Here is a 56,212-nt window from a genome sequence, read left to right on the forward strand (position 1 = left end):
AAGCGCTGGCGGCAGCGGGTAAGGCAGGAAAGGCGCGGGCCGCACAAGGCGGCCCGGGCAGGGTGCAGCAGGTCAGTCGATCCGCGGATGCTGCTGGGCCAGGCTGGCGCGCTTGGCTTCCAGTTCGGCGATCTGCGTGTCGATGTCTTCGATCTTCTGCTCGATGGTGTCGTGGTGCTCTTCGAGCAGCTCACGCGCTTCTTCGATGTTCGAAGCCGAAGGCGCCGCGCCGCGCAGCGGCTTGTTGGCGGTTTCCTTCATGGTGACGGCGGTGACGAAGCCGATCACCGCGATGACCATCAGGTAGTAGGCCGGCATGTACAGGTTGTTGGTGCTTTCCACCAGCCAGGCGGCCAGCGTCGGGGTGATACCGGCGATCAGCACCGAAATGTTAAAGGCGCTGGCCAGGGCACTGTAGCGAATGTGCGTCGGGAACATCGCCGGCAGGGTCGAGGCCATGACGCCGATGAAGAAGTTCAGCAGGATCGCCAGCATCAGCAAACCGCCGAAGATCATGCCGGAGTCGCCGCTGGTGATCAGCGTGAACGCCGGAATCGCCAATGCGAACAGGCCGATGCTGCCGACCAGAATGAACGGGCGGCGGCCCCATTTGTCGCTGAGGAACCCGATCACCGGCTGCACGAAGAGCATGCCGACCATGATCGCGATGATGATCATGACCCCGCTGCTTTCGGTGTAGTGCAGGTTGTGCGTGAGGTAGCTAGGCATGTAGGTGAGCAGCATGTAGTACGTGACGTTGGTCGCGATGACCACGCCCACGCAGGTCAGCAGGCTGCGCCAGTGCTTGGTGGCGATTTCCTTGAACGAGACTTTCGGGCCGGAGGCCAGGCCGTCGCGGTCGCCTTGCTCGAGGCTGTCTACGTGCTGCTGGAAGGCCGGGGTCTCTTCGGCGGCATGGCGCAGGTACAGGCCGATGATGCCCAGCGGCAGCGCCAGCAGGAACGGGATGCGCCAGCCCCAGGATTCGAATTGCGCTTCGGTGATCATGCTCTGGATCAGCACGACCAGGCCTGCGCCCAGTACGAAGCCTGCGATTGAACCGAAGTCCAGCCAGCTGCCGAGGAAACCACGACGGCGGTCCGGCGCGTATTCGGCGACGAAGATCGAGGCGCCGGTGTACTCGCCACCGACCGAGAAGCCTTGGGCCATCTTGGCCAGCAGCAGCAGGATCGGGGCCCAGATGCCGATGGCCGCATACGAGGGTATGACGCCGATGGCGAAGGTACTCAGCGACATGATGATGATGGTGGCGGCGAGCACTTTCTGGCGTCCGATGCGGTCACCAATGGCGCCGAACACCAGGCCGCCCAACGGGCGAATGAGGAAGGGCACGGAGAAGGTCGCCAATGCGGCGATCATCTGCACGCTGGGGTCTGCACCCGGAAAGAACACCTTGCCCAGAACGAAGGCGACGAAGCCGTACACACCGAAGTCGAACCATTCCATTGCGTTGCCCAGCGCAGCGGCGGAGATGGCTTTGCGCATCTTCACGTCGTCGACGATGGTGATGTCCTTGAGCCCGATCGGGCGGACTTTTTTCTTGCGTAATTTCATTCTGCTGTTTTCCTTTCACGTGCCGGCACGACCGAGCCAATACGTTTAATGGCGGGCCCGGTCTCAGGGGTGAGATACAAATGGACACTAAATAATTCAGCCTTGAACCGCATATTTTTTCAATGGCGGCGGCCTTTGGCGCCTTACCCGAGCAAGTTCTTTCACGCTATGAGAGGATGACCGCCCATACCCACATGGCCGACCGGACAGGACCCAGACCCGAGCTGATGAAGACGCCAAAAAGAATCGAACCCCTGATCGAAGACGGCCTGGTCGACGAGGTGCTGCGCCCGTTGATGAGCGGCAAGGAAGCGGCGGTGTATGTCGTGCGCTGCGGCCAACAGGTGCGCTGCGCCAAAGTCTACAAGGAAGCCAACAAACGCAGCTTCCGCCAGGCCGCGCAGTACCAGGAAGGGCGCAAGGTGCGTAACAGCCGCCAGGCGCGGGCCATGAGCAACGGCTCCAAGTACGGCCGCAAGGAAACCGAGCAGGCCTGGCAGAACGCCGAAGTGGCGGCGCTGTTCCGCCTGGCCGGGGCGGGCGTGCGCGTACCCAAGCCCTACGACTTCCTCGACGGCGTGTTGCTCATGGAGCTGGTGGTCGATGCCGATGGCAACGCCGCGCCGCGCCTGAACGATGTGCACCTCGAGGCCGAGCAGGCGCGCGAGTACCACGCGTTCGTCATCCGCCAGATCGTGCTGATGCTCTGCGCCGGGCTGGTGCATGGCGACCTGTCGGAATTCAACGTGCTGCTGGGGCCGGACGGCCCGGTGATCATCGACCTGCCGCAAGCAGTGGATGCCGCCGCGAACAACCATGCCCTGGACATGCTCGAGCGCGACGTAGCGAACATGAGCAGCTATTTCGGCCAGTTCGCGCCGGAGCTCAAGCGCACGCGCTATGCCCGCGAGATGTGGGCGCTGTACCAGGCGGGCGAATTGCAGCCCGATTCGCCATTGACCGGCGAGTTCGCCGACGACGAGCACGATGCCGATGTGCATGGCGTGCTGCGCGAGATCGACGCCGCCCGCGCGGACGAGGCCCGCCGCCGCGCCGCCCGGGAAGAGGCCGAACGCGGCCCGGACAAGGGAGAAGAGCCCCCGCCGCCCTGGTTGCAGTAGGTTTGACGGCGCGCGCGGGCAGGGCAGGTCGATAGTCGTCCGCCCGTCGCGTCTCTGCTCATCGCGCCGCTTCGATCCGCCTGCTGGCTCGGTCTTGTCCTCGTGCAGGCGACGCTTCTGCCCAGCCTCCCAACGCTCGCGCTAGAGCCTGCGCGTGGCCACTGCCGTGAAAAAGATGGAACCCCAGGCAGCCGCTGGCTGCCCACTCCTCGTGCATTTCACACATCGATCGCGAACGAGGAGCATGCAATGCCTAACCCAGACCGCAAGATTCGCTACGGCGTCGTCGGCGCAGGCGCCATTTCTCAAGGCGCGTTCATGCCCGGCGTCGGCCAGACCGACAACTCGGTGATCACCGCCATCGTCACCGGCGATCCGGTCAAGGCCGACCAGTTGGCCGAGCTGTACAGCGCCAAATCCTATTCCTACGAACAGTACGCCGAGCTGCTCGATTCGGGCGAAGTGGACGCCGTGTACGTCGCCACCCCCAACTTCCGCCACGTCGAGTTCGTCGTGCCTGCGCTGGAGAAGGGCATCCACGTCCTGCTGGAAAAGCCCATGGCCAGCACCGAGGAGGATTGCCAGAAGATTCTCGAGGCCGAACGCAAGTCCAAGGCCAAGTTGATGATCGCCTACCGCCTGCACAGCGAGCCGGGTACGGTGGACATGATCGAGCGCGTGCAAGGCGGCGACTTCGGCGACCCCCGGCTGTTCACTTCGACCTTCACGCAGACGGTCAAACCCAGCAACCACCGCGCCCAGGACGGCTTCGCAGCCGGCCCGGTACTGGACATGGGGCCGTACCCGCTGAACATGGTGCGCCAGCTGTTCAATGCCGAGCCCATCGAGGTCTCGGCCATTGGCGTCAAGTCGCCGGGCAGCGAGATCAGCACCTGGGACACCGTGACCGTCAACCTGCGCTTCCCTGAAGAGCGCCTGGCGCAATTCACCGTCAGCTACACCCTGCCCGATGCCGAGCACTTCCTGCTGCTGGGCAGCAAGGGCGTGATCGACGCCTCGCCGTGCTTCGGTTACGGGGAAGGGGTGGCGATCAAATACCACGCCGAAGTGGAGGGCGACAACCGTGTCCATGTCAGCCCGGTAGTGGACCAGTTCGCCGGCGAGACGGCCTATTTCTCCGACTGCATCCTCCAGGGGCAAGACCCCGAGGCCAACGGTGACGAAGGGTGGCGCGACGTGCGCGTGATCATGGCGATCAAGCGTGCGCTGGAGACCGGCCAACCACAGACGCTGGAAGCGCTGGCCGCCCGTCCCCATGCCCGCCGCGAGCAGCGCCGCACCTTCTCGCTGGGCGAGCACCCGGACTACATCAACACCGAGTCGCCCACCGAGTAAGCAGCGCTCAAGGGTAGCGGTAGGTGTTCAAGCGCACCACGCTACCCGGCCCTGCGCGTAGCGTACCGCTCAACTGGCCTACCGCTTGGCTGCGCAGCGTCACCACGATGCGGCGCGGTTCGCTGCCGGTGTCCGGCAAGTGCAGCAGCAGTGCCTTGCCTTCACCGAGGCTAGCCTGCGGCACGGGCTCGACGCCTTCCACAGTCGACTCGCGCAGCAGGGGGCCGGACAGAATCAGTTTGACCACCTTGCCGGACTCGCCGCGGACGCTGACATGTAGCGTCTGTTGCGCGCCGCTGCGCACGACGCGGGCATAGTCGACCCGCACCCGTTCATCGCCGCTGACCGCAGTGGTCGTGCCCAACCAGGCATGGCCCGCACTGCCTGCAAGCATCGCCAGCGCAACGACCCCGCCGATCAGTGCCAGAGGTCGCCAGCGACGGGTTGGGGGGTGGGGGCGAAAATCGTAGGAGGTAGGCATCGACAAAGGGGTTCGGCTCATGGCGGCAGACTCGGGGGCGTTGTGGGGCGAATTCAGCGATGCCTTGGGCATCGAAGCGGCTTCGACACTCCGCTCGTCCCGGAGGTGCCACTGAGGCTGAACTTTGTGCTGCCGACGGCCTTCCCCTATAAAAGCGGCGGTGTGAACCGCCTTGGCAACGAGCGTCTGGGAGGACATGCGACATGTATGAGCTCAATACGTATTTCTGGATCGGCAGCGTGGTGATCGTGCTGTTGGTGGACCTGTGGATCATCGTCAGCGTATTCCGTAGCGAGAAGTCGCCGGGCACCAAACTGTTCTGGGCTTTACTGGTGGTGCTGCTCCCGATCCTCGGCATGGTGATCTGGGGTGTTGCAGGTCCGCGGGGCATCAAACCCGGTACCGGCCCTTCCTCCCCCAACCACAGCAAAGGCTAAGGAGTTTCCATGAACGACAGCAAACTGCCCGATACCCGCCCGCCCGCCGGCCCTTCCAAGGGCGAGCAGGAGCGCGACAACGACGCCCATCGTCCCGATGCGACCCAAGAGGGCCAGGACGAATCCACGGCGCAGCAGACAGGTCGTGAACAGGGCAAGACGCGCCCTGATTGAAAGGCATCCATGCGGCATTGCGGGTCGTCCGGCGTGCGCGATGCCGCGTGCGCTTCGGACGACCCTAATGAATCTTTCCAAAGCGCGCTGTTCTACTAGCATTCTTGGCGCCTGCGATGGACGCAAGCGCCCCTCTAGGCAGGCATATCCTGCAGGAGCTCGACCGTGTCACTGATCATCACGCCCTCTACTCCCGAAGACGAGATAGAGGCGCGTAACACCCATGTTTTCGGCACCCTCAAGGAACGCCTGGACTTCTACCGCAGCGAAATCCAGTACGAGACCAGCATCCTCGCCAACCGCACCGACGCCTACCTGGCGGCGCAGTCGTTTCTGGTGATCGCCTTCGTCTCCGCCATGGGCAACCTCAACCCGGAGTGGGGCAAGATGTTCACCATGATCGTGCCCGCTTTCCTGGCCTTGTTGGGCGTGCTCAGTTCCCTGAACGCCTGGCCCGGCATTCGCGCCGCGTACAAAATCATCGACCACTGGCAGATCAAGCAGAGCCACCTGCTGCGCAGCCAGCCGATGATGACCCTGATGTACGACGAAACGCCGCTGTTCAGCGAAACCGAGACGTCCCGCGCCGGCCACAAGAAGTCGCTGTTGTTCTCACTGCGTACGCCCTGGATCTTCCTGGTGTTCTGGGTGCTGCTGGGCAGTTACGCCGTGTATATCCAGGTCACCTGATACCGCTGGCACCAGCACGCCGCTTTTTTATTGAACAGCTAGCTGCAAAGCGGACCTGACCTTGAGTAGGGCGCAGATCGTCGCCCAGGTTCAGGAGAGCACCATGCAAAGACACTGTTATCTGGCAGCGGCGACCTTGCTAGGGCTGGCGGTCGCCGTCGGCGGCTGCGCCCGCGACCCGCAAAAGCGCTCGGTGCCCGAATTGGCCGTAAGCGGCACCAAAAGCCTGCTGCGCGCCGATGCCGACATGCAGACCGTGCTCAACAAACTCGCCAGCCTCGACGGCAAGGCCATCGAAAAAACCGCACCGCCCGAAGCACGGCAGCAGCCGACGTTGGCGGACGCTGTCAAAGGCGTACTCACCGACGACAAACGCAGCACCGATCCACAGGCACTGGTGCCCGGCGTCACCAGCCGCGACGTGACCATCCCCGGCGCTGCCGGGAATTTGCCTGCCACGGTCTATACCCCGGCAGGTGCCGGCCCGCACCCTGTGGTGCTGTATTTCCACGGCGGGGGTTGGGTGATCGCCGACCGCACCGTGTATGACGCCGGCGCACGGGGTCTGGCCAAGCAGGCCGACGCCGTGGTGGTCTCGATCGACTACCGCCGCGCCCCCGAGTACAAATTCCCTGCCGCCCATGACGATGCCTTGGCCGCCTACAAGTGGCTGACCACCCATGCGCAAACCCTGCAAGGCGACCCCAAACGCCTGGCCCTGGCCGGAGAGAGTGCGGGCGGCAACCTGGCCGTGGCCACTGCGGTCGCTGCCCGCGACGCAGGCCTGGCCGCGCCGCGCCACATCCTCGCGGTCTATCCGGTTGCCCAGGCCGATACCCATACCGCGTCCTATGAGAAATATGCCGACGCCATGCCGCTCAACCGGCCGATGATGCTTTGGTTCGTCAAACAGATCAGCCGCACGCCGGCGGACGTTCAGGATCCGCGCATCAGCCTGGTCAAGGCCAACCTGCGCGGTCTAGCGCCGGTCACTGTGATCAATGCCGAGATCGACCCTCTGCGCGACGATGGCGCGCAGCTGCAACAGGCGCTCGACCAAGCCGGCGTCAGCGTCGAGCGCAAGGTGTATGAAGGCGTCACCCATGAGTTCTTCGGCGCCGCTGCGGTGGTGGAAAAAGCCCAGCAAGCCCAGGCCTATGCAGGCCGGCGGCTCAAGGCCGACCTGACCGCTCCGTAAGGCTCAAAAAATCCTGAACCCCGCGCTTCGGGCGCTTGTCAGACCCCATAACACCTCACTGTTCAATGGAATCAAGCCCAAGGAGTTACGCATGAACACCAAACTCAAAGCCGGTATCTGCGGTGTCCTGTTCGCCTTCGCCAGCCACGCAGCACTGGCTGCCACCAGCGCCGCCGACTTCGTTGACGAAGCTTCTGCCAAGGGCATTGCAGAAGTGGAAGCTGGCAAACTGGCACTGCAAAAGAGCCAATCGGCCGACGTCAAGACCTTCGCCCAGATGATGATTGACGATCACACCAAGGCGAACGAGAAACTCAAGTCCATCGCTCAGCAGAAGAACATCAAGGTTGCGACCGACGCCGAGCTGTTGGACAAAGCCAAGAAGCTGATCCTCGACATTCGTGAGGAATCCTTCGACCGCTCTTACGCCAACAATCAGGTCAAAGCGCACGAAGAAACCGTGAAGTTGTTCCAGGAAGAGATCAACGAAGGCAAGGACGCTGAAGTGAAAGCCTTCGCAAGCGAAACCCTGCCCGCGCTGAAGGCGCATCTGGTAAAAGCCCGCGAGCTGGCTGCTGCCCATGGTGGCGACGCCGCCCATGACAAGGACGCTGCCAAGCCGTGATCCACTGATGGCATGACAAAATCGGCGCCCTAGGGCGCCGATTTTTTTCGAGGGTCTCACAAAGCCCTCTGCCCTCGGTGCAGAAATCGCCGCCCTCCGTACAAGAGGGCGACGAAAGCCTCATCGGTCGTGGCGACCTAACGACATACCGATGAGCAAACCTGCGATGAGGCCGGCAAAGCCGGCAACCAGCAGGTTCGTGGACTGGCTCACTGGACAGGCGCCAGGCCCGGATTTCTCCGACTCGCGAGCGTCGTCCGCTTTATCATGGTCAGTGTCTGCCTGGTCCTCATCTGCGACATCTTCGTCCTCGTCCGCTGCGCCGGAACCATTCGCTCCGGTCGTCTCGTCGGGCTGATCGGACGTGTCCTCTCCTTTGGCCTTGCTCGGCTGTTTATCATGCTCATCGGTATCAGCATCGGCATCGGTATCTGGCTCATCTTCACCGGAGCCATCCTTCGTCGACGTCTCGATCTCGTCCATGGGTGTCAATGCCAGTACCGGGCCGTCAACCACCGTCAGGTTTAAATCATCGATGTCCCCCGCATGGCGCTCGGCGAACACCGGCTCGCCCTTGCCATCGACCTGGTCGTAGATGAAGCGCTGGCCTTCGAGCCAGCCTACGGCCGTCAGCAGGTCGGCGTTGAGGAAGTATTTGCCGTCGAGGAAGAAACCCTCGAAAGGGTGACCGCTTTCGGTCGGCTCGACCCGGTAACGTTGGCCGAGCTTCATGCCAGTGGCCGGGTCGAGCGAAGGGATGGCGGACTTGGCGTGTTCAGGCGTGGACATAGTCATCTCCCATGGTACCTGCGGCGGCGCCTGGAACCAGGATCACCTTGCGGCAGTTGTCTTCTTGTTTGTCGAACAGTTTATAGCCCAGCTCTGCTTCCTCGAGGGCTAGGGTGTGCGTGACGATCTCTTCGGGCTTGAGGCTGCCGTCCTCGATGTAGCCGAGCAACTCTGGCAGATAGCGCTGCACGTGGGTCTGGCCCATCTTGAAGGTAAGGCCCTTGTCGAAGGCGTCGCCGAACAGGAAGCCGTGGATGAACCCGGCATACACGCCTGGCACGCTCACCACACCGCCCCGGCGCACGGCCGCGATGCACTGGCGCAAGACCTTGCCGCTGCTGCCTTCGAGCTTGAGGGTGGTCAGTATGGTTTCGGTGGTACTGCCCTTGGCTTCGAAACCTACGGCGTCGATGACGGCTGCCACGCCGCGCTTGCCTTCGGTCAGCTCGATGATGGTGCGGGCCGGATCGTCGTCTTCGGCGAAGTTGATCGGAATCACCCCATATGCCCGATTGGCATAGGTCAGGCGATAGTCGTTGTCGTCGACCATGAAGATCTGTTCGGCGCCGAGTTTGCGCGCGCAGGCGGCGCTGAGCAGCCCTACGGGGCCGGCACCGTAAATGGCGAGGCTGGAGCCCTTGGTGACACCGGCGTTGATAACCGCCTGCCAGGCAGTGGGCAGGATGTCGGAAAGGAACAGGACTTTGTCGTTCGGCAAGGTTTTAGGCACTTTGAACGGGCCGACATTGCCTTTGGGTACGCGCACGTATTCGGCTTGTCCGCCTGGGATGCCGCCATACAAGTGGCTGAAGCCGAACAGCGCGGCGCCTGGTGGGATCTGCTTCTTGTTGAGGATCGCGCCACGTCCGGTATTGGTGGTCTCGCAGGCAGCGAACTGGTCCAGCGCACAGAAGAAACAGCTGCCGCAGGCGATCACGAATGGAATCACCACGTTGTCGCCAGGCTGCACGGCCGTCACGTCGCGGCCGACTTCCACCACTTCGCCCATGAACTCGTGGCCGAAGATGTCGCCGTGTTCGGTATGGGGGATCTTGCCGCGGTAGAGGTGTAGGTCCGAGCCGCAGATGGCCGTGGCGGTGACCTTGAGGATGATGTCGTCCGTTTCTTGGAGTTCGGGGTCGGGAACGCTGTCGACCTTTACGTCATTTGCCCCGTGGTACGTCAATGCTCTCATGGTGCATAGCTCCTGCTCAGGCGTAGAGACGAAATCGTCTAATGCAGAGGAAGCCTTGGCGGTGGGCAAAGTTCAGGTGGAGGAGGCGAGCGGTCCCAGGAGGGCGTTGGATTGCACGGGTTGGCTGCTGCGTCGGACGGCCAGTGCGGGCCATCGGCTGGCGATCCTGCTGGGCACCTTGCGCCCAGTCGAACCGAGCGGTGTGCTGCCTGACGACATAGACAAAGGGTCTAGGCACCGCCCTTGCTGATCCAGGCGCGATAATCGGCCACCAATGGCGCCGGCAGCTTGGGCAGCAAGCGGTCGATCGCATCGGCCTCGGCCTCGCTGCGCAAGTGTTCGGCCAACCACGTCACCAACAGCAGGCGTGAGGTGGGGCAGGGGGCGACGGTTTCCAGGGCGTCGGCCAGGCGGCCTAGGCGCTCGATGTTCTGCTCAAGCTGATCGATTGGGTTCATGCAGCGGCTCTCGTGGTGTTCGGTCGATGAAACGTCGGGCAGGCGCAGGGTGAAGGTGGTCCCTGCCGCCGCGCTGGAATGAACGCCGATCGCTCCGCCATGGGCCGAAACGATCTCTTTGACGATGAACAGCCCGAGCCCCACCGAGCGAACGCCGGCGCTGCGCTCGGTGGCACGGGTCATGGGCTCGAAGAGCTGCTGGGCGAGGGGCTCCGGGATCACCGGGCCATGATTGTGTACGCACAGCGTGACGAAGCCTTCACAGATGTCGCTGGTCAGAGTGATGCCGTGCTGCAGATCGCCGTAGGCGGCAGCATTGCCCACCAGGTTGCCCAAAGCCTGATGCAGCCTGTCGGGGTCGATCCAGGCGGCGCCTTTGCCTTTGGCGAGATGGCGGATGCACGCATGGGGCAGGGCGATGCGCCACTCGTCGACGCCGTCGTCGATCAAGCGTTGCAAGTCCGTCCGTTGCTGTTGGATGTGGATGCCCTGGCCCAAACGCACCGAGGCGAGGTCCAGCAGGTCGGCGATCATGCGCTCGGCCCGGTCGCACGACTGGCTGATGGTGCTGATCAGTTGCGTCTGGCGAGTCGCCCAGCCGCCACGGGCCAGCAGCCCGGTGGCCATCTTGATCGCGGTCAGCGGGTTCTTCAGGTCGTGGCTGGCGACCGCGACCATCTGCTCGGCCAAGGTGGCACGGCGCTCGGCATGTTCATAGGCCTCGGCGAGCTCGGCGCGGGCCTCCTGCAAGGCGAGGTCGGCGGCGGTGCGCTCGGCCAACAGTTGCTCTGCGCGTTTACGGGCACCCAGCAGCTCACGCTCATAGCGGTCGCGGTCGACCGTGCCGAACATCGCCAGCTCGTAGTGCACGCCGTGTTGGGTTTCGCGGCGCACGCCGTTGAGCAGCATGGTGATCAGGTGGCCATCGGCATGCCGCATCTCCAGCTTGACCTCGGCGACCGAGCCTTGCATGCGCATCAGCGGCGCCCAGTGGGTCTGGTGGAAAATCCGCCCGCCGACCGTCAGCAGGTCTTGGAAGCGTTTACCCAACACCACAGGCGGCTCGAACCCGAGCCAGCGCGCGAACGTCTGGTTGTGGCGCAGGATGGTGCCGTCCTCGGCCGTGACCACCAGCGCACAAGGGGCTTGCTCGAGCAGCGCCTCGGCGTCCGGCAGGCAGTGTTCACCGACCAGCATGATGGCCGACCCGGTTGGCCAGGAAGGCGTCCATGGCGGCTGCGCAGGCGCTGGGCGCGCTCATGTGCGGGCAGTGCCCGATGTTGGGCACGACGGCCAGCTGACTGTTGGGCAGCACTCCGTGCAAGTAGTGGCCCACCGCTTGCGGGGCGATGATGTCGTCGGTCGATTGCAGGATCAGGGTCGGCGTCGGCAGCCCGGCCACGTCCTCGCGGTTGTCCGAAAGAAAGGTCACGCGAGCGAAATGGCGCGCGATGTCCGGGTCGGTACGGCAGAAGCTGTTGGTCAGCTCCTGGCCCAGCGCGGGTTCGCCGGGCGCTCCCATGATCACCGGGGCCATGGTGCTCGACCAGCCCAGGTAGTTGCTGTCGAGCGTGTCGAGCAGCGACTCGATGTCGGCACGGCTGAATCCGCCGACGTAGCCTTCATTGTCGATGTAGCAGGGCGAAGGGCCGATCATCACGTGGGCCGCGACCCGACCCGGGTGCAGGCGGTCGGCCAGGGCGCCGATCATGGCGCTGACCGAATGGCCGACGAGCATCACCGTGCCCTCGGCGAACCGGTCGATCAGGGCGTTGAGGTCGGCGGCGTAGCCCCACAGCTCACCGTAGCGGTGCGGGTCGTAGGCGCTGAGGTCGGAGCCGCCGGCACCGATCAGGTCATAGCTGACGGTGCGGTAGCGCTGCGCGAAATGGGGTAGCAGAAAACGCCACATGGCCTGGTCGCAGCCAAAACCGTGGGAGAAGATCAACGTAGCGTCGCCGCTGCCAGAAACGTGCACATTATGACGACGTTGCAGATCCATGGGGGGTTCCAACAGGCAAGACAGTGAAAAGGCGCGAAGCGAGTCGCGCCGACAGGCGGCAATTGTTCACCGGGCAGGCCGCCCGGCGCAATGGTCAGGCTGCGGGGCGCAGCGAGGGACGTCGGGCCAGTTGGCCTTCGATCACTTGGTAGAACTGATCGATCGACCACGGTTTGGGCAGGAACACCGCGCCCTCGGGCAATGGCATGTTGAACCCGTCGTGGTAGCCGCTCATCACCACCAGACCTAGGCCGGGGGAGCGCTCCTGGGCGCGCCAAGCCAGCTGCATGCCGTCAAGCTCGCCGGGAGTTTGCACATCTGTCAGCAGCAACGACCAAGGGGCCAGTTCCAGTGCGGCAAAGCCTTCGTCGGCGGTTTCCACCGCTTTGACGGTCGCGCCCAGGTCTTCCAATGCGAATACGATCAGGTCACGGATCATACGTTCGTCCTCCACCAGGAGGATGTGCGGTGCGCGGGCCGGCGATGAGGCTTCGATCATTGCGGATGCTCTATGTACGGGTACTTGCAGGGTATTCAGGGCCTGAAAATGGTCCTACCAAAACCCCTCCGATCTCGTTGTGACATCACGGCATCACAGGAATTCCTCGGCTGCCTTGCGTTTGCCCCTTCAGCAAGGCCGAAGGGGCAAGTCACGACTCAGGCCAGGGCCTTGGTGATGGCGCCGTTGAAGGCATCCAGGTCCTTCGGCGTGCGCGAGGTGATGAGGTGCCAGCCATTGGCGTCGCAGGTTTGAACCTCGACATCGACCCACTTGCCCTTGGCGTTGACCAGATCGGTCTTGACGCTGGCGAACGAGGTCAGGGTTTTGCCTTCGATCACACCGGCATCGATCAGCGCCCAAGGGCCGTGGCAGATGGCAGCCACCACCTTGCCGGCGCTGCTGAATGCCTTGATCAGACGCAGGGCGTCCTGGTCCTGACGCAGGTTGTCGGCGTTGACGGTGCCGCCGGGGATGACCAGGGCGTGGTAGTCGTCGGCTTTGACGTCGGCCAGCTTGGCGTCGGATTTGACCACGCGGTCCTTCTCGGTGTCTTGCAGGAAGGTCTGCGTGTCGGCGCCCCCGATCGATGCGTGGGTCACTTCAGCGCCTTGGGCCTTCAGGGCTTCGAGCGGCTTGAGCAGTTCATCGCGCTCGATGCCGGTGTCGGAGGTGATGATCAGTACGCGTTTGCCTGTCAGTGTCGAGCTCATGGTGTCTCCAAAAGGGTGTATTCATGAAGCCGCCTATGCTCAGCGTTGCGATGAGGCAGGGGCAAAAACGGTGCCTTTGGTTGATCCGCGCAATGGAGCGAAGGTTTAAATTTATTTGCGCGGTTCGTGCATCGGGCAGCCGTTATGGGTCGCCCGGAAGCCCGACGACATTTCGTAGGAAGGCTTGCGCGAGCGCATGACTCCGCCGAGCGGGCGGTGCGCCGCCAGGCCGTGCCAAGGGCTGAACGCCATGCCGTCGTCGATCGCACGCACTTTTTCGTCCGACCAGGTCGGCTGCGCCGCCACGTCGAGGCGCGCGACGGTCACGTAGGGGCTGAGGTCTTCTGGCCATTGCACCGAAGCGTCTTCGATCGGCATGTGCTCTAGGTCGGTCGCCAATTGCACGCGCACTTCCCAGGTGCCGCCGTGCTGCCCGAAGAACGCGCTGACGGCCGCGCGCAAACCGTCGGGGTTGCCATCGAAGTCGACGTGCTGGTCGGTGAGGGCGGTCAGCTCCGGCGCTACCGGCACCAGCGCCACCTTGGCGAAGTAGGGGCCGTACAGCACCGGCACGACGGTGGAGAAGCTTTCACCCAGGATATGGGTTTGCGGATGGCCGCCCAGGCTCTTGAGCGTGCCGCTTTCGCCGCCCACCGCTTCGAGTGTGGCTTCCACGCCACGCAGCACCGCCGACATCACCTGCTTGGTGCGCGGCATCTTGTCGGTGGTCTTGGCCAGCAGCTTCAAGGTCTTGAGGAAGTCCTTGGGGGTGGCGGCGGTGAAGGCCTTGGCGTTCTGCATGACGAAGTCCTGGGTGACGTCGCCTTCGCTGCCCGGCAGACGCGCGCCTTCGACGCCGACCATCTTCAGGGCCAAGCCACGGGGCGTGGAAACTTTGTCGTCGAGGATGTCGCCCGGGTTGGTCGAAAAGCGCAGGTACGCCTGGAACGTACCCGGTTTGGCGAACGCGCCCTGGGCCAGGTGAGGCGGCAGGTTGTCCAGGACGGTGACCTTGCCCTCCAGCAGGCCGTGGCCCTTGGCATGCACGCTGCGGTCGGCGTGGCCGCGGTGCTCGAAGGTGGTTTGCATGATGCTGCGCAGCGTGTCGGCCAATTCCTGGCTGGTCTGCGCTTCGTCGTCGGGGATCTGTTCGAAGTCGAGTTCGAAGACCTGCGGCACGGCAAGGGGGGTAGGGGCGCTCATCGGTATCTCCTCGGCTGGATGCTCAGCGCACGGACGCTGGCTGCGCCTCGGGTTGCGGTGACTGTTCAGCAGATTCTGGCCATAGGCCATGAGTTCCAGGCTGCCGCTGGCTGGCCGACCATCGGAAGCGATGTTGCAACCGCGCCGCCTGGCGGCCTGCGAAGCCGGGGATTGGGCAGCGCCTGGCTTGCCTGCCAGCCGGGCGCGCTTGAACTTTCGCAGGTGCGGCACCTTCGAAACCCTGATCCCCCCATCATTACATCGCCCGAGGCGTGCCATGTCGCTCATCCACCCTACCGCTCATTTCAAGCCTTACCAGTCAGCCTCCGGTGGCTGGGGGTCGGCACGCTCGGTCATGCAGATCCTGTGGCGCGAGCAGGCGCTGGCGCAAGGGCCGTTGGCATTGCTCAAGCAGAACAAGCCCAAAGGGTTCGCCTGCGTCAGCTGCGCCTGGGGCAAACCGGGCGACCCGCATGCCCTGGAGTTCTGCGAGAACGGCGCCAAGGCCACGGCCTGGGAGATCACACGCCTGCGCACGGGGCCGGACTTTTTCGAACGGCACACCCTGAGCGAACTGCGCACCTGGAACGATCATGATCTGGAACAGCATGGGCGCCTGACCCACCCATTGCGCTACGACCCGGCCGCGGACCGCTACCGCACCACCACGTGGGCCGAGGCCTACGCGGGCATCGGCGAACAGCTCAAACGTCTGCCGCCCGAGCAAGTGGTGTTCTACGCCTCCGGTCGTGCCTCGCTCGAAGCCTCGTTCATGTACCAGCTGTTCGCCCGTGCCTATGGCAGCAACAACCTGCCCGACAGTTCCAACATGTGCCACGAGAGCACGTCGGTGGGCCTGCAGGAGAGCATCGGCGTGCCCGTGGGCACCGTGACCCTGGAAGACTTCGAGCACACCGACTGCATCTTCTTCTTCGGGCAGAACGTGGGCAGCAACAGCCCGCGCATGCTCCATCCGCTTCAGGAAGCGCGCAAGCGCCACGTGCCCATCATCACCTTCAACCCTTTGCGTGAGCGCGGCCTGGAGCGCTTCGTCAACCCGCAGTCGCCGGTGGAAATGCTCGGGCCCGACTCGACCGTGATCAGCACCCAATACCATCAAGTGCGTATCGGCGGCGATCTGGCGGCGATCACCGGCATCATCAAAGCGGTGTTCGAGCTGGATCGGCAGGCGCGCGCAGCTGGCCAGGCGGCAGTGCTGGACGACGACTTCATCGCCCAGCACACCGATGGGCTCGAAGCGCTGCGCGCCTGGGTCGAGGTGCAGGACTGGACCGACCTGGAGCAGCACAGCGGCTTGAGCCGCGCCGCGCTGGAAGCGGCGGCCACCGTGTATGCCCGCAGCCAGCGGGTGATGGTGATCTGGGGCATGGGCATGACCCAGCACCGCAAAGGCGTGGAAAACGTGCAGATGATGGTCAACCTGCTCCTGTTGCGCGGCAACATCGGCAAGACCGGTGCGGGTGTGTGCCCGGTGCGGGGCCATTCCAACGTACAGGGCCAGCGCACGGTGGGCATCACCGAAGACCCGCAGAAGGTGCCGGTCGACAAATTGCACGCGCTGTTCAACATCAGGGTTCCGGAACAGAAAGGCCTGGCTACCGTCGACACCTGCGAGGGCATCCTCAAGGGCACGGTCAAAGGCTTCATCGGCCTGGGCGGCAACTTCCTGCGCGCCGTGCCCGACACCGATCGCATGGAGCCGGCCTGGGCCGATCTGTCGCTGAACGTACAGGTGGCCACCAAGCTCAACCGCACTCACCTGGTGCCCGGCGGGCAGACCTGGCTGCTGCCTTGCCTGGGCCACATCGAAATCGATCGTCAGGACGGTCAGGCGCAGGTCTACAGCACCGAAGACAGCACCGGCTGCATGCGCGCCTGGCAGGGCACCACCGAGCCTGCCGGCGACATGCTGCGCTCGGAGGTGGCGATCATCGCAGGCATTGCAGAACAGACCTTGGGCGCCGAGTGCCAAGTGCCGTGGGACGCCTGGCGGCATGACTATGCGTTGATCCGCAAAGGCATCAGCGACACCTACCCGGAGATCTTCCACGACATGGAAACCCGCATGTGGGAGCGCGGCGGCTTCCACCGTCCGCTGGGCGCCTGCAAGCGTGAGTGGCACACCGAAACTGGCAAGGCGCGCTTCGCCACGCCGAGCGACCTGGAAGAGAATCCGGACGCCGCACTCGTCGGTGAGCGCCGCGAGGTGCTGAACCTGATGACGCTGCGCAGCAACGATCAGTTCAACACCACCGTGTACGGCTACGACGACCGCTTCCGCGGCGTCAGCGGCACGCGCAGCGTGGTGTTCATGAACCGTGACGACGTGGTGCGGCTGGGCTTCGCGCCGGGCGACTGGGTCAACGTGCGCACGGCCGTCGAGCCTGAAGTGCGCCGCGAGGTCGGCCCTTTGCAGATCATCGCCTACGACATTCCTCAAGGGTGCGCGGCCGGGTATTACCCGGAATGCAACCCGCTGGTGCCGCTCTGGCACCATGCCGAGCGCAGCAAGGTCCCCGCGTCCAAGGCGGTGCCGGTGACCTTCCATCGGGTGGAGCCGAGCCGGGCCGATCTGGCGCATGCCGTGCCTGCCCGCGACCAGGTCCAGTGAAGTTGACCGGTCGGCGCTGCGAGCGGTGCCGACCGGCCGCTCGGACCTGGGACAAGGGACAAGCTGCTCGGCATCCTGGCATAGGGCTGTTCGCTGTTAGGTCTGCCTAAGCGAGTTTTGCGGCGGTTCGACCCGTTGGAGGGCCAGCCTGCACCAATTTCATGAATATTCATCCAGGGCCGAAGAACGTTCGTTTCAGCGCTCAGGTCTACGCTGAAACCACCCCCGAGTACTCTCCATCATGCAACGTCGCGACCAACGTTCCCTCGATTGGCTCAACTTCTTCCTGGCCGACGTGCGCGACGGCCTGGGGCCGTACCTGGCCATCTACTTGCTCGCGGTCCACAAATGGGAACCGGCCAGCATCGGCCTGGTGATGAGCCTGGCCGGCATCGCCGCCTTGCTCACGCAAACGCCGGCCGGCGCGCTGATCGACCGCACCCGTGCCAAGCGCACGGTGGTCGTGGTGGCAGCCCTGGTGGTCACCGGGAGCTGCCTGTTGCTGCCGTTCGTGACCTCATTCAGCCTGGTGGCTATCACGCAAACCTTGAGCGCCATGGCAGGCTCGGTCTTCGCGCCGGCCATCGCCGCCATTTCCTTGGGGATCACCGGCCCGAAAGCCTTCACCCGCCGTACCGGCCGCAACGAAACCTTCAACCATGCCGGCAATGCCTTCTCGGCGTTGTTGGCCGGTGGGCTGGCGTGGTTGTACGGCCCTGTGGTGGTGTTCTACCTGATGGCCGCGATGACCCTGGGCAGCATCGTCGCCGTGAGTCTGGTGCGCGGCGAGGCCATCGACCACGATGTGGCACGCGGTTTCACTGCCAGCGAAGGCGACAGCCACCAGGCATCGGGCTTCAAGGTACTGCTCGCCAACCGGCCGTTGCTGGTGTTCGCCGTCTGCTGCGCGCTGTTCCACCTGGCCAATGCGGCGATGCTGCCGTTGGTGAGCCAGAAGCTGGCGCAGGTCAACCTGCACCTGGCCACGCCGTTGACTTCCGCCTGCATCGTCGCCGCGCAGCTGGTGATGGTGCCGATCGCCATGCTGGTGGGACTCAAAGCCGACGCTTGGGGGCGCAAGCCGCTGCTGTTGGCCGGTTTCCTGATTCTGCCGCTGCGCGGCGCGCTGTATGTGTTCTCCGACAACCCCTTCTGGCTGGTCGGTGTGCAACTGCTCGACGGTATCGGTGCCGGCGTGTTCGGTGCGCTGTTCCCGGTGGTGGTCAAGGACCTGACCCAGGGCACCGGGCGCTTCAACGTCAGCCTTGGGGCGCTGTCGGCGGCGTTCGGTCTGGGGGCCGCGTTGAGCCCTGGCTTGGCGGGGTTGGTGGTGCAGAGCCAAGGCTACGACGCGGCGTTCCTGACGTTGGCGGCCATCGCCGCAGTGGCCTTCTGCCTGGTCTGGCTGGGCATGCCGGAAACCCGCAACTATCGCGAGGATCTGCAACAGACGCCGCGCTCGGCCATGACGCCGAGCGCCAGTTGAGCGGGTCTGTATCGCAGCAGCGCGTGTGGACCAATTGCCTCAGACTGTCGAGCGGTCCCGGGTGACCGCCGCTTGCCCCAGTGCCACCACTATGCCGAGGGCGCCTGCCAACGCCCAGAACGCCCCATGCAGTGAAGACCATTGCGCCAGGTGGCCGATGAACCCCGGCCCAAGCAGGATGCCCAAGTATCCTAGGGTCGCCACGGCGCTGAGGCTACTTGCGGCGGCCATGCGTTTCTGGCGCAGGGCCGCGCGGAACAGCACCGGTACCGCATTGGCCAGCCCCAGTCCCGCCAGACCGAAGCCCAGCAAGGCGCCGGCGAGCGACAGGGTCTGCGCCATCACCAGACCCACGAACGCCAGCAACGCGCCACCGACCAGCAGCCGGGTGTCGCCCAGCCAATGCGCCAGGCGATCGCCCACCAGACGCACGCAGGCCATGGCCAGGGTGAACAGGCTGTAGGCAATGCCTGCCGAAGCCAGGTCGACGTCATGCACGTCGTGCAGGTACAGCGCGCTCCAGTCGAGCATCGCCCCTTCGACCAGCAGGGCGATGAACGCCAGCAGCGACAACAGCACCACCACGCCTTTGGGCCACTGGAAGCGCGCATCGTCCAGCGCGTCCAACCGGGGAATCTGGTAGCGATACGCCAAGCCCAAGAGCGCCAGCGCCAGCAAGGCCGCGCACAAGGCCGCCTGCCAGGGCGTCAGGCCCTGCTTGAGCAGCGCCGTCACGCCTGCCGCACCGGCAAAAGCGCCCACGCTGAACACGCCGTGAAAGCCCGACATCAGCGGTGTGTCGGCAGCCTTTTCGACCATGGCGGCGTGCAGGTTCATGCAGATGTCGCCCACCCCCAGGCAGGCGCCGAACACCAACAACGTCAGCGCAAATGCCCAAGGCGATTCGATCAGCGCCAGCGCCACCAGCGACGCACTGAACGCGACGCCCGCCAGTTGCATGACCTTGCGCAAGCCCAGCGCCTGGGCCAGGCGTCCGGCGAACGGCATGGCCAGCAACGAACCCAGGCCGATGCACAGCAGCAGGCTGCCGAAGGCTCCGTCGTCCAGGCCCAGGCGCTGCTTGGCGTAAGCCACCAGCGGCGCCCAGGCGGCCATGGTCAGGCCCAGTGTGAAGAAGGTCAGGCGGGTGGCGTGGCGATAGGCGCTAGCGCCATGTGAACTAGGCATGCGGACTCCTTGTATGCGCAGCTGTGTGATGTTCGGTGACAGTCCAGCAGACCCACTCGAGCGGCTCCAGTTCGGTGCATGGGGGCAGGGCGCGGCCATCAGCGCTCGATGAGTGGGCGACGTCCACCTCCGCCGGTGGTATCCAGCGTTATGACTTACCGCCGTGTGCGTGCATGAGGCGCCGTTCGACCTGTTCTGAGCACCGATTGGCGCAGCCTCACGGGCTGGAGTTGATGCTCCCGTTGGCCTGGAGTGCCCGCCCGATATTCTTTGCTGCCGCCAGGGTCACCGATAGCGCTCGACGTTCGAGTTCCTCTGTAGTGCACCGCACGGCCGGCGCCGCAATGCTGATGGCGCCAACTGGGTAACCATCGATGTCCAGGACCGGAACCGCCAGGATGCGCAGCCCCTCGGCGAACAGCGAGTCCGTGATGATGTATCCATCCTTACGGGTCTGCTCCAAGACCTCGGGCAAGGGCCGCGAGAGGGGTTTGCTCATGAAGGATGCAGGCGAGGACAGCGCTTCGATACGCTCGACCTCATGACCGGGAAGAAACGCGAGAATCGACTGACCGATCGCTGTCTGGCAGGCCGGCACCGTCGTCCCAATGCGAATGTCCACGCCAAGTCGAGTGATGCCGGCTCTGACACGCTCCAGATAAAGGACGTCTGCGCCTTGCAGCACGGCGAAGCTGGCAGCTTCGCTGGTTTCGCTGACCAGTCCCCTCAACACCGGGCGGACCAGGCTGCGCAGGTCCGTGTGAGCGATGGCGTGGAAGCCCAGGTTGAGGATTTTGAGCGTGAGGCAGAACCGCTTGCTCTCGGGAATTCGAGAGACATAGCCGAGTTCCACCAGCGTATTCAACATGCGGTAGGTCGTGCCTGGGTCGAGTTCGGCCTTGGCAGCGATCTGGCTCAAGGTCAACTCGTCGCTTTCCGCAGTGAAAGCCTCCAGGACTCGAAACCCTTTGGCCAGGGACTGCACAGTGCTGCGCTGATTCTTGTCTTCGCCAGCGCCGGATATTTCGCTGTTTGTCGAGGTTTTAGGAGCCATGCGCGATATCCACCTGATGTGATTCTTGTTTTCGGAATGCGAAAAAATCGTTCAAAAAGGATAGCACTCGGCGAGTGTTCGTCACACCTTGCCTTTGCGCGGCCAGACTGGTTTTCGGGTATGCAAATAACTGCCCTCGATCCACTTTCAGGGTGGGGCAGGCTGATTTTCCAGCCCCTGCTGACACGCGATGCTGTTCGTTATCGCGGCACGGTATTCAAGGCGATACGCGAGGAGCGTTCTCTCTTCAGCCATCTGGGAGTTCTCATTGCACAGACTCCGCACCTTGAGGCCGAGCACGCCGTGCGAAAGGTACGCACCAACCAGGCAATAAGGCGCGTCCGTTGATCGGCGTGACAGTTGATTGAGGGTCTTCAATAGGGGACAGAACGCTGGACACGTGCATCTTATAAAAGCGAATGGAATTTCAAAGCCAAATACCCTGAAATAAAAGAATAAAAAACGCGTTTGAGAGCCCAAAAAGGAATGGGCCCTGGTTGGGGATGGTGATATTCTATTTGAAAAGAAGAAAAAAATTTCGCAATCCGAAAAAACAAAAAGGTGCGAAGAAATATGAAACAGGTCTATCAGCTCTTTGCCTGCTGCAAGCGTGCCGTCTACTCAGATTCGGGCAGCCGCCGTACTACCCGTCTCTCTGCGACTGGATCATGTCCCCCCTGTGTTACTTACCGTGCACGCCGAAGGCAAGTTTCAACGTTTATCCCATCGAACAGGGTTGCCCCTGCCTGTGGCGTGCAGCATTTCGCTATGACCGGCGCTGCCCGCTCTAAACCGTTATCACATTTCCTGAACGACGCTTTCTGTTTCCCGCATAGAACACCGACTCGCGTTTTTTCCTGTCGTCGTGAATCAGGCCATGAGCGTGTCGTTTTCGAACAACTGATTGCACCCTGTGATCAGCCTTAGCTGATCCATCACTAGCGTTTGGATTAACTGTGTCACTGCACTGTGTTTGCCACGGCTAGCGTTTGCTCGCCCCTGATAAATGCAAACAATAATAAGAGGACGTGCGATGTTAATGCAGCAGATAGAGACGGACCCCTTGCCGGACAAGGTCAAAAGCCAGGCCAACATCAGTGCCAGGTTAGAGCGGCTGCCCATCACGAGGCCGGTTTTTTGGGCGCGGAACATTATCGGCGCTGCGACATTCTTCGATGGTTACACCGTCATCGCGATCGCCTACGCAATGCCGGTATTGGCTAAGGCGTGGAGCTTGAGCGGTGCGCAGATCGGCATGATCCTTTCTGCAGGCTATCTCGGCCAGCTGTTCGGGGCGTTGATCTTTGGCTGGCTCGCTGAAAAGCTCGGGCGCATGAAGGTGCTGACCTTCACCATTGTGTTGTTCGTGTCCATGGACGTGGCCTGCTTGTTTGCCTCTGGCGCAGCGATGATGATCGCGTTCCGGTTCATCCAAGGCATCGGCACGGGAGGGGAGGTGCCTGTGGCAAGCGCTTACGTCAATGAGCTCATTGGCTCGAAGAAGCGCGGTAAATTCTTCCTCCTGTATGAGGTCATGTTCCTGATGGGCTTGGTCGGCGCGGGCATCATCGGTTACTTCCTGGTGCCTGTTTACGGCTGGCAAGCCATGTTCGCGGTCGGAATTGTGCCCGCCATGCTGCTCATACCGCTGCGCTTCTTCCTGTTCGAATCGCCCCGTTGGCTGGCCTCCAAAGGCCGCTTTGACGAAGCTGATCGCATTGTCACCCGGCTGGAAAACAGCGCGCTGAAAGCCGGCAGGACGCTGCCACCACCTGTTGAAGTGCCGCACATTCAAACCGCCAGAAACAACTTGGGTTGGAAAGAACTCTTCCAAGGTATGTACCTGAAGCGTTCGCTGGTGATCTGGGCAATGTGGTTCGGCGCCTACATGGTCGCCAATGGCCTCATCACGTGGTTGCCCACCCTGTATCGTCAACACTTCAACTTGCCGCTCGAGACAAGTTTGGCGTATGGCTTCATGACGTCAGCCGCCGGGGTCGTCGCAGCGATAGTGTGTGCGCTGCTTATTGACAAAGTGGGTCGTCGTCGCTGGTACGTGGGGGCCCTGTTCTTGGCTGCCATCCCACTGGCGATCTTGGCCACCACAGGCGCCAGTGCACCTTTGAAGATTCTGGTCCTGGCAGGTTTGGGATACGCACTGGTACAGACGGTGACGTTCTCTCTCTACCTGTATTCGGCAGAACTTTATCCCACGCGACTGCGCGCTTTGGGAACGGGTGTGGGCAGTGCTTGGTTGAGAATGGGCTCGGCACTGGGCCCCATCCTAGTTGGATTTACCGTTTCCGGTATGGGTGTTCAGTATGTGTTCGGCACCTTCGCAGTGGTACTGCTGATCACGGCAATCATTACAGCGTTGTTCGCCATTGAAACGAAAGGGCGGATGCTGGAAGAACTGTCGCCTTGAACGTCGACTGGAAATTTTAAACGGCAGTATCTGATGTAACAGCCTTCTCAGAACACACCATTGTGTGTGTTGCGCCCGCGCACGCGTTAGTTGCGAACAATCACTAAACCAGAGGTAACGACAATGAGCACTAAAAACACCCTCGATCTGAAAGGCCTCGTTCCTGCTCCGGTAACGCCGTTCACACGTGACGGCGACGTTGACTACGCCGCCATTCACAAACTGGGCGCGTGGCTTGGCGGCATCGAAGGCGTCAAAGGTCTGGTTGTGCTGGGGCACGCGGGCGAAGGTACCTTCCTGACCCAGGCCGAACAGGGCCGCGTCATCCAGGCGTTCAAGGAATCGGTCGGCGGCCGTCTGCCCATCATCGCCGGCATCACCGGCGAAGGGACCCAAGTCGCCGCTGAAGAAGCCAAGCGTGCCGTAGACAACGGTGCGGCTGCTGGTCTGGTGTACCCCTCCCACGGCTGGCTGCGCTTCGGTTACCAGAAAGGTGCCGCCCAGGACCGCTACAAAGCCATCCATGAGGAAAGCGGTCTGCCGCTGATCCTTTTCCAGTACCCAGACGTGACCAAAGCCACCTACGACCTGGAAACCCAACTGGAAATCGCCAAGCAGCCTGGCGTCTTCGCAATGAAGAACGGCGTTCGCAACATGCGTCGCTGGGACACCGAGATCCCGGTCATCCGTCGAGAAGTGCCGGACCTGCAGATCCTGACCTGCCATGACGAGTACCTGCTGCATACCATGTTCGACGTGGACGGCGCTCTGGTCGGTTACGGCGGCCTGACCCCTGAGCCGCTGATCGAGCTGATCGCTGCTGGCAAGCGTCGCGACTACCCAGCTGCGCGTGCCATCCACGACAAACTGCTGCCGGTCACCCGTAACGTCTACCACCGCGGTTCCCACATGGAAGGCACCGTGGCCCTGAAGCATGGGCTGGTTGCCCGCGGCATCTTGGAGCACGCCACGGTGCGTTCGCCGCTGCTGCCTTTGGCCGAAGGCGCCGATAAGGAAATCGCTGACGCCCTGCGCAGCGCTGGCCTGATCTGATCCCGAACCCAGGCCAGCAGCGAGCATTTTCGGTGTTGGTCTACGGCTGAACCATCTCCCAGGGCCCTGTGCGTCAGGGCCTTGGCATCTTTCGATTCGGATTCTGATTCACACACGACTAATGATCCGTTTTCCCGGAAGGACGGCTCTCGCCCGCTCAACCGGCGACGACAGGCCAATACAGCCCTTCAATAAAAACAACAGGGGACCGGTCTTGAACACTCATGCACATCGCAAGCGCCTCTTACTCCTCATTCCAATTCTGCTACTGCCCATCGACGGGAGGGCTGAAGGACTCGTGGAAGACACACACGCCACGCTGACATTCAGGAATTTCTTTTTCGAACGCAACTTCACCGCGCCTGGCGTTGCCCAGCGCCAGGCTCGTGAGTGGACGCAAGGTTTTATCTTTGATCTCAAGTCAGGCTTTACCCAGGGCGCCGCGGGCTTCGGCGTGGATGTCGTGGGAAAGTATGCAGTGAAGCTTGACGGCGGGGCAGGAGAATACGGGGCTTTGCTGTTGCCCAAGGATGACGACGGGGATCCAGCCGAAAGCTTCGGCAGGCTCGGGGTCGCCGTGAAGGCGAAGCTGTCGAACACCGAAGTCAAGGTTGGCGAGTGGATGCCCAACTTCCCGATCGTCACGGCAGACGACTTCAGGGCGCTGCCGCAGACGTTCCGCGGCGCTCAGATCGCTTCGCAGGAACTCGAGAACTGGTCGTTCTACGCAGGCGAGTTCACTAGAACCAGCCTTCGAAATGACTCCTCCATGGAGGATCTTTCATTTGCATCGGCGCAGTCGGACGCTTTCAGATTCGTAGGCGCTGACTACAGTTCCAGCGCTAAAAACACGACTGTCCGTCTCTGGTCGGGGGCGTTGGAAGACATCTACAAGCAGCACTATCTTGGGCTGATCCAGAAATGGCGGTTCAGCCAAAGGGTATCGCTCACCTCGAACCTTGGCTATTTCTGGGGCAAGGATGCGGGGGCTGCCAAGGCAGGGGCGCTGGATAACCAGACGGCTTCCGCGCTGTTCAGCCTCTCCCTGGCCCAGCACGCGATCAGCCTCGGGCTGCAGAGTGTTTCGGGTGACACGGGGTGGATGCGCATCGGCGGGACCGGCGGCATTTACCTTGCGAACAACACCTTCAACCATGCCTTCGACAATCCTCGCGAACGATCCTGGCAGGTCCGCTATGACCTCAACTTCGTCGGTTACGGCATTCCGGGCTTGAGCTTCATGACGCGCTATGTGCATGGCGATAACGTGGAACTCAGAAATGTCCACGACGGTTCGGAATGGGTACGGGAGTCAGAACTGGGTTACGTGTTCCAGAGCGGAACGCTGAGGAATCTAGCCGTGCGGTGGCGCAACTCCAGTGTCCGGCGAGATTTCAACGGCAGCGACTACGACGAGAACCGCCTGATCGTCAGCTACCCACTCAATTTTTTATAAAAAGGCCGAATCACGCCATGCAATTGCACGAAGCTACTGAAATTATCGAGGTGCTTGGACACGCGTCCGCCAATGAGTTGCTCAGAGACGGCTGGGTTCTATTGGCCGTCGTCCCGAGCGCACAATCGACGCCTTGGTACATCCTCGGGAAGTGCTCTTAGGCTCTGTACGAACAGCCTCGATACTTGCCTGTGCCGCGTTGAAAACCGGCTGGATCGTCAGCTCGGCCGTTCCTTTCCGCTCTTAGCGGGCTCGCCATCGTCCTTGCTCGACCTCCGTTCAAAACCTGTTCGTGCTGAAGCGAGAGGCAGGCGCAGCTGCGTCATGCCGCCGCTCGCCTGAGAGCAGACTGGCGTGGTGCCATCACTTGCTCTGGATCAACGTTCGATCCCGGCCAACGGCCCATCCTCAGCGCCCCACCCGTCACTTCGAGGACCGCGTCATGAGCAGCACGTTTTTCATTCCCGCCGTCAACATCATGGGGCTGGGCTGCCTCGATGAAGCGATCGCCGCCATCGCTGGCCTGGGCCTGCGCAAAGCGCTGATCGTCACCGACCAGGGCCTGGCGCGCGCCGGCGTGGCGACGCGCATCGCCGGGCTGCTGGCCGAGCGCGACATCGATTCGCGGGTCTACGACGGCGCCCGACCCAACCCCACCGTCGCCAATGTCGAGGCGGGCCTAGCGCTGTTGCAGCGCGAGCGCTGCGACTGCGTGATCTCCCTGGGCGGCGGCTCGCCCCACGATTGCGCCAAAGGTATTGCCCTGTGCGCGACCAATGGCGGGCACATCGGCGACTACGAGGGCGTCGACCGCTCGGGCAAACCGCAACTGCCGCTGATCGCGATCAACACCACCGCCGGCACCGCCAGCGAGATGACCCGCTTCTGCATCATCACCGACGAGGTGCGCCACGTGAAAATGGCCATCGTCGACCGCAACGTCACGCCTATCCTTTCGGTCAACGACCCATCGTTGATGGTCGGCATGCCGCGCTCGCTGACCGCCGCCACCGGCATGGACGCCTTGACCCATGCCGTCGAAGCCTACGTTTCCACCGCCGCCACGCCGATCACCGACGCCTGCGCGCTGAAGGCCGTGAGCCTGATCGGCCAGCATCTGCGCCAGGCCGTCAGGCAGGGCGACGACCTCCAGGCCCGCGAGCAGATGGCCTACGCCCAGTTCCTCGCCGGCATGGCCTTCAACAACGCCTCATTGGGCTATGTGCACGCCATGGCGCATCAACTCGGCGGCTTCTATGACTTGCCCCACGGTGTGTGCAACGCCGTGTTGCTACCCCACGTGCAGCGCTTCAATGCCCAGGTCAGCGCCGCGCGCCTGCGCGATGTGGCCAAGGCCATGGGCGTCAAAGTCTGTGGCATGGACGAAAGCCAGGGCGCGGCGGCGGCCATCGAAGCCATCGAGCGGCTGTCGGCCGAGGTGGAGATTCCCAATGGTTTGCGCGCCTTGGGCGTGAAGGTCGAGGATGTGCCCTTGTTGGCCGCCAACGCGCTCAAGGACGCCTGTGGCCTGACCAACCCGCGCAGCGCGGTGCAAAGCGAGATCGAGGCGATTTTCAAGGCCGCGTTTTGAGCCATGGCTCGATGAGCGTGGGGGCTCACACCGTCCTGCCTGCACGGCGCCGCCCGCTGCCGGCGCCCTTGCAATGAACGCCGAGGCCCAACCCGGGCCTCAGCGTTCGCGCATGAAGAAACCGGCCACGTACTTGCGGAAGGTCTCCAAACTCTTGAAGTCGGCGTAGCGCTTGAAGGTGTCCACCTCCGGCTCAGGGCCGATCGGCTGTTCGAGCAGCGACACCGACAGCACCCGGTCCTGGTCGGACGTCAGCACCAGCTCGTCCATCACCTGGCCGCCGATCACCGGCCGGCGCATCTGCACCTTGACCCCCTTGCCGGCCATCCAGTCGATCAGCGACACCAGCGCCTTGAGCGGTTCGCGTTCTTCGTCGCGGTACACCGGAAACAGGTGCGCGCGCGACAGCACCGGCACGCTGGCGATGTGGATCAGTTCGTAGAACTGGCTGCCTGCCGTGGTCGGCGAGTACAGCGCCAAGGCCAGCAGCGGCCCGTCGGTACGGCTGCCGCCCCAATACAGGTGATGGCCCTGGAAGTCGAACCCGTCCTCGCTGCGCGCGGTGAAGACCTTGCGCCCCTGGATACGCTCGACGCAATCGAGCAGCAGGCCATGGCGGCGGTGGGCGCCGAACACCGTGGCGTCGCGCAGACGGGCCTTGAGCATCATCATGTGCTTCATGTCCAGGCGCGTTTCCAGGTAGTTGCTGGCCGGAACCCGCGCCAACAGCGGGTAGCGTGCGGCGACGGCGCGCAGGGCGGCGAACTGCGCCGTGAGGTCGTGCTTGAGGTGGGTGGCGTACAGGTTCAAGCCGCTGGTTTCAATCCAGGTCAGCAGCAGCGAGACCAGCTGTGAACTGTCCTGTGGCGTGCCGACGCGGCCCCGCGGTGCCGCCGGCGCAGGCGAGGCGGGGGCGGCGAAGTCGCCCAACAGGCGCAGCGGCGTATCGGGCGCCAGCCAGGCCGGGGGCGGCGTGCTGCCGGCATTGCCGTCGTGGGTATCGCGCAGGGCCTTGCTGAACGGACAGCCAGGGGCATGTTCGGCGGTGCCGGGGTTGTTCTTCAGAAACAGCGTGCCGGTACTGCCGTTCAGGCTGACGTTGAGCACCGGCAGCGCATCGGTGCGGCACTCGCACGCCAGCCAGTGGTTGGCGCTGCGCAGCTTCATCAGCCACTGGTTGGCGTGCAGCAGCTGCGGGCCGACCAGGCTGGCCTCGACGAAACCGGTCAACAGCACGTCTTCGGCGGGAGTGAGGGTGCGCACCAGCGCGGCATTCTTGTCGATGATTCGCATGTCGGATTCCAGGCAACGTGCCATCAGCTTCGGCCAAAGCCGCCGGGCTTTCAAGCCGGCGGCGGGTGGCACTGCCCGAACGGGGTCAGAACAGGTAGTCGGTGGTCAGGAAACGCGAAGTGCGCTGCTTGAGGATGTCGCCGATCAGCGCCTTGTTGGCAGGTTGCAAGCGGGTCGCCACCAGGGTGCGAATGGAAAACACGCGCAGGGCGTCGTGTACCGACAAGGTGCCTTCGGCGCTGTTCTTGCGCCCGTTGAAGGGGTAGGTGTCGGGGCCGCGCTGGCATTGGGTGTTGAGGTTGATGCGCCCGACCTGGTTGGCGAAGGTGTCGATCAGTCGGCCAATGGTGACCGGGTCGTTGCCGAACAGGCTCAACTGCTGGCCGTAGTCCGAATCGAGCACGTAGTCGACCACCGTGTCGAGGTCGCGGAAGGGCACTACGGGCACCAGCGGGCCGAACTGCTCCTCGTGGTACACGCGCATGGCCGGGCTGACCGGGTAGAGCAGCGCCGGGTAGAAGAACGCGCCACGGCTCGCTCCGCCTCCGGGGTTCAGCACGCGCGCGCCGTGTTCGCAGGCATCGGCCACCAAGCCTTGCAGGTAGTCGATCTTGCCGGGTTCGGGCAATGGCGTGAGGGCCACGCCTGGCCTCCAGGGCATGCCCGGCGCGAGCGCGGCGAGCTTGCGCTGGAAACGCTCCAGAAACGCATCGACCACGTCTTCGTGCACGAACAGGATCTTCAGCGCCGTGCAGCGCTGGCCATTGAACGACAGGGCGCCGGTGAGGGCTTCGTCGACCGCGTTGTCCAGGTCCACCTGGGGCAGGACGATGCCAGGATTCTTGGCGTCCAGGCCCAGTGCGGCGCGCAGGCGATGCGGGCGCGGATGGAGTTTTTTCAGCGCGGCCGCCGCCTTGTGCGTGCCGATGAAAGCGAACACGTCGATCTTGCCGCTGGCCATCAAGGCGCTGACGGTGTCGTGGCCGCGGCCGTAGATGACGTTGATCACCCCGGGCGGGAAGCTGTCGCGGAAGGCTTCGAGCAGCGGCCGGATCAGCAGAACGCCGAACTTGGCCGGTTTGAAGACCACGGTGTTGCCCATGATCAGCGCGGGAATCAGCGTGGTGAAGGTTTCGTTGAGCGGGTAGTTGTACGGCCCCATGCACAGCGCCACGCCCAGCGGCGCGCGGCGGATCTGGCCGAGCGTGCCCTGCTCGAGCTCGAAGCGGCTGGAGCGGCGGTCCAGCGCCTTGAGCGCGTCGATGGTGTCGGTGATGTAGTCGCAGGTGCGGTCGAATTCCTTTTCGGCATCCTTCAAGTGCTTGCCGATCTCCCACATCAGCAGCTTGACCACCGCTGCGCGCTGTTCGCGCATGAGTCCGAGGAATCGCTCGACGTGCGCGATGCGTTCGCCCACGCGCATCGTCGGCCAGGCGCCGCGGCCCTTGTCGTAAGCCTGCACGGCAGCGTCCAGTGCGGTGAGGGCGGTCTCGGCGTCGAGCAGGGGCGCGCTGCCCAAAACCACTTGGCGCTCGCCGTCTGGGTGTTTCAGCCAGACCGGGCTGCGCACCGTGGCGAGCGGCCCGTCCCAGTGCCGCAGCTCGCCGGCGACCAGGTAGTCGCGCTGTTCCAGCGGCTCGCCCAGGCGCCATTGTTCGGGGATGTCTTGGGGGGTGGGGTAGAGCGTATCGAGCAGATGGTCCATCGGTCAGGCACCTCGCAGTCAGCTACCGTGTAACGATTCAGCTGGAGCATGGCCCCAGCTTGGAAAAAACACCAGTGTGGCTCAACATTCGCGTTCCGCTGCCGATACATAGGCAATCGAGTGATCAGCAGGCCTATGAGCACCCCGACCCCAACGCCGCCCATCGACATTCCCGTGCCCGGTGCCCGCAGCCGTCTGCAACGCTTGTTGCCGTTGGCCTTCGCCGTGGCCGGGCTGGGCTTGTCGTTGCTGCTCGGGCATCTGGACACCCAGCGTGACCAGAGCGAGCGCCTGGCCATGCTCAACGCGCGGCTTTCGGCTCTAGGTGCTGGTCTACAGGCGCAACTGCGCGCCACCTTCGGCGAAACCGAGGGGCTGGCGCAACTGATCATCGCCGACGGCCAGATCAGCACGGCGCACTTCCAAAGCATGGCCCGCGAGGCGCTGCGGGTATCGCCCTACATGCGCAGCATCACCCTGGCGCCGGACGATGTGATCACCGAGGTCTACCCGCTTGGCGAAAACCAGGCGGTGATCGGCCTCGATTATCGTCTGCTGCCCGACCAATACCCGTTGGTGCAGCTGGCCCGCGACCGTCGCGAAGCGGTGCTGGCCGGCCCCGTCGCGCTGCGCGAAGGCGGTACGGCGCTGATCTATCGGCGCCCCGTGTTCCTGCATGGCAACCGCGGCGTGAAATTCTATTGGGGCAGTGTCTCGGTGCTGGCGGACATCGATCGTCTGCTGCGCGCAGCAGGGTTGAGCACCTATCAGGATTTCGAGTTGGCCATTCGTGGCGCCGATGCGCGCGGTGCCCAAGGCGGGATGATCTGGGGCGCTGCCGAGGGCTTCGAGGCGCCCGAGGCCAGCTTGCTTCTGGAGGTGCCGGGCGGTACTTGGCAGATGGTGGCCGCGCCTCTGGGGGGCTGGCCGCGGCCCAACCCGTTGCGCTCGCCGCTGTTTCTCCTGGCGATGGGCTGCACCTTGCTGTTCAGCCTGTTCGTGGCGCAGTTGACCCGTGGCCAGCGACTCCTGGCCGAACGCAACCTGGCCCTGGACGAGTCCCGGGCCAAGTTGGAACGCCTGGCGCATTTCGACGTGATCACCGGCTCGCCCAACCGCGTGCTGTTCCAGCAGCGCTTGGCGACGGCGCTCAAGCGGGGGCAGGGTCTGGCGGTACTGATGCTGGACATCGACGGCTTCAAGCAGGTCAACGACAGCTTGGGCCACGCCATGGGCGACTTGCTGTTGGCGCAGGCCGCGCAGCGCTTCATGCAGGCCCTGGCCGCCGAAGACGCGCTGTGCCGCCTGGGCGGCGACGAGTTCGCGTTCATGCTGCGCGGCAACCACGACCCGGTCGTGGCACGTGTCGAGGCCTTGCTCGCAGGGTTGCAACGGCCGTTCGATCTGCACGGCACCGCCACGCTGATCACCGGCAGCATAGGCCTGGCCTGGTACCCGCAGCACGGAACGGAAGTCGACAGCCTGCTGCGCCACGCCGACACCGCGATGTATGCGGCCAAGGAAGCCGGACGCAACGGTTGGCGCACCTATCACGCCGACATGACCGCACGCCTGCAGGCGCGCCTGGAGCTGGAGCGCAATCTGCGCCGGGCCGTGCAGGACGACGAGTTCGAGTTGTGGTACCAGCCCAAGCTGGCCTTCGATGGGCGCCTGACCGGTGTCGAGGCGCTGTTGCGCTGGCGCGATCCGGAGCGGGGTTTGATTTCACCCGGGGAGTTCATCCCGCTGGCCGAACGCACCGGCTTGATCATTCCCATGGGCGAGCAGGTGCTGGCCCTGGCCTGCGCGCAACTGGCGCAATGGCGCGACGCCGGGTGCCTGCCCGGCACCTTGGCGATCAACGTCGCGGCCTTGCAGATCGAGCGCAGCGACTACGTCGCCAGCCTGCGCAATGCCCTGGATCGGCATGGCCTGGCTGCCAGCCTGTTGGAGGTCGAGATCACCGAGAGCGTGTTGATGGAAAGCCAGCAGCAGGCGTTCGCCGTGCTCGAGCGCTTGCAGGCCTTGGGCGTGACCACCGCGGTGGATGATTTCGGCACCGGCTATTCGTCGCTGGCCTACCTGCGTGCCTTGCCCATCGACCACCTGAAGATCGATCGCGCGTTCGTCAAGGACCTGCCGGACGATGCAGACGCGGTGGCGATCGCGCGGGCCATCATCGACCTGGGTCATGCCCTGGGCTTTCGCATCACCGCCGAGGGCATCGAAACGCCTGGGCAATACGCATTCCTGCGCGAAGCCGGGTGCGACGAGGGGCAGGGCTACCTGTTGGGTCGGCCAATGCCGGCGGCCGATCTCCAGCGTTGGATCGGCGAGCACCGTGCGCAGCAGGCGTTGCTGGACGTGGCCGACTGAACCTATTCCCCCAGGCGCTGCTCGCGCGAAGGCGGATAGCCGAAATAGGCCGCGTAGCACTTGCTGAAGTGCGACACCGAAACGAACCCGCACGCCACCGCCACTTCCATCACCGACAGGTCCGAGTACTGCAGCAGGCGCCGGCTCTTGGTAATGCGCAGTTCCATGTAATAGCGCCGCGGCGAAGTGCCCAGCTGGGCCTGGAACAGCCGGTCGATCTGCCGCCGCGAGCGGCCGCTGTAGGCCGCCAGTTGGTCGAGGCTGAGGGTTTCTTCGAGGTTGTTCTCCATCAGCTCGACGATGGTGCGCAGGTGCAGGCTCATGGACTTCTTCGCCCCCGGCCCGACCTGCCGGTAGCGCGCGCCGGAGAACGACAGGATTTCTTCCACGCCTTCGGCCAGGGCATCGCCGTGCAGGCGCCGGACCAGGCCCAGCATCAATTCCATCGCGCCGTTGGGGCTGGCGGCCGTGAGCCGGTCGCGGTCGAGGGTGAAGCTGGCCGGGGTGATGCGGGTCTGTGGGCTGCGCTCGGCGAGACTCGCGCGTTGCTCGGGATGGATGCTACAGCCGTAGTCGGCCAGCACACCGGCGCGGCCGAGGAACCAGGCGCCGCTCCACAGCCCGCCCAGGGCCATGCCGTGCTGGGCGCAATCGTCCAGCAGCCGGTCGAGTTCCGGATACTTCAAAGGCGTGCGCAGACCGCCGCACACCAGCAGCAGGTCGTGCCCATCCAGCGCGCGAGGCTGTAGCGGGGTGGCGATCAGTTCCAGACCGAGATCGCTGAGCACCCGGTCGCCGGCCATCGACAGCGGCGTGAAACTGAAGCTGTCGGCGCGCAGTAGGTTGGCGGTGACCAGCACGTCCATGGCCACCGTGAAACTGGCCATGGAAAAGTGCTCGAGCAGCACGAAATCGACACGATAGGGCGCCTGCGCATCGGCCACGCCGGGCTTGAGCCGCAGCATGTTGCTGGTGCTGGCCTTCTTGCTGAACTGACGGGGGATGGTAGCCACTCTGGACTCCGCTGGCACGTGACGGCGCTGAGTGTGCGATGGGCGTCAGGGAAAGACAACATCGGCGAATGGCATGGCGCTGGCAGCTATGTGAGGGGCGCCGGGGTGGGTGCGAAGGGCGTGCGATGTGCGGTATCCAAACAGCCAACGACGCTGCGGATGAACCGGTCAGTGGGTCCGCAGGGTCGCGCAATGCATGACGATGGTCGGCCATAGGGCCCGCTAGCGAACGTTCTTCCGCTCCGACGGCCGCAGACGCGACAAAAGCGTGCCTGCGCGCGGCAATGACCCTACGGGCTGTAATTGAAATGGAACCCTTGGCGTTTCCTGTGACCGAACGTACTACTCGCTCATTGGGAGAACGTATATGGAAATCGGAACGATCTGGATCATCATCGCGGCAGTGATCATCCTGCTGGACATCTGGGCCATCTGGCACATCATCGGCAGCGAACGCCGCGCCGAGCGCAAGATGCTGTGGATCGTGTTCGTGGTCTGGGCGCCGATTCTGGGCCTGCTCTGCTGGCTGGTGAAAGGCCCGCGCGCCGTCAAGGGCCGTGACGTGCTGGAAGAGAAGTGAGTTGATAAACCTGCGTTTTTCCCCGCATTAAGGGCGCTTTCAAACGGCCCATATCTGAGGGCCGCTCTCATGCCCGGGCCCGTTCCCGGCAGAGAAGCGGCCCTTGTTGCGTAAGCTGTCGGTATGGCGCGACGAAGGGCCACGCACACACCCCTACGATATCTTTACCTGCTCCTCAATGAGCCGCCGCTGGTTCGGCCTGATCTGACGTGTCCAGATTCACCAGATAATCGCCAAAGCCCTCACGCGCGCGCGCGTCGCCGCGGCTGCTGGTGGCGACACTGTGGCGTGCGGTCCAGACGATCTGCGCGCCGCTAGCCTGTAGCGCCTGCACCAAATGCACGTCTTCATGGGCAGCCAGCGGTTGAAAACCGCCCACGCGTTCATAGGCCCGTGCGCACACGCCAAGGTTTGCGCCATGGATGTGCCGATGGCCCTCGCGTGCCTCGTAGCGGCTGCGGTACAGCGCACGCAACGAGGCGGTTTGCCAGGGCTGCCAGCGCTCGATGTGCACGGTGCCGCAGACCGCATCGGCAGCGCATTGCATCTGCCAGCTGAGCCAATGGGCCGGCACTCTACTGTCGGCATCGGTGCAGGCCAGCCAGCGTGCGCCGCGCTCGAGCATGTGCCGGGCACCGGCTTGGCGGGCGATGCCGACATTGCCGGCATTCACGCTCAGAGTCGCCACGCCGAAGCGCTTGGCGACCGCTGCGGTGCCGTCCTGGCAGCGGTCGAGCACCACCAGGATTTCCACTTGGTGGCCCAAGGTCTGCGCCTGCGCGGCCGCAGCCTGCACGGCGCGCAGGCAGTGGCCCAAACGCCGTGCTTCATTATGTGCGGGAATCACCACGGCAATCATGGGCAGGTCTCCTCGAGGTCGACTGCGCGCGGTTGGCGAGCCCAATAGGCCAGTTGAAAGTCGACTTCCTCGTGCAGCACCACTGGGTGCAAACCCAGATGCTCGGTCAGGGCGGCCTGTACCTGTGGCCCGTCCTGTGGGCAGCCTTCGATGGGGTGGCGGTAGTGGCAGGCGAGCAGTCCGCCGTCGTCTGTCAAGCTGGCGCGGGACCGGTCGATCACCTGTAGCCAATCCTGCGCCGACAGGTAATAGCCCACTTCGCTGAGCACGATCAGGTCGAAGCGCTGCTCCGGCCAGTCTTGGGGCATCCGTGCCTGTTGCACGCTGACGTGTTGGAAACCGCTCAGGCGCGTGCGCGCCAGGGCGACGGCCGTAGGGTCGAGGTCTTGGCAAACGAGTCGTTCGCAGCGCTCGGCCAGCAACGCGCTCAGTTCGCCGTTGGCGCAGGCCGGCTCGAAGATGCGGGCGTAGTGCTGGCGTGGCAGGCAGGCCAGCATCAGGTCGCGCTTGCGCCGTTCGTACCAGCGAGTACGGAAGGCCCAGGGATCGTCGTTGTCGGTGTACAGGCTGGCGAAGTAATCGGCATCGACGCTCATAGCGACCAATCCTCCGAAACAGTCCCGGCAAGGTGCTGGCCCAAGGCGGCGAGGTCGCGTTCGGCGTGGCTCTGACGCAGGTAGACAGGCAGGTCGGCGCTCAGCCTCGCGAAATGGCCGCTTCGACAGAACGGCGTTGCGCCCAGGGCGCGACCGACATGCCGGATGACATCTCCGGCGGCCGCCTCGACCACGGCGCGGGTACGGCGTACCGGCAGCTCGGCGTTGGCCGCCGGATGGCGGTCGATCCAGCGCGCGCAATCGTGAAGCGCCAAGCGGGCGCCTTGCAGGGCCATGTCCGCCGCGCCCAGATGCGCTTGGGCATGGGCGTCGGCCTGCGGCTTGCGGCAATGCTCGCGCAAGTACCGCGCGAGCGCCTCGGCCGCACCGTACCAACAGGCTGCTATGCCGCCGCCGCCCTGCCAGAAGCCTGGTCGGTCAAGGTACTGGCCAGGTGCGCCGATGGCGATGCCAGGGCTGTGGTCGAAGTCGATCTCGATGCTTGCCGTGCTGGCCATGCCCACTGCCTGCCAGCCTTGGGTGGTGACGCGTTGCGTGGAATGCTTGAGGTCGATGGCCACCAGTTGCGGCCGATCGTCGCCGTCCCAGGCCGTGATCAACGCACGGTCGATCTGCAACGCACCCGAGCACCAGGCCTTGCGTCCGCCCAGGCGCACCTGGTCGCCGTCGCGGGCGACGATCCGCGCCCGTGCGTCCGGTGGTTCGGACGCCCATACGCCCCAGATGCCCTCACGGGCGAAGCTGGTCGGTGCGCATTCGGCCAGAATCGCCAGGGCATCGGTATGGCCTTCGTACAGTTTGGCCAGCCCCAAGTCGCAGCCTGCCACCCGTGCAAGGGTCTGCCAGCGTTGCAAGGTGCGGCCCTGGCCAGGCAGCGGTAGGGCGTCGTAGTGGCTGCCGCAGAGCGAGCGCATCAGAGTCTCGAGCGCAGCATCGAGGCCAGGCGCGGCGGGCCGTGCGGTGAAGCCGTCGAGCAGGGTGTCGAGCGACGGTGGGGCGATGGCGGTGGCGGTGGAAAGCATCGGCTCAATTCCATTGTCCGTGGAGCGGTGTTTGAGGGCAGCGTCGGCGCCGAGCGCAGCGGTCATCGCTCCACGCCCAACTGCCGGCGCATGCCTTTGGTGATCGATTGGCGCGTGCTGGCGAAGTCGGCCCACGGGTCTTCGAAGTCGGTCAGGCGTTCGAGCAGCGTGTCGATGTTCCACTGGTCGGCGCCCTTCAAATGCGAGAGTTCTTCACGGGCGATCGGCACCGACACGCTCATGCCCGGTCGGGCACGCAGGGAATAGGCGCACACGGTGGTCGCGCCCAAGCCGTTGCGCAGATAGTCGATGTAAATCTTGCCGACCCGGTTCTTGGGGCCGGCCACCGCGCTCAGGCGGTCAGGGAACAATCCGGCCAGGTGCTCGACGATGGCTTGAGTGAAGGCTTTGACTTCATCCCACCCAGCGCGTCGGGTCAGGGGCACGACCAGGTGCAGGCCTTTGCCGCCGCTGGTCTTGATGAAGCTCTTCAGCCCCAGGGTGTCGAGCAGGGTCAAGGTCAACTGGGTCGCTTCGATCATGGCCTTCCACGGCAAGGCCGGGTCGGGGTCGAGGTCGAGCACGAAGCGGTCGGGCTTGTCGAAGGACGTCTCGATAGCGTTCCAGGTGTGCAGCTCGACGGTATTCATCTGCACCGCGCCCAACAGGGCGGTGGGGCTGCCGAGCACCATCGCCGCCTGGCCGGCCTCGGTTTTGGTGTAGGTGCGGATGTCCGGCAGTTTGAGGTGCGCGGCGTGCTTCTGGAAGAACAGCTCGCCGCCCAGCCCCTCCGGCGCACGGACCAGCGCCACGGGACGGCGTTGCAGGTGCGGCATGATCCAGGGGGCGACTTGGGCGTAATACTCGGCGATGCGCCGCTTGGTCACGCCCGTGCTGGGGTCGATGACGCGGTCGGGATGGGTCAGGTGCAGCTCGCCGTTGGAGTTCAGTCGGCGTTCGGCAGTCGCAGTTCTACTGGCAGCGGCCTTGCCGGGCCGTTTTTCGCTTGCGGCTGGCTCGGCCTGTTCATGGCCGATGCCTTGCGCGGGCTTGTCTTCGCGCAGGCCATGAAATACCGCATGGCGCACGATGCCGTCGCGGGTCATCTGCGTGTAGGCGACTTCGGCCAGCAACGTCGGGCTGAGCCAATGCACGCCCCGGGCGGCCGCGCCGGCAGGAAGGTTGAGCAGAACGGGCGGCTCGGCCCGTAACGGTTGCAGCCGATCGTGCAGGTGTTCGAGGGTCTGCGCGCTGAAACCGGTGCCGACCCGGCCGGCATAACGCAGCCGGCCTCGTTCGTCGTGCAGCGCCAGCAGCAAGGCGCCCAGGCCCTGACGACTGCCTTTGGGGTCGGTATAGCCGACGATGATGAATTCCTGACGCTGCTGGCATTTGAGTTTGATCCAGTCGCGGCTGCGCTGTTCGCGGTAAGGGCTGTCGGCACGTTTGCCGATCAGGCCTTCGAGCTGCAACTGGCAGGCGCTCGCCAGCAACGAATCGACCGGCGCTTCGAAATCTTCGGAGTAGCGCAGGGCATCTGAGTCGTTACTTTGCAACGCATCGGCCAGCATGGCGCGGCGTTCGTGCAGTGGCGCATCGCGCAGGTCCTGGCCGTCGAGCCAGGGTGCGTCGAACAGGTAATAAGTCAGCGCACTGTCGTCGCTCTCGTCGAAGGCGTTTTGCAGCGCCTGGAAGTCGGCCACGCCTTCCTCGTCGATGACCACCACTTCGCCGTCGAGCCAACCCGACTTGAGTTTGAGCTTGCGCAGCGCCTCGACCTGGCGCGGCATTTTGGCGCTCCAGTCATGGCCGTTGCGGGTATACAGGCGGATGTCCTTGCCATCGATCCGCGCGAGCAGGCGATAGCCGTCGAACTTCACTTCGTAGCGCCAATCGCCAGACGGGGGCTCGTCCACCAGGGTCGCCAGCTGCGGGCTCATCTGCTCGGGCAAGGCCGCTTTGCGTCGGCTGGGCTTGGCGGGCTTCGCCACGGCTTTGGTGGCCGTAGCTTTGGTGTCGGACGTGGCAGCGGCCTTTGCGTCAGCGCCTAGGCCCGGCAGCACGGCATCGCTGAGCACGCTGTCGGGCAGCGCCTCGACGATGCGGTACTCGTCTTCGCTACGCGCCTGCTCGTCGTTGGACTTGACCAACAGCCACTGCTCCTTCTTGCCCGCCAAGTGCGTGCGAAACAGGTTCCAGGTACCCGACAGCTTTTCCCCTTGCAGACGAAAACGCAGTTTGCCTTTCTCATAGGCCGCACGGGCGTCGCCTTCCGGCTCCCAAATGCCGCGGTCCCAGACGATGACGTCGCCTGCACCGTAGTGGCCCTCGGGAATGGAGCCCTCGAAACTGGCGTAGTCGAGCGGATGGTCTTCCACGTGCACGGCCAGGCGGCGCTGCTTGGGGTCGAGCGAAGGACCTTTGGGAATCGCCCAGCTTTTCAGGGTGCCATCGAGTTCCAGGCGGAAGTCGTAGTGCAAGTGGCTGGCATCGTGTTTCTGGATGCAGAACTGCAACGCATGGGCCTTGCGCGTCTTGCGGCCGGTGCCGGCAGGTTCGGGCGTGGCGGCGAAATTCCGCTTGCGCTGGTATTCCTGCAACGGCTTGGCCATGGCGATAGGCTCCGTAAGGGAATGGACGTCCATTGGATGGGAGCACGGCCACGTTACGGGAGTTCAATAAAACGGACGAGGGTAGGGCGTGCGAGAAACTGAATCATTCGGTCCCTGGCGCAGTCGACCGTATGGACTAAATTCGATGGAGTGCCTCCCATGGCCCAAGCAGACGAAAAGCGCGCATACACCCCGACCGAGATCGACACCATCGAGGACCGTATCGGCAGTGTCCACCCCCTCGATTTCAATGAGGATGACGACGCGCCCAAAGGTCGCATCGGCGATGAGCTTCCCGAAGCCGAGGCCGACCTGGAGTTTCCGCAAGAGCGTGCCGCCGAAGCCGGCATGACCGGGGGCGAGGCGCTGAGCGAAGGCGTGCACGAAGATGGCGTTACCGACGACGACATGAGCCCAGAGACGCTGCTGCCTGACGACGGCGCGCTCGACCAGCACGACCTGGGCAGTGCCGCGACCCCAGCCGACCAGGATCTGACCGAGGTGGATGCCGAGCAAATCGGTGCCGGCCACGGCCAGGACGAAGCCGAACTGGCCCATACCCATCCGCTGGATGGCAAGCCATGGTCGGACGACGAAGTTCCGGACGACCGGAATAACGCGTGACACCGGACCACCGGCCACGCGCACAACCCTTGGAGGAAAGTACGATGACCAGCCAGACCTGTGCCTGCCCGCACTGCAACTGCGAACTCGACAACCATGCCGTCGAGCGCGGTGGCAAGCGCTACTGCTGCGATGCTTGCGCCAGTGGCCATGCCCACGGCGAAGCCTGTCAGATGGGCCAATGCGGCTGCGCCAAGAGCGCCAGCGGCGGCGACCGACGCTCCAGCTGATGGTGGGTAACGATTCGGACGTGTAATAGCGGCTTGATGACTGATGCCGGTCATTCAGCCTGAACCACTGCCCATTGGGGCCGCTTTGCGGCCCATCGCGGCTAAAGCCGCTCCCACGAAACAGATGTAATCCTACGGAAAAGCTTTGCGGCCCATCGCGGCTTGAGCCGCTCCGAAGAAACAGGCGTAATCCTGTGGGAGCGGCTTCAGCCGCGATGGGCCGCAAAGCGGCCCTGGCAATCGCACCAACCTCAGTGCTTGTGCTCATCCTCCGGCAGCGCATAGGCGATCACATAATCGCCACGGTCCGTCGACTGCCGCGCACCGCCTGCGGTGACCACCACATATTGCTTGCCGGTCTTGGGCGATACGTAGGTCATCGGGCCGCCTTGGCTACCCACGGGCAGACGGGCTTTCCAGATTTCCTCGCCGTTGGCGCTGTTGTACGCGCGTAGATAGAAGTCCTGAGTCCCGGCGATGAACACCAGGCCGCCCTGGGTCGACAGGGTGCCGCCCAGCGTCGGCAGGCCGATGTTGATCGGCAGGTGCATGCGGATGCCCAAGGGGCCGGTGTCTTCTACGGTGCCGACCGGCACTTGCCATGCGACCTGGCGGGTCTTCATGTCGATGGCGGTCAGGGTCCCGAAAGGCGGCGCTTGGCAAGGGATGCCGGCGATCGACAGGAAGCGGTTCTTGTTCACTGCATACGGCGTGCCCTTGAGCGGTACGGCGCCCATGCCGGTGTTCAGCGCTTCGCCGCCGGACGAGGCGGGCGTATTTTTCTGCGCCGGCACCATCTGCACCCATAGGCCCAGGCGCATGTCGTTGACGAAGATGAAGCCATGCACCGGGTCGGTCGACAAACTGCCCCAGTTCATGCCACCCAGCGAGCCCGGGAAGCTCAGCGAGCGGTCGGTACCGGGTGCGGTGTACAACCCGTCGTAGCGCATGCCCTTGAAGTCGATGCGGCACAGCAGTTGGTCATAGGGCGTGGCGCCCCACATGTCCGACTCGGTGAGGGTCTGTGCGCCGATCTGCGGCATACCTACCGATTTGGGCTGAGTCGGCGAATAGGGCTCATTGGGAATGTTACCGGGCTTGACCGGCACGTCCTCGACCTTGGTCAGCGGCTGGCCGGTGGCGCGGTCGAGCACGTAGATCTGCCCGGCCTTGGTGCCGATCACCACGGCAGGCACGGTGGTGCCGTCGTCGCGGGTGAAGTCGATCAGGCTCGGCTGCATGGGCAGGTCGAAGTCCCAGAGGTCGTTGTGTACGGTCTGGTACACCCACTTCTGGTTGCCGGTGGTGGCGTCGAGCGCCAGTACCGAGGCGCCGTAGGTGTGGTCCAGGCGCGTGCGTTCGACGCCATAGATGTCGGTCGACGACGAGCCCATCGGCAGGAATACCGTGTTCATCGCCGGATCGTAGGACATCGGCGCCCAGCTGTTGGGGGTGCTGCGCACGTAGGTCTGCCCGGCCTCAGGTGCCTCGCGCCGTTCGGGGTTGCCAGGGTCGAAGGCCCAGCGCATCTGCCCGGTGATGACGTCGAAGCCGCGCAGCACGCCGCCCGGCATGTCGGTCTGCACGTTGTCGGCCACACGTCCACCGACCACTACCGTAGTCCCGGCCATCAGCGGCGCCGACGACAGCTGGTAGTAGGAGTCGGGAACGTTGCCCAGGCCTTCCAGCAGGTTGACCTGGCCGTGGTTGCCGAAGCCTTCGCAGAACGCACCGGTATCGGCATCCACGGCGATCAGGCGGCCGTCGATGGTGTTGGTCAGCAGGCGGCGCTGGCAATTGGCGCCAGGCGCCACTTGGGCGGCTGCCACGGGCGTGCTGTTGGGTTGGGTCGGCTGCGCCAACGGCGCGCTGGCGTCGAAATAGGCCAGGCCGCGGCAACGCTGCCAGACCTTGGACTGGGCGTTGATGGCGTTTTTCCACAACTCATTGCCGGTGTCGGCATCGAGCGCGATCAGGTTGTTGTGCGGCGTGCAGATGAACACCTTGTCGCCGATCTGCAGAGGGGTGAGCTGGTCTTCGGCACCGTTGCCGTCGCTGATCGCCACATCGCCGGTGTGGTAGGTCCAGGCCACCTTGAGTTTGGCGACAGTGTCGCGGTTGATCTGGTCCAGTGCGGCGAAGCGGCTGCCGCCTTCGGTGTTGCCGTAGTGGGCCCAGTCCTTCTGCGCAGTGGCGGGGCCGACCGGGGTCAGGCCGGGGCCGTTGCCGGTGGGTGCGACGCTGGGGTGGGCGACGAACATGTTGACCACGGTCACCGCAAGCAGCACGGCCATGACGCCCGCCACGCCGTAGGCGCCGCGCCCAGCGTTACCGCCATGGGCGCGCACCAGCAGCGGGTAGACCAACGCCACCACCAAACCAATGGCGCCGAACATGAACAGCCGCGAGAACAGCGGCCAGAACGCTAGGCCCGCATCGGCCACCGCCCAGACAGCGGTTGCGGCCAGAAACGCGGCGAACAGCCAGGCGCCGAGCGGTTTGCGCAGGGCGATCAGCACCCCGGCCAAGGCCATGGCCGCACCGCCGAGCAGGAAGTACCAGGAACCGCCACGGCTGATCAGTTTGATGCCGCCAGCGGCCAGGAGCAGGCCGAGCAGGGCGATGACCACGCCCAGGCCGACCAGAAACAGAAGGGAAACGCCCGAAGGGCGCGAGGTGGGTTTCATGCCAAGAGTTCTCGCAGGTGGAATGGGCGAGAGTCTAAGCGCTTAGCAAGCTAATTAACAAGTTGGTACATAATATTTGGTGGCGAATTGTCGCAGGCTATTCGGCCTACTGCGGCGTGCCGAACAGCCCGGTCCAATAGATCCCGGCGTCGCTTTTCGGGTCGACGGCATAGGCGGCACCCAGTTCGTGGAAAGCCGGGTTCATCAGGGTGGCGCAGTGCCCAGGGCTGGCCAGCCAGCCATCGACCACCTTGCGTGGCGTGTCGCGGCCGGCGGCGATGTTCTCGCCGATCTGCTGATACAGGTAGCCGGCCAGCTCGGCGCGGTCGCCAGGGGTGCGGCCGTCCCGGTCGATGTGGTCGAAGAAGTTCTGGTTGGCCATGGCCCGGGTATGGGTGGCGGCCACGCCTGCCAGCACGTCGTTCCAGGTCAGCGGCGGCGCTTCGGCGAAAGGCTGGCCGCCACACTGGCGCGGCAGCTTGCGTGCGGCATTGACCTCTTGCAGCAGCTTTTGCCCTTCGGCCTGCCAATCGCCGAGTCGGCCGCTGAGCAGGGGGCGCGCCAGCACGATGCGCCAATCGCGGCCCTCCTGGCTGACGCCGATGTCGACGAACTGTGGGTCGAGCACCACTTGGCAGAAGCTTTCCTTGATCACGTTCATCGCCGCATTGGCATCGCGCGGCCCGGACAGGCTGATGGCCTGTACGTTGACCATCGGGTAGGCCGCGCGGCTCATGGCCTGTTGCAGGTCGCGGGTGCCCTCGGGGGACAGCGCCAGGCGCGTGTCGCTGTTGAGTGGCGGCAGCTCGAGGGAGGCTTCGCCGCCACAGGGCTGGGCCTGGCTGCGCCAAAGGTTGATGGCGTCGATCAGGTGCGCTTCTTCGCCGCTGACGGCCAGCGCCTGGGGCGACAAGGTCAGGCCGAGCGACAGGGCGGCGCAACAGGCCGCTGAGGTGAGGACGCGCATGGTGATCTCCCTATGACTGACAGCGGCCCTTTCCCAGGGACGCGCTGCCATCCTACACAAGCACCGGGCGTTTGGCCCTGCGCCGTGCATCGAGCTGAAGGCACCGCCGGTAAGCGGCTAAAGGAGGCAGTAGACCGGTCTTACCGGCAAAAGTGCGACGCAACGCACACATGGCAGGGGCGAACGGCCCGGCATGACGATGGATCGGTCTGCAGTCAGCCACGGCTGCACACGGCCTCGGCCGCCATGCGCCAGCGTGACCCGAGGCGGCTGTCTTCGCCTCAATGCCGAGCGTGGATCAAGCGCGTGGCCGTTCGCCATGCCCACGTGCTCCGCCATAGCCCTGGCTGATGCGGTCGATGACCATGGCCAGCGCCACGATGGCCAGGCCCGCTTGCAGCCCCTGACCGACGTTGAGGGTCTGAATGCCGGCCAGCACGTCTTCGCCCAAGCCACGGGCGCCGATCATGGAGGCCACGACCACCATCGACAGGGCCATCATCACCGATTGGTTGAGCCCGGCCATGATGCTCGGCATGGCCAGTGGCAAGGCGACCCGGCGCAAGCCTTGCCAGCGGCTGGCCCCCAGCCCGCGCGCCGCCTTGAGCAGCGACGGGTCGATCTGGGCCAGGCCCAGATGGGTCAGGCGCACCAGCGGGGGCAAAGCGTAGATCAGCGTGGCGAACACCGCCGGCACCTTGCCCAGGCCGAACAGCATCAGCACCGGAATCAGATAGACGAAAGCCGGCAGGGTCTGCATGACGTCCAACACCGGCAACAGCAGCCGCCGCGCCAGCGCGCGGGTGGTCAGGAGCACGCCCAGCGGCACGCCGATCAGCACGCACAGCCCAGTGCTCACCAGTACCAGGGCCAAGGTCTGCAACAGTTTGTCCCACAAGCCGAGCATGCCGATGCCGGTCACCAGCGCCATCAGCACCAGCGCCCGCAACACGCTACGGTTGGCATGCCAGGCCAGAACGCCGACCACGGCCACCAGCAGCCACCAGGGCATCATCCGCAACAGGTCTTCCAACCCCACCAGGAGACCCAGCAGTTGGTTCGACACATTGCGCAGAGGTTCGCCGTAATGCAGCACCAGCCAATCGACCCAGGCGTTGATGCCGTCGGCGAAGGAGAACTGCAAGCTTTCGGGAAAGCCACCGCTCACAGCGCGGCCTCGACCCTTGCCGCGCGTTCGGCGGGCAGCCAGGCTTTCCACACCTGCGGATGGGCCTTGAGGAACGCCCTGGCGGCTTCACGGGCAGGCTGGCGGGTGCTGCTCATGTCGGCCAGTGTCTTGTTCAGCACGTCGATGGGCAGGTCGACCTTTTCGAACACCGCGACCAGGTCCGGGTACTGCTCGCGAAAGGCCGCCGACACACCGATCGACAGCTTGGCCGGCAGCGAGCGGCTGCCGCGGGGCGTTGCGTTGCGCGGATCGGTCAGCGTGGCCCAGGCGGCCGCATCGTAGGGCGGCTCCTCCAGGCGTACCAGGTCATAGCGGCCCATCAGCGGCGTGGGGCTCCAATAATAGAACAGTACCGGCTTACCCAGTTTGATGGCCGAGGTCACTTCGGCGTCCAGTGCGGCGCCCGAGCCGCTGCGGAAGTTGTTGTACTGGCCATCGAGGCCGTAGGCCTTGAGTTTCTGGCTGTTGACGGTTTCCGAGGTCCAGCCGCTGGGGCTGTTGAGGAAGCGGCCTTTGTCGGGCTGCTCAGGGTCTTTGAAGACCTGGGGGTAGCGCTTGAGGTCGGTCACGCTGCGCAGGTCGGGTGCGAGGGCGGGCAGACCGCGGGCCGGATCGCCCTTGATCACGTAGGCCGGCACCCACCAGCCCTCTTCGGCGTTCTTCACCGTGTCGCCCAGCGCGAACACCTGACCGGCCTGCTCGGCCTTGACCCACGCCGGGCTGCGGCCGGCCCATTCCTCGGCGATCACCTGCAGGTCGTTGCGCGCCAGCGCCACCTCCATGCTCACCGTGCTGCCGGGCAGGGTGTCGGTGCTGTAGCCATAGCCCAGCTCGGCGATCAGACGCAGGACCTCGGTGGTCAGCGCGCCGCTTTCCCAGCCGATGGCGCCGAAATGGATGGGCGCGGCGGGTGTGGCGGCGACGCGCTCGGCCCCGAGCAGGCCCAGGCCCAGCGCAAGGCTGGCCAGCAAGGTGGAAAGGGTTTTCATGGTGGGGTGTCCTGGGGAAAGGTGAGGGCAAGTGTAGACGAGCCGCCATCTTTCCCAACAAGCCCCGGCGTAGGCGTTGCGGCCAGGCCGGCGACTTGTCCGGCGCCCGGTCTGCTTCAGTGCGGCAGTTGCGCCAACGCCGTACGCAATTGCTCGACATCGCTGAAGCGGCGTTGCTGCACCATCTGCCCCCCTTCGAGTTGCACCCATTGCACGGTGTCGCGGTCGCCGCCGTAGCGACCGGCCACCGCGCCGGTCTGGTCGAGCACGATGCGGTAGCTGGCCGAACGCATCGCCGGCACCATCACCATCTTCGCCACCGAAGGCATGCGCTCGACATCGGCCACGTAGATCACCTTGCGCGCTTCCAGGTAACCGCCAGGTTCGTCGCCAAGCGCCGCGTTGACCATCTTGGCACTGGCCATGCTGCGTGCCACCAGCAGCACCTGGGTCGTGTCGTCCAAGGTATAGGGCGTGTCGTGCTGATCGAGCAACGTCCAGGGCGCACGCGCGTCGCTGCCGTCGGCATTGCGTTCGGAGGCGGCAAGGGCAGGGGCGGACAGGCACAGCGTCAACAGCAGGGGGAACCACTTCATGGCGGGCCACTCAGGTCGAAATGGCTGAACGATAATGGCTGGGCGCGGGATTGCCAACTCATGCTTTAGCGCCAAGGCGGTCGTCTTGTGCTGACAGGAGCCCGCGTCGGCTCGAGCGCGTTAGTGGCAGTATGCCTTCAGGCGTTGAACTTAGGCCGCTTGGCGCATGTCACTCGCACAGGCGCGCATGACCCGGGCCTGTATTCAGGCGATTGCCAAGGGGGATGCCGGATGGCCTTGAAGAAACAACGTGAAGCCAGGCTGCGAGCCACTATTCTCTGCCTGCGTAGCCGACAGGTCCTGTTGGTGAAGAAAAAAGGCGGCAAGTGGAATTTCCCTGGCGGTGCGATCGAACCGGGTGAGACCGCCGAGCAGGCTGCGGCACGCGAACTCGAAGAGGAAGTCAGCCTGGGCGACCAAGGCCTGTTGGCACTGTGTTGCGTGGCCACCGACAGTACGCTCCACCATGTATTTACCGCGCAATTCGACGGGCGCACCAAGCCTGTGCCTGCCAACGAGATAGCCGAGTGCAAATGGGTCGGATTGCAGGCGCTGCAGCGTACGCCCTTGACCGCCGCCGCCATGGCGCTGCTGTCGATGCAACTGCCGGCGCTGGTGGATTTTTTGTAGGCAGGCGAATCGTTTAAGCCAATCGGCTACCTTGGCACGAATTTCTCATCACTCTCTGGGTCGCACCGATAGTGAGTTGATTCGCACACGTTCCCTTCCCCAACAACACAATAAGGGGGTTCCATGAGCTGTTTGATCTGTGCTGGCCAGGCAGAGTCCGTCGAGTGTTCCTCCGGTTGGGAGGAAAGAAGCTGTTCGCACTGTGGTTGTTACCGAATGTCCCAAGCCCTCATCCTGCAAATGATGGAGGAAGGGCAGATCTTCGATTCCTCCAAGATGCGCGCCTGGTTGACCCGCCAGCGCAGCTTGGTCGCCGTGCCGTCGATCGAGTTTTCCCACGCGATCCTGATGCGGTGACGCGGCTTGTCGCAACGCGCGGCGTACTCGCCAGAGACGCCGCCCCAAGCCCTCGATAGCTTGGCGTTCACAAACCCCACCGCATGCATGAACCCCCATGCCGGCAAACGGTCAGACAGTCCAGAGTCAGGACTGAGGCAAACGATGGACCTCTTCGACAAGCCCCCCGTCGATCCCCACGAACGCGATGAACACGAGCCGCACGCCCCGAGCGAAGCGCAGGAGCGTCTGCAGCTGGCACTCGATGCCGGCGCGATCATCGGCACCTGGGTCTGGAGCGTGCCCGACGACCGTCTGACCGCCGACGAGCGCTTTGCCGAGGCTTTCGGGCTGTGCCCGGAACGTTGCGCCGCTGGCATCTGCGTGGAGGAAGCCTTCGCCTCGATCCACCCCGGCGACCGTAATCACGTCACCGCCTTGATGAACGCTTCGATGCAACATGGCGGTGCCTTTCGCTGTGAGTACCGCGTGTTGCGCAGCGATGGCCAGTACCACTGGACCGAAGGCAGCGGCCGTGCCGAACTCGACGCGCAAGGGCACGCAGTGCGTTTCCCCGGCGTTCTGCTGGACATCGAAGCACGGCGCGCGGCCGAAGCCGAGCGCGATCGCGTCACGGCCATGCTGCACACCTTCACTTCGGCCGTGCCGGGTGTGGTCTACGCCAAGGATCGCCAGGGCCGCATGCTGGTGGCCAACCACGGCACCACACTGTTGATCGGCAAGCCGCCGAGCTTCTATCTGGGCAAGACCGACCTGGAGTTTCTCGAAGACGAGCGACAGGCGCGGCAGATCATGGCGACCGACCAGCGCATCATGCGCCAGGGCAGGCCCGAGGAGGTCGAAGAACGGGTGAACATGCCCGACGGCACCGAGGCCATCTGGCTGTCGAACAAGGCGCCGTTGTTCGACGATCAGGGCGTGGTGATCGGGCTGATCGGTTCATCCGTGGACGTCACCACGCGCAAGACCATGGAATCGGCCTTGCAAGAACTCAATCGAGAACTCGAAACCCGTGTCGACCAGGCCGTGGCCGAGCGCGAGGCCGCCCAGGCCGCGTTGCGCCAGTCGCAGAAGATGGAAGCGGTGGGCCAGTTGACCGGCGGCATCGCCCATGACTTCAACAACTTGCTGGCGGGGATCAGCGGCAGCCTCGACCTGATCAAGCTGCGCCTGGGCCAAGGCCGTCTGGCCGATGCCGAGCGCTATCTGGGCGTGGCCCAGGGCGCGGCGCAGCGCGCGGCGGCACTGACCCATCGCTTGCTGGCCTTCTCGCGGCGGCAGAACCTGATGCCGGTGCCCACCGACGTCAACGCGCTGATCCGCGGGCTGGAAGATCTGGTGCGACGCACGGTCGGCCCGTCCATCACGGTCAAGGTCGACCTCAGCGCCAGCGCCGTCACTTGCCTGGTCGACCCGGCGCAGTTGGAGAACACGCTGCTGAACCTCTGCATCAACGCCCGTGACGCGCTCAAAGGCGGAGGTTGCATGACCATCAGCACACACGACCAGTGGCTCGAGGCCGGCCCTGGATTGGACCCGGAACTGGCCGCCGGTCGCTACTTCACCCTCTGTGTGGCCGACGACGGTACCGGTATGAGCCCGCAGGTGCTGGCCAAGGCGTTCGAGCCCTTCTTCACCACCAAGGCGGTGGGCGCCGGCACCGGCCTTGGCCTGTCGATGATCTACGGCTTCGCCAAGCAGTCGGGCGGTCAGGTGCGCATCGAGTCGGTGGAAGGCGAGGGTACGCGCGTCTACCTGCAGTTGCCGAGCCAGGCCTTGGCCGCCGCGCCCGTCGCTGAGATACTGCCGATCCTGCCCGAGGCCATGGCGGCCCAGGGCGAAACGGTGTTGGTGGTCGACGACGAACCTTCGGTACGCATGTTCGTCAGCGAACTGCTGGTCAGCCACGGATACCGCGTCATGGAGGCTGCCGACAGCCAATCCGGTTTGCAATTGCTGCGCTCGGACGTGCACATCGACCTGCTGGTGACCGATATCGGCTTGCCGGGCACCCTCGACGGTCGCCAGATGGCCGACGCCGGTCGCCTGTGCCGGCCCGCGCTGCCGGTGCTGTTCATGACCGGCTTCGCCCAGCCCCATGTGCTCGAAGATCGGCCCCTGGAGACGGCGATGGCCGTGCTCACCAAGCCCTTTGCACTCGAGCGCTTCTTCAATGGCGTCAACACGCTGTTGGGCAAAAACGTGGAGCCTTACGACGCGCCTGGCTGAGCGACCCATTCACCTGGAAATAACCTACGCGGCAGCGCCCTGGCGGCGTGCCGTTCTGATACCCTCATGCACACTTCGCCACCTACACCGATCGGCATGCGAGCTGCGCCGATAGCACAACGACCTCATCGAGGAAAGGGAGATTCACCATGACCGTTACAGACCGTCTGAGCCTGCTTCAGTACGAGCATTTGAGCCTGGGTGGGTCGGCAGCGGCTCAGTTCACCCAGTCCCTCGACGCCCTGCGCGTACTCAGCCTGGCCGAGCGTTACGAGCATCCGGCAGCCTTGTACCTGGGCGACATCGCCGATGTCGAAGACCGTGACGAACTGCTCTGTGCCAAGAGCCTGGCGCTGGGTTTCGCCCATGGCCTGATCGTCGCCAAGGTCATCAGCGAAAGCCAGGGCGAGGCCTTGCGCCAAGTGTTCCAGGACGCCGCCGACCGCGCCTTGGCAGCGCTTGCCGATCCGACCTGACGGCCGGCCTGGCCTAAAGGTCGTTTTCTAGCGCAGTCCATATTTCGCCACCTACCTGTCTGGAATCTCCGCACATGTATCCCACCACCCCCGACGGGCGTTATTTCGTGGTCAAGGGGCAGCTGTGGCGTTGCACCAATCCTGGATTGAGCGAGGCAGAGCGCCAACGCCTGGTCAAGGCGTTGATGACTGCGCGCCGTGCGGTGAAGGCCGCGAAAACCAGCGAAGATCCCGAAGCCCTGCGCAACGCCCGTGCTTCGGTGGATGCCGCGAAGGTGGCGCTGGGCGAGCGTGGACCGGTGTGGTGGGAGGACGGCAGCCCTGACTACAACCGCAAGCGCGTGGCCAATAGCCCTTACGCGCGATGGTTCAGCGACGAAGTCGAAGGCGTCGACCCTTCATAGCGTCGACCTGCCGCCGTACCGGGCTCTTGTCGGAGCGGCTTTAGCCGCGATGGCCGGTATCGCCGGCCTGAAGGCTACATTGCCTGGATCGGAGCCTCCGATCGGAGGTAAGTGAAAGACACTTGGTAGGTACCTTCAAGCCGCTCGGTGGAAGGCTCGAGGCGAGCTTGACGAACTAATTACTGACTCATTGGTCAGCATTTTGGTGTTCGCTTTCGTCTTTCAACTTTTGGAGCGCTTTCCATGCCCCTCTATACCCTCGACTATCGTGTGGCCGGCCAACCTCACAGCCATCGCTTGGAGCTGCAACAAACGCACCTCGCCGCGCATGAAGCAGCGATGCACCTGATCGTGCTGCACTTCGGCGACAGCGAGAACAGCCTGGTGATCCCCGCAGCCGACGCCACTGCGCAAGAGATCATGGCCCAGGCGCAGCTGTTGGGGCTGAGCCATATCGAGGTCGGCGAGGCATGCGCCTGAGGCGGCCCAGCCGTACCTCGCACGAGGCGCGAGCCGACCTGGCATGAGCGACGTCGGCGCCACGCGCCTGCAACTTTGGCAGGCTTTGTCCGAGCTGTTTCTGGACAGCGAAGTCAGCGAAGCGACCCTCGACGGCATCGCCCGCACCGTTCGCGCCAGCGGCTACGCTCACGCGGAAGTCGAACGCATCCTCTGGGCGGAGGTGTATCCGGTACTCAGGCACAACCTCGATAGCCCAGCCGGCGAATGGGCAGGGTGGAGCGATGCCTGGCTACTGGCCCACCTGCGCGTCAACGGTTCATCCCGACGCCCGCGCAATACCGCAGTGGCTCGGGAAATCGAACGCTGCTGGCGCTGCGTACTGGATCGAGTCGAGGGCAAGAAGTGACCGACCTGGCTCATCCAGCACCTCTCAATCGCGCATCGGTACAAATCCGATCAAACTTTGCCGCAGGACGGAAGGTCATTCTTTGGTAGCCATCGCTCACCAAGGGCTGGCAGCTTGAATCAAGGAGAATGACATGAGCTTGTTCCGTTCCATCCTGGAAAAACTCGGTTTGGGTTCGCACGCTGCACCGTCCGCCGATGCCGCGCCTGCACCGCAAAACACCGGCACCGCGCCAACGACCGGCACTGCCGGTGCTCCACAGACCTCCGGCGCCGCACCGGCCGGCATGAGCCAGGTCGACGTCGCCCAGCATCTGGATTCGCTGTCCGGCGCCCAACAGCTGAACTGGCGTACCTCGATCGTCGATCTGCTCAAACTGCTGGGTCTGGACAGCAGCCTGGCTTCGCGTAAAGAGCTGGCCACCGAACTGCACTACACCGGCTCGACCGACGATTCCGCCGCCATGAACACCTGGCTGCACGCCCAGGTCATGAAGAAACTGGCCGAAAACGGCGGCAAAGTACCGGCCGATCTGCTGGATTGAGCCTTTGCAGATTCACCAGCGAGGGGCTGCGGCCCCTGCTGGTGAAGTCCACCCTCCGCAATCGGGTCGAGTGCCCCCCGAGCCTCCGCAAATAGACCCACCTCCCACGCCGTCCAGCGGCCCGTCCCAGCAAACTTCTTATACGCCGAACTTTCCGTGTACAACTCACGTCCGAGCATTGATGTCGATCGAATATCGAATAGCCATGCCCCACGGCCATCACGCGGCTGCGCACCCATGACCTGCTGTACTTCAGGCACGACCGCACCCAGCCCTCACACCGCCGACGAACACCGGCAATACCCCGGCCGATCCGGGGGCAAGCGTAGAAGGAGCGCGCCTGCATGAACAAGATCTATGACGCCTTGCGTGGCCTGTTCGGCCATGATCCGGCCAACCCTGACGCACCGGGGCCGGTGTTGGTGGAGCCGGGCGAAATCCTCTTCACGCTGCCGACGCTGGCCGACGACGCGCCCGTGGTGGAGCCACTGACCGATGCGCCGCCACGGCATGGTTTGGTCCTGCATGAAGACGACTGGCGCCAGCTGGAGTTTCTGCCTGCCGCCCAGTTGCCGGAAAGCCAGCGCCTGTTGCGCGACTTCAAAACCTTCGAGGCCACCCACCGCGAAGCCTCGGGCTGGCGCCAGGCCTACCCGCGGGTGCTGAGCGACGGCATCGTCATTCCGGGCGTGGCGGCCGAAGCCGAGTTGGTCGCCGCGCTGGGCGCCACTCCCGAGCCGACGCCGCTGATCTGCACCAGTGAAACCGTGCTGGGCTGCCTGGCCGGCGGCTTCAGCGTGCCTATCGGCAATGAGGTCACCTTGTATGGCTACACCAACGCTGCCGGCATCGCCGTACTGGGCGCTTCGCTGGGCGAGCATGCCGACCACCAGTGCCTCGTGAAGGCGTTCTGCGCGCTCAATGCGCGTTATGGCGTGGTGTTGGTGGATTGGTGCCAGCAGCGAGTGATCCTGGGCCAGGGCAAGCAGGGGCTCAACGTGTGGCAAGCCTGATGCAGTTCGCGGCTCGCTAATACAGCCCACCGCACGGGCCAAACGTGATCCTGCAGGTCCGCACGGCAGCGTTGTATGACACACTGCCGGCCCTTACTGCCGCCGCTGCCACCAATTCATGATCCAGTCCTTGTTCGTTGCCGTCGACGGTCCCAAAGGCGTCGGCAAGACCACGCTGCTCGAAGCCGTCGCCCAGGCGCTTAGAGTTGAAGGGCACACCGTGGTGCGTCTCAGCGAACGCAACCACGACCCGCACCGCGCGGCCACCATGGCGCTGGTCAACGCCCTGGCCAGAACGCCTTGCGCCGAGCTGGAATGGCAAGTCTGCGAGCGTCTGGCCGACAGCCGCGCCTGGATATCGCAGCATGTGTTGCCCAAGCAACCGCCGGGCAGTCTCATCCTCATGGACCGCTGGTACGCGTCCGATGCCGCGTTTCGTCACAACGTGCCGTTCGCCGACGTGCTGCGCTTGAACCTGGCGCGCGGCGTCAGCGTGCCGGACCTGCAAATAGGCGTGACCACCGCGCCACACGTGTCATGGGCGAGGGCGGCGGCACGCCGTCAAGGTTTGCGCAGTACGGTCGTGCACAGCTTCGAGGCGCACGCGGCCTGCACGGCAGCGTTCGAACGGGCGATGACGGAGCACGGTGGGTGGCTGTGTCGCAACGAAGGCACGCTGGCATCGGCCACTTCCGAGGTCGTCACCGCCATCCAAAGGCTGCTTGGCGAGCAGCGCCGGGGCTGAGTGTGCCGGCGTCTTCTCTGAAGGGTGGCGTCGAGCGTGGCGCAGCGGTCTTTGGGGCACATGCGCTCAGTCCCCCGAGCCCACAGCAGTGCGCACGCAGACTCACACCTTGCCGTTGAACGGCAGCAGCGCCTTGGCCAGCGACCGCAACCGCGCTTTGTCTTCTTCCAGCGGCAACGCCAATTCGGCACGTTTGAGCAGCAGGCCGGCATGGACCTGGCACTCCCGGCTAAACCGTTCGGGCGCCACGTGCGTGAGGCTTGCCAGCGCCTTGACGAAGCGGATGTCGATCTCCAGCAACCCCGCGCCGTCGCGGGCGATCAGGGTGAAGAAATCGTCGAACAGGTCCTGCACTTCGATGCCGCGCACGTGCACCCGGCGGCAGTCCGGTTCGATGCCTTCGGCCGCCGGTGCCTGCAACGCCCAAGCGGAAAAGCAGCGTACGCCGCGGCCGATCACGTCGATCACCGTGCCGGAGTCGTTGGTGGCCGGCGACAGCGCGCGTGAGGCGATCTCGGCCAGTACCGACAGACCGAAGCGCGGGTCCTGGTCGAACGACCGACGCAGGCCGATGGTCAAGGCGGCCAGTATGTCGTCGTCCAGCGCTGCATCGGCCGTGCTGTCCTGGTCCCAGACGATACGGGCCAAGGACGCGCCGACGTGTACGAAGCTGCCCGGCAGCACATCCAGATAGACCTCGACCCTGTACGCCTTGGCAACGGCGGCCAGGGCGCTCACATCGATGTGCTGGACATAGCCCGTATCGCCGCTCAGCACCGTGGTGGCGGTGGCCGGCGGGGTGAAATCGCTCGGATAGGCTGCGGCCCCGAGAAACGGCCATTCGGCCCTGCGCCGCAGAGCGACCAAGGTCGCGCTCTCGACCCGGTCGATGGTTTCGCCGACCCGGCCGAGCTTGGACAGGTGGTCGATCCAGCGCAGCAGCGTGTACACGATCAGGATCACCACCAGGATCGTCACCGCAAACAGCACCACGCGTCCTTGAGCCCCATAGGCCCCTGTGCTCAACGCGATGATGCCGACCAGGCTGAACAGGAACGAGCCGATGAAGGTCGCCAACGCGTTCTGCGTGGTCGAGTCCTCCATCACCAGGGTGGTGGCGCGCGGGGTGACGCCGCTGCTGGCGGCGCTGTAGGCCGAGACCATCGTACTCAGCGAAAAGGTGGTCACCGCCAGCATGCTCGACGCGATGATGCCGAGGATCTTGTCCACCGAATCGGCACCCACCTTGGCCGGCAACGAGGGCGGTACGAAGTCTCTGAAGACGATGGCCAGCAGCGCCGTGGCCACGCCCGCCAGGGAGAACAGCGTGGCGCGGAACCAGAGCCGTTTCGTGGTTTGGCCTAAAGCCCAGCGCCAGCGAGCGATCATGGAGGTTACCTTCGAGATGAGTGCGTTGGCCGATTGAGTGGATTAGCGGCGCGATAGTTTCATTGCCGCCAGCGAACGAGGACTGCCCCGAGCGCCCCTGGCCGTCTGCGCTTTGGAACATATGGCTGTGCGACCTTCTCCAATGACCCACCCACTGGAGGAAATACCCATGCAACCGCAAACCGAAGGTCTCGAAGAGCAAGGGCCAAGCAAGGTGCCTTACGTGAACGATCCGCAAAAACCTGCCAACCCCCCGAGCAAAACCGAGGAAGAAGAGGAGGCAGACGGCGAGGTGGACGCAGAGGCGTATTGAGGCAGCCAGGTAACGCCAGGCCCAGCCTGGCTCGCCCTAGGCCGGCACAGGACTGAACGACAACAAGTCCCTCATGCGACTCCCGGCGCCATTCAGCGATCTGTACCTTTCGTTCGACCAGAGCAGACGGCACAACGCCTCGCGATGCGCCGTCAGGCCGGCCAGGCCGCGTGCACCGTGGAAGTAGTACTGGTACCACAGCCGTGCCTCGGTTTCGGGCGCGGCGGGCTGCTGACCGTTGGCGATATCCTGGATGTTGTAGCCCGGCTCGCAGCTCACCAGGCCTACCACGCGCTCCGGCCACAGCGCCGCCACTACGCAGGCCGCGCGTCCGCCCCAGTCGTAGCCGGCAAGTACGGCCTCAGGCAGGTTCAGCGCATCCATCAATGCCAAGAGATCGGCGCCAAGCGCAGCTTGCTCGCCCGAACGGGGTGTGGCCGTGTCAAGAAAGCGGGTTGCGCCGTAGCCACGCAGGAAGGGCACG

52 protein-coding genes and 1 pseudogene (1 of these 53 running past the window's edge) are annotated in these 56,212 nt (G+C 64.3%); 28 read left to right on the forward strand and 25 right to left on the reverse strand.

Annotated features, from left to right (window positions below):
- Positions 1–72: 72 nt before the first annotated feature.
- Entirely contained in the window at positions 73–1,575 is a 1,503-nt protein-coding gene (proP, locus tag B4M43_RS13835; protein WP_296267985.1) for a glycine betaine/L-proline transporter ProP, read from the reverse strand.
- A gap of 227 nt (positions 1,576–1,802) precedes the next feature.
- Here proP and B4M43_RS13840 point away from each other — a divergent pair, with 227 nt between their 5' ends.
- Both B4M43_RS13840 and B4M43_RS13845 read left to right on the forward strand, forming a co-directional pair.
- Positions 1,803–2,696 carry a PA4780 family RIO1-like protein kinase gene (locus tag B4M43_RS13840; protein WP_296267987.1) on the forward strand — a complete coding sequence of 298 codons (894 nt, stop codon included), beginning with the start codon at positions 1,803–1,805 and terminating at the stop codon, positions 2,694–2,696.
- 249 nt (positions 2,697–2,945) lie between these two features.
- Positions 2,946–4,052 (forward strand): Gfo/Idh/MocA family protein, encoded by a 1,107-nt coding sequence (locus B4M43_RS13845; RefSeq protein WP_296267988.1) that lies wholly within the window; start codon positions 2,946–2,948, stop codon positions 4,050–4,052.
- Between the two features lie 7 nt (positions 4,053–4,059).
- Here B4M43_RS13845 and B4M43_RS13850 read toward each other — a convergent pair whose 3' ends face one another.
- Positions 4,060–4,554: a hypothetical protein gene (locus tag B4M43_RS13850; protein ID WP_296267990.1), complete on the reverse strand. Its 495-nt coding sequence runs from the start codon at positions 4,552–4,554 to the stop codon at positions 4,060–4,062.
- 182 nt (positions 4,555–4,736) lie between these two features.
- Between B4M43_RS13850 and B4M43_RS13855 the strand changes: the two genes are divergently transcribed.
- The 5 genes from B4M43_RS13855 (at position 4,737) to B4M43_RS13875 (ending at position 7,657) form a co-directional block, all read left to right on the forward strand.
- Entirely contained in the window at positions 4,737–4,970 is a 234-nt protein-coding gene (locus B4M43_RS13855) for a PLD nuclease N-terminal domain-containing protein (RefSeq protein WP_296267991.1), read from the forward strand.
- Positions 4,971–4,979: 9 nt separating this feature from the next.
- Positions 4,980–5,144, forward strand: a complete 165-nt coding sequence (locus tag B4M43_RS13860) for a hypothetical protein (RefSeq protein WP_296267993.1) — start codon at positions 4,980–4,982, stop codon at positions 5,142–5,144.
- Positions 5,145–5,309: 165 nt separating this feature from the next.
- Positions 5,310–5,834, forward strand: coding sequence for a hypothetical protein (locus B4M43_RS13865; protein ID WP_296267996.1), 525 nt, complete (start codon positions 5,310–5,312; stop codon positions 5,832–5,834).
- A 103-nt stretch (positions 5,835–5,937) separates the two neighbouring features.
- A complete protein-coding gene (locus tag B4M43_RS13870) occupies positions 5,938–7,032 on the forward strand; it encodes an alpha/beta hydrolase (protein ID WP_296267998.1) in 1,095 nt (364 codons plus the stop codon).
- Positions 7,033–7,123: 91 nt separating this feature from the next.
- Entirely contained in the window at positions 7,124–7,657 is a 534-nt protein-coding gene (locus tag B4M43_RS13875; RefSeq protein WP_296268000.1) for a DUF4142 domain-containing protein, read from the forward strand.
- Positions 7,658–7,777: 120 nt separating this feature from the next.
- Here the strand turns inward: B4M43_RS13875 and B4M43_RS21025 are convergent, their stop codons facing one another.
- From B4M43_RS21025 to B4M43_RS13910, 7 genes are all read right to left on the reverse strand, one after another.
- A complete protein-coding gene (locus tag B4M43_RS21025) occupies positions 7,778–8,446 on the reverse strand; it encodes a hypothetical protein (protein ID WP_349681649.1) in 669 nt (222 codons plus the stop codon).
- Positions 8,433–9,641: a zinc-dependent alcohol dehydrogenase gene (locus tag B4M43_RS13885; RefSeq protein ID WP_296268002.1), complete on the reverse strand. Its 1,209-nt coding sequence runs from the start codon at positions 9,639–9,641 to the stop codon at positions 8,433–8,435. The genes B4M43_RS21025 and B4M43_RS13885 overlap by 14 nt, the downstream gene beginning before the upstream one ends.
- A 230-nt stretch (positions 9,642–9,871) precedes the next feature.
- Positions 9,872–11,296, reverse strand: a complete 1,425-nt coding sequence (locus tag B4M43_RS13890; RefSeq protein WP_349681650.1) for a PAS domain-containing sensor histidine kinase — start codon at positions 11,294–11,296, stop codon at positions 9,872–9,874.
- Positions 11,283–12,101 carry an alpha/beta fold hydrolase gene (locus B4M43_RS13895; RefSeq protein ID WP_296268004.1) on the reverse strand — a complete coding sequence of 273 codons (819 nt, stop codon included), beginning with the start codon at positions 12,099–12,101 and terminating at the stop codon, positions 11,283–11,285. Before B4M43_RS13895 ends, B4M43_RS13890 begins: the two co-directional genes overlap by 14 nt.
- Before the next feature lie 94 nt (positions 12,102–12,195).
- A complete protein-coding gene (locus B4M43_RS13900; RefSeq protein ID WP_296268006.1) occupies positions 12,196–12,600 on the reverse strand; it encodes a response regulator in 405 nt (134 codons plus the stop codon).
- A gap of 158 nt (positions 12,601–12,758) precedes the next feature.
- A complete protein-coding gene (locus tag B4M43_RS13905; RefSeq protein WP_296268008.1) occupies positions 12,759–13,313 on the reverse strand; it encodes a type 1 glutamine amidotransferase domain-containing protein in 555 nt (184 codons plus the stop codon).
- Between the two features lie 111 nt (positions 13,314–13,424).
- Positions 13,425–14,516, reverse strand: a complete 1,092-nt coding sequence (locus B4M43_RS13910; protein WP_296268010.1) for a catalase family protein — start codon at positions 14,514–14,516, stop codon at positions 13,425–13,427.
- A gap of 277 nt (positions 14,517–14,793) precedes the next feature.
- On the opposite strand from B4M43_RS13910, the gene B4M43_RS13915 reads away from it, so the two are divergent.
- Both B4M43_RS13915 and B4M43_RS13920 read left to right on the forward strand, forming a co-directional pair.
- Positions 14,794–17,148, forward strand: coding sequence for an FdhF/YdeP family oxidoreductase (locus B4M43_RS13915; protein ID WP_296268012.1), 2,355 nt, complete (start codon positions 14,794–14,796; stop codon positions 17,146–17,148).
- Positions 17,149–17,389: 241 nt separating this feature from the next.
- Positions 17,390–18,634, forward strand: coding sequence for an MFS transporter (locus tag B4M43_RS13920; protein ID WP_296268014.1), 1,245 nt, complete (start codon positions 17,390–17,392; stop codon positions 18,632–18,634).
- A 39-nt stretch (positions 18,635–18,673) separates the two neighbouring features.
- Here the strand turns inward: B4M43_RS13920 and B4M43_RS13925 are convergent, their stop codons facing one another.
- Together B4M43_RS13925 and B4M43_RS13930 are read right to left on the reverse strand one after the other, a co-directional pair.
- Positions 18,674–19,822, reverse strand: coding sequence for an MFS transporter (locus tag B4M43_RS13925; RefSeq protein WP_296268016.1), 1,149 nt, complete (start codon positions 19,820–19,822; stop codon positions 18,674–18,676).
- Between the two features lie 217 nt (positions 19,823–20,039).
- Positions 20,040–20,876 carry an IclR family transcriptional regulator gene (locus B4M43_RS13930; RefSeq protein ID WP_296268019.1) on the reverse strand — a complete coding sequence of 279 codons (837 nt, stop codon included), beginning with the start codon at positions 20,874–20,876 and terminating at the stop codon, positions 20,040–20,042.
- A gap of 1,033 nt (positions 20,877–21,909) precedes the next feature.
- Here B4M43_RS13930 and B4M43_RS13935 point away from each other — a divergent pair.
- The 4 genes from B4M43_RS13935 (at position 21,910) to yiaY (ending at position 27,401) form a co-directional block, all read left to right on the forward strand.
- Complete coding sequence (locus tag B4M43_RS13935; protein ID WP_296268020.1) at positions 21,910–23,301, forward strand: MFS transporter; 1,392 nt, start codon at positions 21,910–21,912, stop codon at positions 23,299–23,301.
- A gap of 123 nt (positions 23,302–23,424) precedes the next feature.
- Entirely contained in the window at positions 23,425–24,354 is a 930-nt protein-coding gene (locus tag B4M43_RS13940; protein ID WP_296268021.1) for a dihydrodipicolinate synthase family protein, read from the forward strand.
- Between the two features lie 214 nt (positions 24,355–24,568).
- Entirely contained in the window at positions 24,569–25,810 is a 1,242-nt protein-coding gene (locus B4M43_RS13945; RefSeq protein WP_296268022.1) for an OprD family porin, read from the forward strand.
- 442 nt (positions 25,811–26,252) lie between these two features.
- A complete protein-coding gene (yiaY, locus tag B4M43_RS13950) occupies positions 26,253–27,401 on the forward strand; it encodes an L-threonine dehydrogenase (protein WP_296268023.1) in 1,149 nt (382 codons plus the stop codon).
- A 99-nt stretch (positions 27,402–27,500) separates the two neighbouring features.
- On the opposite strand, the gene B4M43_RS13955 is transcribed toward yiaY, so the two are convergent.
- Positions 27,501–28,694: a hypothetical protein gene (locus tag B4M43_RS13955; protein ID WP_296268024.1), complete on the reverse strand. Its 1,194-nt coding sequence runs from the start codon at positions 28,692–28,694 to the stop codon at positions 27,501–27,503.
- A gap of 85 nt (positions 28,695–28,779) precedes the next feature.
- Positions 28,780–30,399 (reverse strand): NADP-dependent glyceraldehyde-3-phosphate dehydrogenase, encoded by a 1,620-nt coding sequence (locus B4M43_RS13960; protein ID WP_296268025.1) that lies wholly within the window; start codon positions 30,397–30,399, stop codon positions 28,780–28,782.
- A gap of 135 nt (positions 30,400–30,534) precedes the next feature.
- Here B4M43_RS13960 and B4M43_RS13965 point away from each other — a divergent pair, with 135 nt between their 5' ends.
- Positions 30,535–32,775 carry a putative bifunctional diguanylate cyclase/phosphodiesterase gene (locus B4M43_RS13965; protein ID WP_296268026.1) on the forward strand — a complete coding sequence of 747 codons (2,241 nt, stop codon included), beginning with the start codon at positions 30,535–30,537 and terminating at the stop codon, positions 32,773–32,775.
- Positions 32,776–32,777: 2 nt separating this feature from the next.
- Here B4M43_RS13965 and B4M43_RS13970 read toward each other — a convergent pair whose 3' ends face one another.
- On the reverse strand, positions 32,778–33,740 hold the full coding sequence (locus B4M43_RS13970) for a GlxA family transcriptional regulator (protein WP_296268402.1): 963 nt from the start codon (positions 33,738–33,740) through the stop codon (positions 32,778–32,780).
- Positions 33,741–34,155: 415 nt separating this feature from the next.
- On the opposite strand from B4M43_RS13970, the gene B4M43_RS13975 reads away from it, so the two are divergent.
- Positions 34,156–34,368: a PLD nuclease N-terminal domain-containing protein gene (locus B4M43_RS13975; protein ID WP_296268027.1), complete on the forward strand. Its 213-nt coding sequence runs from the start codon at positions 34,156–34,158 to the stop codon at positions 34,366–34,368.
- A gap of 175 nt (positions 34,369–34,543) precedes the next feature.
- Here the strand turns inward: B4M43_RS13975 and B4M43_RS13980 are convergent, their stop codons facing one another.
- The 4 genes from B4M43_RS13980 to ligD form a co-directional block, all read right to left on the reverse strand.
- Positions 34,544–35,227 carry a glycosyltransferase gene (locus B4M43_RS13980; RefSeq protein WP_296268028.1) on the reverse strand — a complete coding sequence of 228 codons (684 nt, stop codon included), beginning with the start codon at positions 35,225–35,227 and terminating at the stop codon, positions 34,544–34,546.
- Positions 35,224–35,823, reverse strand: coding sequence for a class I SAM-dependent methyltransferase (locus tag B4M43_RS13985; protein ID WP_296268029.1), 600 nt, complete (start codon positions 35,821–35,823; stop codon positions 35,224–35,226). Before B4M43_RS13985 ends, B4M43_RS13980 begins: the two co-directional genes overlap by 4 nt.
- A complete protein-coding gene (locus B4M43_RS13990) occupies positions 35,820–36,866 on the reverse strand; it encodes an acyl-CoA dehydrogenase family protein (RefSeq protein WP_296268030.1) in 1,047 nt (348 codons plus the stop codon). Before B4M43_RS13990 ends, B4M43_RS13985 begins: the two co-directional genes overlap by 4 nt.
- Before the next feature lie 62 nt (positions 36,867–36,928).
- Positions 36,929–39,478, reverse strand: a complete 2,550-nt coding sequence (gene ligD, locus B4M43_RS13995; protein ID WP_296268031.1) for a DNA ligase D — start codon at positions 39,476–39,478, stop codon at positions 36,929–36,931.
- Positions 39,479–39,637: 159 nt separating this feature from the next.
- Here ligD and B4M43_RS14000 point away from each other — a divergent pair, with 159 nt between their 5' ends.
- Together B4M43_RS14000 and B4M43_RS14005 are read left to right on the forward strand one after the other, a co-directional pair.
- Positions 39,638–40,102: a phosphotransferase system, HPr-related protein gene (locus B4M43_RS14000; RefSeq protein WP_296268032.1), complete on the forward strand. Its 465-nt coding sequence runs from the start codon at positions 39,638–39,640 to the stop codon at positions 40,100–40,102.
- A 44-nt stretch (positions 40,103–40,146) separates the two neighbouring features.
- Positions 40,147–40,332: a metallothionein gene (locus B4M43_RS14005; RefSeq protein WP_296268033.1), complete on the forward strand. Its 186-nt coding sequence runs from the start codon at positions 40,147–40,149 to the stop codon at positions 40,330–40,332.
- 251 nt (positions 40,333–40,583) lie between these two features.
- On the opposite strand, the gene B4M43_RS14010 is transcribed toward B4M43_RS14005, so the two are convergent.
- From B4M43_RS14010 to B4M43_RS14030, 5 genes are all read right to left on the reverse strand, one after another.
- A complete protein-coding gene (locus B4M43_RS14010; protein ID WP_296268034.1) occupies positions 40,584–43,019 on the reverse strand; it encodes a glucose/quinate/shikimate family membrane-bound PQQ-dependent dehydrogenase in 2,436 nt (811 codons plus the stop codon).
- Between the two features lie 106 nt (positions 43,020–43,125).
- Complete coding sequence (locus tag B4M43_RS14015; protein ID WP_296268035.1) at positions 43,126–43,986, reverse strand: CAP domain-containing protein; 861 nt, start codon at positions 43,984–43,986, stop codon at positions 43,126–43,128.
- 298 nt (positions 43,987–44,284) lie between these two features.
- Complete coding sequence (locus B4M43_RS14020) at positions 44,285–45,154, reverse strand: ABC transporter permease (protein ID WP_296268036.1); 870 nt, start codon at positions 45,152–45,154, stop codon at positions 44,285–44,287.
- Positions 45,151–46,164, reverse strand: a complete 1,014-nt coding sequence (locus B4M43_RS14025) for an ABC transporter substrate-binding protein (RefSeq protein WP_296268037.1) — start codon at positions 46,162–46,164, stop codon at positions 45,151–45,153. The genes B4M43_RS14020 and B4M43_RS14025 overlap by 4 nt, the downstream gene beginning before the upstream one ends.
- Positions 46,165–46,280: 116 nt before the next feature.
- Positions 46,281–46,760: a hypothetical protein gene (locus B4M43_RS14030; RefSeq protein WP_296268038.1), complete on the reverse strand. Its 480-nt coding sequence runs from the start codon at positions 46,758–46,760 to the stop codon at positions 46,281–46,283.
- 231 nt (positions 46,761–46,991) lie between these two features.
- Here B4M43_RS14030 and B4M43_RS14035 point away from each other — a divergent pair, with 231 nt between their 5' ends.
- From B4M43_RS14035 to B4M43_RS14080, 10 genes are all read left to right on the forward strand, one after another.
- Positions 46,992–47,390, forward strand: a complete 399-nt coding sequence (locus tag B4M43_RS14035) for an NUDIX domain-containing protein (protein ID WP_296268039.1) — start codon at positions 46,992–46,994, stop codon at positions 47,388–47,390.
- A gap of 216 nt (positions 47,391–47,606) precedes the next feature.
- On the forward strand, positions 47,607–47,747 hold the full coding sequence (locus B4M43_RS14040) for a hypothetical protein (protein ID WP_296268040.1): 141 nt from the start codon (positions 47,607–47,609) through the stop codon (positions 47,745–47,747).
- Between the two features lie 144 nt (positions 47,748–47,891).
- The gene (locus tag B4M43_RS14045; protein WP_296268041.1) at positions 47,892–49,976 is read left to right on the forward strand and encodes a hybrid sensor histidine kinase/response regulator; all 2,085 of its coding nucleotides are present in this window, start codon (positions 47,892–47,894) and stop codon (positions 49,974–49,976) included.
- Between the two features lie 149 nt (positions 49,977–50,125).
- Complete coding sequence (locus B4M43_RS14050) at positions 50,126–50,452, forward strand: hypothetical protein (protein ID WP_296268042.1); 327 nt, start codon at positions 50,126–50,128, stop codon at positions 50,450–50,452.
- A 74-nt stretch (positions 50,453–50,526) separates the two neighbouring features.
- The gene (locus B4M43_RS14055; protein ID WP_296268043.1) at positions 50,527–50,856 is read left to right on the forward strand and encodes a hypothetical protein; all 330 of its coding nucleotides are present in this window, start codon (positions 50,527–50,529) and stop codon (positions 50,854–50,856) included.
- Positions 50,857–51,099: 243 nt separating this feature from the next.
- A complete protein-coding gene (locus B4M43_RS14060) occupies positions 51,100–51,336 on the forward strand; it encodes a hypothetical protein (RefSeq protein ID WP_296268044.1) in 237 nt (78 codons plus the stop codon).
- Positions 51,337–51,379: 43 nt separating this feature from the next.
- Positions 51,380–51,724, forward strand: a complete 345-nt coding sequence (locus B4M43_RS14065; protein ID WP_296268045.1) for a DUF7079 family protein — start codon at positions 51,380–51,382, stop codon at positions 51,722–51,724.
- Positions 51,725–51,857: 133 nt separating this feature from the next.
- A complete protein-coding gene (locus tag B4M43_RS14070) occupies positions 51,858–52,268 on the forward strand; it encodes a DUF3597 domain-containing protein (RefSeq protein WP_296268046.1) in 411 nt (136 codons plus the stop codon).
- A 344-nt stretch (positions 52,269–52,612) separates the two neighbouring features.
- Positions 52,613–53,281, forward strand: coding sequence for a hypothetical protein (locus B4M43_RS14075; RefSeq protein WP_296268047.1), 669 nt, complete (start codon positions 52,613–52,615; stop codon positions 53,279–53,281).
- Between the two features lie 118 nt (positions 53,282–53,399).
- Entirely contained in the window at positions 53,400–54,026 is a 627-nt protein-coding gene (locus tag B4M43_RS14080; RefSeq protein WP_296268048.1) for a dTMP kinase, read from the forward strand.
- 102 nt (positions 54,027–54,128) lie between these two features.
- Here B4M43_RS14080 and B4M43_RS14085 read toward each other — a convergent pair whose 3' ends face one another.
- On the reverse strand, positions 54,129–55,415 hold the full coding sequence (locus tag B4M43_RS14085; protein ID WP_296268049.1) for a DUF2254 domain-containing protein: 1,287 nt from the start codon (positions 55,413–55,415) through the stop codon (positions 54,129–54,131).
- Between the two features lie 169 nt (positions 55,416–55,584).
- Here B4M43_RS14085 and B4M43_RS14090 point away from each other — a divergent pair, with 169 nt between their 5' ends.
- The gene (locus B4M43_RS14090; RefSeq protein ID WP_296268050.1) at positions 55,585–55,728 is read left to right on the forward strand and encodes a hypothetical protein; all 144 of its coding nucleotides are present in this window, start codon (positions 55,585–55,587) and stop codon (positions 55,726–55,728) included.
- A 117-nt stretch (positions 55,729–55,845) separates the two neighbouring features.
- Here the strand turns inward: B4M43_RS14090 and B4M43_RS14095 are convergent.
- Positions 55,846–56,212, reverse strand: a pseudogene (locus tag B4M43_RS14095) (alpha/beta fold hydrolase) (its annotated part continues 155 nt past the right edge of the window); the annotation flags it as partial.

It is taken from the genome of Pseudomonas sp. UBA6562, assembly GCF_002434265.1.
Taxonomy (GTDB): Bacteria; Pseudomonadota; Gammaproteobacteria; order Pseudomonadales; family Pseudomonadaceae; genus Aquipseudomonas.

Bases quoted from the DNA above. Each gene is read 5' to 3' on its own strand.
- proP (WP_296267985.1), bottom strand. From the start codon at position 1,575: ATGAAATTACGCAAGAAAAAAGTCCGCCCGATCGGGCTCAAGGACATC.
- B4M43_RS13840 (WP_296267987.1), top strand. From the start codon at position 1,803: ATGAAGACGCCAAAAAGAATCGAACCCCTGATCGAAGACGGCCTGGTC.
- B4M43_RS13845 (WP_296267988.1), top strand. From the start codon at position 2,946: ATGCCTAACCCAGACCGCAAGATTCGCTACGGCGTCGTCGGCGCAGGC.
- B4M43_RS13850 (WP_296267990.1), bottom strand. From the start codon at position 4,554: ATGAGCCGAACCCCTTTGTCGATGCCTACCTCCTACGATTTTCGCCCC.
- B4M43_RS13855 (WP_296267991.1), top strand. From the start codon at position 4,737: ATGTATGAGCTCAATACGTATTTCTGGATCGGCAGCGTGGTGATCGTG.
- B4M43_RS13860 (WP_296267993.1), top strand. From the start codon at position 4,980: ATGAACGACAGCAAACTGCCCGATACCCGCCCGCCCGCCGGCCCTTCC.
- B4M43_RS13870 (WP_296267998.1), top strand. From the start codon at position 5,938: ATGCAAAGACACTGTTATCTGGCAGCGGCGACCTTGCTAGGGCTGGCG.
- B4M43_RS13875 (WP_296268000.1), top strand. From the start codon at position 7,124: ATGAACACCAAACTCAAAGCCGGTATCTGCGGTGTCCTGTTCGCCTTC.
- B4M43_RS21025 (WP_349681649.1), bottom strand. From the start codon at position 8,446: ATGTCCACGCCTGAACACGCCAAGTCCGCCATCCCTTCGCTCGACCCG.
- B4M43_RS13885 (WP_296268002.1), bottom strand. From the start codon at position 9,641: ATGAGAGCATTGACGTACCACGGGGCAAATGACGTAAAGGTCGACAGC.
- B4M43_RS13890 (WP_349681650.1), bottom strand. From the start codon at position 11,296: ATGCTGGTCGGTGAACACTGCCTGCCGGACGCCGAGGCGCTGCTCGAG.
- B4M43_RS13895 (WP_296268004.1), bottom strand. From the start codon at position 12,101: ATGGATCTGCAACGTCGTCATAATGTGCACGTTTCTGGCAGCGGCGAC.
- B4M43_RS13900 (WP_296268006.1), bottom strand. From the start codon at position 12,600: ATGATCGAAGCCTCATCGCCGGCCCGCGCACCGCACATCCTCCTGGTG.
- B4M43_RS13905 (WP_296268008.1), bottom strand. From the start codon at position 13,313: ATGAGCTCGACACTGACAGGCAAACGCGTACTGATCATCACCTCCGAC.
- B4M43_RS13910 (WP_296268010.1), bottom strand. From the start codon at position 14,516: ATGAGCGCCCCTACCCCCCTTGCCGTGCCGCAGGTCTTCGAACTCGAC.
- B4M43_RS13915 (WP_296268012.1), top strand. From the start codon at position 14,794: ATGTCGCTCATCCACCCTACCGCTCATTTCAAGCCTTACCAGTCAGCC.
- B4M43_RS13920 (WP_296268014.1), top strand. From the start codon at position 17,390: ATGCAACGTCGCGACCAACGTTCCCTCGATTGGCTCAACTTCTTCCTG.
- B4M43_RS13925 (WP_296268016.1), bottom strand. From the start codon at position 19,822: ATGCCTAGTTCACATGGCGCTAGCGCCTATCGCCACGCCACCCGCCTG.
- B4M43_RS13930 (WP_296268019.1), bottom strand. From the start codon at position 20,876: ATGGCTCCTAAAACCTCGACAAACAGCGAAATATCCGGCGCTGGCGAA.
- B4M43_RS13935 (WP_296268020.1), top strand. From the start codon at position 21,910: ATGTTAATGCAGCAGATAGAGACGGACCCCTTGCCGGACAAGGTCAAA.
- B4M43_RS13940 (WP_296268021.1), top strand. From the start codon at position 23,425: ATGAGCACTAAAAACACCCTCGATCTGAAAGGCCTCGTTCCTGCTCCG.
- yiaY (WP_296268023.1), top strand. From the start codon at position 26,253: ATGAGCAGCACGTTTTTCATTCCCGCCGTCAACATCATGGGGCTGGGC.
- B4M43_RS13955 (WP_296268024.1), bottom strand. From the start codon at position 28,694: ATGCGAATCATCGACAAGAATGCCGCGCTGGTGCGCACCCTCACTCCC.
- B4M43_RS13960 (WP_296268025.1), bottom strand. From the start codon at position 30,399: ATGGACCATCTGCTCGATACGCTCTACCCCACCCCCCAAGACATCCCC.
- B4M43_RS13965 (WP_296268026.1), top strand. From the start codon at position 30,535: ATGAGCACCCCGACCCCAACGCCGCCCATCGACATTCCCGTGCCCGGT.
- B4M43_RS13970 (WP_296268402.1), bottom strand. From the start codon at position 33,740: ATGCTGCGGCTCAAGCCCGGCGTGGCCGATGCGCAGGCGCCCTATCGT.
- B4M43_RS13975 (WP_296268027.1), top strand. From the start codon at position 34,156: ATGGAAATCGGAACGATCTGGATCATCATCGCGGCAGTGATCATCCTG.
- B4M43_RS13980 (WP_296268028.1), bottom strand. From the start codon at position 35,227: ATGATTGCCGTGGTGATTCCCGCACATAATGAAGCACGGCGTTTGGGC.
- B4M43_RS13985 (WP_296268029.1), bottom strand. From the start codon at position 35,823: ATGAGCGTCGATGCCGATTACTTCGCCAGCCTGTACACCGACAACGAC.
- B4M43_RS13990 (WP_296268030.1), bottom strand. From the start codon at position 36,866: ATGCTTTCCACCGCCACCGCCATCGCCCCACCGTCGCTCGACACCCTG.
- ligD (WP_296268031.1), bottom strand. From the start codon at position 39,478: ATGGCCAAGCCGTTGCAGGAATACCAGCGCAAGCGGAATTTCGCCGCC.
- B4M43_RS14000 (WP_296268032.1), top strand. From the start codon at position 39,638: ATGGCCCAAGCAGACGAAAAGCGCGCATACACCCCGACCGAGATCGAC.
- B4M43_RS14005 (WP_296268033.1), top strand. From the start codon at position 40,147: ATGACCAGCCAGACCTGTGCCTGCCCGCACTGCAACTGCGAACTCGAC.
- B4M43_RS14010 (WP_296268034.1), bottom strand. From the start codon at position 43,019: ATGAAACCCACCTCGCGCCCTTCGGGCGTTTCCCTTCTGTTTCTGGTC.
- B4M43_RS14015 (WP_296268035.1), bottom strand. From the start codon at position 43,986: ATGCGCGTCCTCACCTCAGCGGCCTGTTGCGCCGCCCTGTCGCTCGGC.
- B4M43_RS14025 (WP_296268037.1), bottom strand. From the start codon at position 46,164: ATGAAAACCCTTTCCACCTTGCTGGCCAGCCTTGCGCTGGGCCTGGGC.
- B4M43_RS14030 (WP_296268038.1), bottom strand. From the start codon at position 46,760: ATGAAGTGGTTCCCCCTGCTGTTGACGCTGTGCCTGTCCGCCCCTGCC.
- B4M43_RS14035 (WP_296268039.1), top strand. From the start codon at position 46,992: ATGGCCTTGAAGAAACAACGTGAAGCCAGGCTGCGAGCCACTATTCTC.
- B4M43_RS14040 (WP_296268040.1), top strand. From the start codon at position 47,607: ATGTCCCAAGCCCTCATCCTGCAAATGATGGAGGAAGGGCAGATCTTC.
- B4M43_RS14045 (WP_296268041.1), top strand. From the start codon at position 47,892: ATGGACCTCTTCGACAAGCCCCCCGTCGATCCCCACGAACGCGATGAA.
- B4M43_RS14050 (WP_296268042.1), top strand. From the start codon at position 50,126: ATGACCGTTACAGACCGTCTGAGCCTGCTTCAGTACGAGCATTTGAGC.
- B4M43_RS14055 (WP_296268043.1), top strand. From the start codon at position 50,527: ATGTATCCCACCACCCCCGACGGGCGTTATTTCGTGGTCAAGGGGCAG.
- B4M43_RS14060 (WP_296268044.1), top strand. From the start codon at position 51,100: ATGCCCCTCTATACCCTCGACTATCGTGTGGCCGGCCAACCTCACAGC.
- B4M43_RS14065 (WP_296268045.1), top strand. From the start codon at position 51,380: ATGAGCGACGTCGGCGCCACGCGCCTGCAACTTTGGCAGGCTTTGTCC.
- B4M43_RS14070 (WP_296268046.1), top strand. From the start codon at position 51,858: ATGAGCTTGTTCCGTTCCATCCTGGAAAAACTCGGTTTGGGTTCGCAC.
- B4M43_RS14075 (WP_296268047.1), top strand. From the start codon at position 52,613: ATGAACAAGATCTATGACGCCTTGCGTGGCCTGTTCGGCCATGATCCG.
- B4M43_RS14080 (WP_296268048.1), top strand. From the start codon at position 53,400: ATGATCCAGTCCTTGTTCGTTGCCGTCGACGGTCCCAAAGGCGTCGGC.
- B4M43_RS14085 (WP_296268049.1), bottom strand. From the start codon at position 55,415: ATGATCGCTCGCTGGCGCTGGGCTTTAGGCCAAACCACGAAACGGCTC.
- B4M43_RS14090 (WP_296268050.1), top strand. From the start codon at position 55,585: ATGCAACCGCAAACCGAAGGTCTCGAAGAGCAAGGGCCAAGCAAGGTG.